54 protein-coding genes and 1 pseudogene (2 of these 55 cut by a window edge) are annotated in these 56,743 nt (G+C 57.1%); 40 read left to right on the top strand and 15 right to left on the bottom strand.

Going from position 1 to position 56,743, the window contains the following annotated elements; all coding sequences use genetic code 11:
* The 5 genes in view from L1249_RS00800 to L1249_RS00780 are tightly spaced (at most 36 nt apart) and all read left to right on the top strand, a layout consistent with a single transcriptional unit that may run on beyond the window.
* Positions 1-559, top strand: the 3' portion of a protein-coding gene (locus tag L1249_RS00800; protein ID WP_044629222.1) for a DNA polymerase III subunit delta'. Its footprint begins 425 nt before the window's first position; only the last 559 of its 984 coding nucleotides appear in the window; the start codon falls outside the window, past its left edge; the stop codon is at positions 557-559.
* Between the two features lie 23 nt (positions 560-582).
* Complete coding sequence (locus L1249_RS00795; protein ID WP_058577895.1) at positions 583-918, top strand: PilZ domain-containing protein; 336 nt, start codon at positions 583-585, stop codon at positions 916-918.
* 36 nt (positions 919-954) lie between these two features.
* Positions 955-1,788 carry a TatD family hydrolase gene (locus L1249_RS00790; protein ID WP_172416265.1) on the top strand — a complete coding sequence of 278 codons (834 nt, stop codon included), beginning with the start codon at positions 955-957 and terminating at the stop codon, positions 1,786-1,788.
* A gap of 29 nt (positions 1,789-1,817) precedes the next feature.
* Positions 1,818-2,378, top strand: coding sequence for a DUF1285 domain-containing protein (locus L1249_RS00785; RefSeq protein ID WP_062373464.1), 561 nt, complete (start codon positions 1,818-1,820; stop codon positions 2,376-2,378).
* Positions 2,375-4,582 carry an ATP-dependent helicase gene (locus L1249_RS00780; protein ID WP_058577898.1) on the top strand — a complete coding sequence of 736 codons (2,208 nt, stop codon included), beginning with the start codon at positions 2,375-2,377 and terminating at the stop codon, positions 4,580-4,582. Before L1249_RS00785 ends, L1249_RS00780 begins: the two co-directional genes overlap by 4 nt.
* A gap of 40 nt (positions 4,583-4,622) precedes the next feature.
* On the opposite strand, the gene L1249_RS00775 is transcribed toward L1249_RS00780, so the two are convergent.
* Positions 4,623-6,287, bottom strand: coding sequence for an electron transfer flavoprotein-ubiquinone oxidoreductase (locus L1249_RS00775; RefSeq protein WP_058577899.1), 1,665 nt, complete (start codon positions 6,285-6,287; stop codon positions 4,623-4,625).
* A 374-nt stretch (positions 6,288-6,661) separates the two neighbouring features.
* Here L1249_RS00775 and L1249_RS00770 point away from each other — a divergent pair, with 374 nt between their 5' ends.
* The 13 genes from L1249_RS00770 (at position 6,662) to L1249_RS00710 (ending at position 18,535) form a co-directional block, all read left to right on the top strand.
* Complete coding sequence (locus L1249_RS00770; RefSeq protein WP_062373473.1) at positions 6,662-7,411, top strand: electron transfer flavoprotein subunit beta/FixA family protein; 750 nt, start codon at positions 6,662-6,664, stop codon at positions 7,409-7,411.
* Positions 7,412-7,456: 45 nt separating this feature from the next.
* On the top strand, positions 7,457-8,383 hold the full coding sequence (locus L1249_RS00765) for an electron transfer flavoprotein subunit alpha/FixB family protein (protein ID WP_228168411.1): 927 nt from the start codon (positions 7,457-7,459) through the stop codon (positions 8,381-8,383).
* Between the two features lie 216 nt (positions 8,384-8,599).
* Positions 8,600-9,211 carry a superoxide dismutase gene (locus L1249_RS00760; RefSeq protein ID WP_044630796.1) on the top strand — a complete coding sequence of 204 codons (612 nt, stop codon included), beginning with the start codon at positions 8,600-8,602 and terminating at the stop codon, positions 9,209-9,211.
* A gap of 252 nt (positions 9,212-9,463) precedes the next feature.
* Positions 9,464-9,685: a glutaredoxin-like protein NrdH gene (gene nrdH, locus L1249_RS00755; RefSeq protein WP_044630795.1), complete on the top strand. Its 222-nt coding sequence runs from the start codon at positions 9,464-9,466 to the stop codon at positions 9,683-9,685.
* A gap of 9 nt (positions 9,686-9,694) precedes the next feature.
* On the top strand, positions 9,695-10,144 hold the full coding sequence (gene nrdI, locus L1249_RS00750) for a class Ib ribonucleoside-diphosphate reductase assembly flavoprotein NrdI (RefSeq protein ID WP_044630794.1): 450 nt from the start codon (positions 9,695-9,697) through the stop codon (positions 10,142-10,144).
* A complete protein-coding gene (gene nrdE, locus L1249_RS00745) occupies positions 10,111-12,306 on the top strand; it encodes a class 1b ribonucleoside-diphosphate reductase subunit alpha (RefSeq protein WP_084812783.1) in 2,196 nt (731 codons plus the stop codon). Before nrdI ends, nrdE begins: the two co-directional genes overlap by 34 nt.
* 42 nt (positions 12,307-12,348) lie before the next feature.
* Positions 12,349-13,320, top strand: a complete 972-nt coding sequence (gene nrdF / locus L1249_RS00740; RefSeq protein WP_044630793.1) for a class 1b ribonucleoside-diphosphate reductase subunit beta — start codon at positions 12,349-12,351, stop codon at positions 13,318-13,320.
* 219 nt (positions 13,321-13,539) lie between these two features.
* On the top strand, positions 13,540-14,319 hold the full coding sequence (locus tag L1249_RS00735) for a DUF3450 domain-containing protein (protein ID WP_228168410.1): 780 nt from the start codon (positions 13,540-13,542) through the stop codon (positions 14,317-14,319).
* Positions 14,316-15,677 (top strand): MotA/TolQ/ExbB proton channel family protein, encoded by a 1,362-nt coding sequence (locus L1249_RS00730; RefSeq protein ID WP_228168409.1) that lies wholly within the window; start codon positions 14,316-14,318, stop codon positions 15,675-15,677. The genes L1249_RS00735 and L1249_RS00730 overlap by 4 nt, the downstream gene beginning before the upstream one ends.
* 1 nt (position 15,678) lies before the next feature.
* Positions 15,679-16,221 carry a MotA/TolQ/ExbB proton channel family protein gene (locus tag L1249_RS00725; protein WP_044628391.1) on the top strand — a complete coding sequence of 181 codons (543 nt, stop codon included), beginning with the start codon at positions 15,679-15,681 and terminating at the stop codon, positions 16,219-16,221.
* The gene (locus tag L1249_RS00720) at positions 16,214-16,621 is read left to right on the top strand and encodes an ExbD/TolR family protein (RefSeq protein ID WP_044628390.1); all 408 of its coding nucleotides are present in this window, start codon (positions 16,214-16,216) and stop codon (positions 16,619-16,621) included. Before L1249_RS00725 ends, L1249_RS00720 begins: the two co-directional genes overlap by 8 nt.
* Positions 16,618-17,370 carry an energy transducer TonB gene (locus L1249_RS00715; protein ID WP_058577663.1) on the top strand — a complete coding sequence of 251 codons (753 nt, stop codon included), beginning with the start codon at positions 16,618-16,620 and terminating at the stop codon, positions 17,368-17,370. The genes L1249_RS00720 and L1249_RS00715 overlap by 4 nt, the downstream gene beginning before the upstream one ends.
* A 67-nt stretch (positions 17,371-17,437) precedes the next feature.
* Entirely contained in the window at positions 17,438-18,535 is a 1,098-nt protein-coding gene (locus L1249_RS00710) for a hypothetical protein (protein WP_228168430.1), read from the top strand.
* Between the two features lie 76 nt (positions 18,536-18,611).
* On the opposite strand, the gene xthA is transcribed toward L1249_RS00710, so the two are convergent.
* Complete coding sequence (gene xthA, locus L1249_RS00705) at positions 18,612-19,445, bottom strand: exodeoxyribonuclease III (RefSeq protein ID WP_044628387.1); 834 nt, start codon at positions 19,443-19,445, stop codon at positions 18,612-18,614.
* Positions 19,445-19,693, bottom strand: coding sequence for a hypothetical protein (locus L1249_RS00700; RefSeq protein WP_074210491.1), 249 nt, complete (start codon positions 19,691-19,693; stop codon positions 19,445-19,447). Before L1249_RS00700 ends, xthA begins: the two co-directional genes overlap by 1 nt.
* A gap of 145 nt (positions 19,694-19,838) precedes the next feature.
* Here L1249_RS00700 and rhlB point away from each other — a divergent pair, with 145 nt between their 5' ends.
* Both rhlB and dinG read left to right on the top strand, forming a co-directional pair.
* Positions 19,839-21,113 (top strand): ATP-dependent RNA helicase RhlB, encoded by a 1,275-nt coding sequence (gene rhlB / locus L1249_RS00695; protein WP_228168408.1) that lies wholly within the window; start codon positions 19,839-19,841, stop codon positions 21,111-21,113.
* A 5-nt stretch (positions 21,114-21,118) separates the two neighbouring features.
* On the top strand, positions 21,119-23,248 hold the full coding sequence (gene dinG, locus L1249_RS00690; protein WP_235252984.1) for an ATP-dependent DNA helicase DinG: 2,130 nt from the start codon (positions 21,119-21,121) through the stop codon (positions 23,246-23,248).
* Positions 23,249-23,331: 83 nt separating this feature from the next.
* Here dinG and L1249_RS00685 read toward each other — a convergent pair whose 3' ends face one another.
* Positions 23,332-24,405, bottom strand: a complete 1,074-nt coding sequence (locus L1249_RS00685) for a 3-deoxy-7-phosphoheptulonate synthase (RefSeq protein ID WP_044628383.1) — start codon at positions 24,403-24,405, stop codon at positions 23,332-23,334.
* 361 nt (positions 24,406-24,766) lie between these two features.
* Here L1249_RS00685 and rpoE point away from each other — a divergent pair, with 361 nt between their 5' ends.
* From rpoE to L1249_RS00660, 5 genes are all read left to right on the top strand, one after another.
* Positions 24,767-25,366: an RNA polymerase sigma factor RpoE gene (gene rpoE, locus L1249_RS00680; protein ID WP_235252983.1), complete on the top strand. Its 600-nt coding sequence runs from the start codon at positions 24,767-24,769 to the stop codon at positions 25,364-25,366.
* Between the two features lie 272 nt (positions 25,367-25,638).
* Positions 25,639-26,373: a sigma-E factor negative regulatory protein gene (locus L1249_RS00675; RefSeq protein ID WP_235252982.1), complete on the top strand. Its 735-nt coding sequence runs from the start codon at positions 25,639-25,641 to the stop codon at positions 26,371-26,373.
* Between the two features lie 54 nt (positions 26,374-26,427).
* The gene (locus L1249_RS00670) at positions 26,428-27,387 is read left to right on the top strand and encodes a MucB/RseB C-terminal domain-containing protein (RefSeq protein WP_235252981.1); all 960 of its coding nucleotides are present in this window, start codon (positions 26,428-26,430) and stop codon (positions 27,385-27,387) included.
* 2 nt (positions 27,388-27,389) lie between these two features.
* Positions 27,390-27,845, top strand: a complete 456-nt coding sequence (locus L1249_RS00665; protein ID WP_137094119.1) for a SoxR reducing system RseC family protein — start codon at positions 27,390-27,392, stop codon at positions 27,843-27,845.
* 66 nt (positions 27,846-27,911) lie between these two features.
* A complete protein-coding gene (locus L1249_RS00660) occupies positions 27,912-29,321 on the top strand; it encodes a DegQ family serine endoprotease (RefSeq protein WP_235252980.1) in 1,410 nt (469 codons plus the stop codon).
* 120 nt (positions 29,322-29,441) lie between these two features.
* Here the strand turns inward: L1249_RS00660 and L1249_RS00655 are convergent, their stop codons facing one another.
* The 4 genes from L1249_RS00655 to L1249_RS00640 are packed head-to-tail and all read right to left on the bottom strand — an operon-like array spanning position 29,442 to position 33,238.
* The gene (locus tag L1249_RS00655; protein WP_235252979.1) at positions 29,442-30,356 is read right to left on the bottom strand and encodes a metal ABC transporter permease; all 915 of its coding nucleotides are present in this window, start codon (positions 30,354-30,356) and stop codon (positions 29,442-29,444) included.
* Positions 30,356-31,459, bottom strand: a complete 1,104-nt coding sequence (locus tag L1249_RS00650) for a metal ABC transporter permease (protein ID WP_235252978.1) — start codon at positions 31,457-31,459, stop codon at positions 30,356-30,358. Before L1249_RS00650 ends, L1249_RS00655 begins: the two co-directional genes overlap by 1 nt.
* A gap of 3 nt (positions 31,460-31,462) precedes the next feature.
* Positions 31,463-32,245, bottom strand: coding sequence for a metal ABC transporter ATP-binding protein (locus L1249_RS00645; RefSeq protein ID WP_235252977.1), 783 nt, complete (start codon positions 32,243-32,245; stop codon positions 31,463-31,465).
* 24 nt (positions 32,246-32,269) lie between these two features.
* Entirely contained in the window at positions 32,270-33,238 is a 969-nt protein-coding gene (locus L1249_RS00640) for a metal ABC transporter solute-binding protein, Zn/Mn family (RefSeq protein WP_235252976.1), read from the bottom strand.
* Positions 33,239-33,608: 370 nt separating this feature from the next.
* Here L1249_RS00640 and lepA point away from each other — a divergent pair, with 370 nt between their 5' ends.
* The 7 genes from lepA (at position 33,609) to acpS (ending at position 39,860) form a co-directional block, all read left to right on the top strand.
* The gene (lepA, locus tag L1249_RS00635; RefSeq protein WP_235252975.1) at positions 33,609-35,423 is read left to right on the top strand and encodes a translation elongation factor 4; all 1,815 of its coding nucleotides are present in this window, start codon (positions 33,609-33,611) and stop codon (positions 35,421-35,423) included.
* A 15-nt stretch (positions 35,424-35,438) separates the two neighbouring features.
* Positions 35,439-36,242, top strand: a complete 804-nt coding sequence (gene lepB, locus L1249_RS00630; protein ID WP_058578049.1) for a signal peptidase I — start codon at positions 35,439-35,441, stop codon at positions 36,240-36,242.
* 64 nt (positions 36,243-36,306) lie between these two features.
* Positions 36,307-36,999, top strand: a complete 693-nt coding sequence (gene rnc / locus L1249_RS00625) for a ribonuclease III (protein ID WP_172416256.1) — start codon at positions 36,307-36,309, stop codon at positions 36,997-36,999.
* Complete coding sequence (gene era / locus L1249_RS00620) at positions 36,996-37,895, top strand: GTPase Era (RefSeq protein WP_137094125.1); 900 nt, start codon at positions 36,996-36,998, stop codon at positions 37,893-37,895. The genes rnc and era overlap by 4 nt, the downstream gene beginning before the upstream one ends.
* 8 nt (positions 37,896-37,903) lie before the next feature.
* Positions 37,904-38,596, top strand: a complete 693-nt coding sequence (recO, locus tag L1249_RS00615) for a DNA repair protein RecO (protein WP_074210493.1) — start codon at positions 37,904-37,906, stop codon at positions 38,594-38,596.
* A 63-nt stretch (positions 38,597-38,659) separates the two neighbouring features.
* Complete coding sequence (gene pdxJ / locus L1249_RS00610) at positions 38,660-39,481, top strand: pyridoxine 5'-phosphate synthase (RefSeq protein WP_044628372.1); 822 nt, start codon at positions 38,660-38,662, stop codon at positions 39,479-39,481.
* A gap of 1 nt (position 39,482) precedes the next feature.
* Entirely contained in the window at positions 39,483-39,860 is a 378-nt protein-coding gene (gene acpS, locus L1249_RS00605; protein WP_062375143.1) for a holo-ACP synthase, read from the top strand.
* 22 nt (positions 39,861-39,882) lie between these two features.
* Here acpS and L1249_RS00600 read toward each other — a convergent pair whose 3' ends face one another.
* The gene (locus tag L1249_RS00600; RefSeq protein ID WP_074210494.1) at positions 39,883-42,570 is read right to left on the bottom strand and encodes an ATP-binding protein; all 2,688 of its coding nucleotides are present in this window, start codon (positions 42,568-42,570) and stop codon (positions 39,883-39,885) included.
* Positions 42,571-42,661: 91 nt separating this feature from the next.
* Here L1249_RS00600 and cysM point away from each other — a divergent pair, with 91 nt between their 5' ends.
* From cysM to L1249_RS00560, 8 genes and pseudogenes are all read left to right on the top strand, one after another.
* A complete protein-coding gene (gene cysM, locus L1249_RS00595) occupies positions 42,662-43,558 on the top strand; it encodes a cysteine synthase CysM (RefSeq protein ID WP_172514570.1) in 897 nt (298 codons plus the stop codon).
* The gene (rlmD, locus tag L1249_RS00590) at positions 43,559-44,998 is read left to right on the top strand and encodes a 23S rRNA (uracil(1939)-C(5))-methyltransferase RlmD (protein ID WP_235252974.1); all 1,440 of its coding nucleotides are present in this window, start codon (positions 43,559-43,561) and stop codon (positions 44,996-44,998) included.
* 70 nt (positions 44,999-45,068) lie between these two features.
* Positions 45,069-47,345 (top strand): GTP diphosphokinase, encoded by a 2,277-nt coding sequence (relA, locus tag L1249_RS00585; protein ID WP_235252973.1) that lies wholly within the window; start codon positions 45,069-45,071, stop codon positions 47,343-47,345.
* Entirely contained in the window at positions 47,345-48,172 is an 828-nt protein-coding gene (gene mazG, locus L1249_RS00580; protein ID WP_172514567.1) for a nucleoside triphosphate pyrophosphohydrolase, read from the top strand. The genes relA and mazG overlap by 1 nt, the downstream gene beginning before the upstream one ends.
* A 41-nt stretch (positions 48,173-48,213) precedes the next feature.
* On the top strand, positions 48,214-50,862 hold the full coding sequence (ppc, locus tag L1249_RS00575) for a phosphoenolpyruvate carboxylase (RefSeq protein ID WP_235252972.1): 2,649 nt from the start codon (positions 48,214-48,216) through the stop codon (positions 50,860-50,862).
* Positions 50,863-51,031: 169 nt separating this feature from the next.
* A pseudogene (locus tag L1249_RS17640) lies at positions 51,032-51,136 on the top strand (DUF924 family protein); the annotation flags it as partial.
* 26 nt (positions 51,137-51,162) lie between these two features.
* On the top strand, positions 51,163-52,239 hold the full coding sequence (gene rluF, locus L1249_RS00565) for a 23S rRNA pseudouridine(2604) synthase RluF (RefSeq protein ID WP_062361114.1): 1,077 nt from the start codon (positions 51,163-51,165) through the stop codon (positions 52,237-52,239).
* Positions 52,240-52,245: 6 nt separating this feature from the next.
* Positions 52,246-52,542, top strand: coding sequence for a DUF1294 domain-containing protein (locus L1249_RS00560; protein ID WP_228219151.1), 297 nt, complete (start codon positions 52,246-52,248; stop codon positions 52,540-52,542).
* On the opposite strand, the gene L1249_RS00555 is transcribed toward L1249_RS00560, so the two are convergent.
* From L1249_RS00555 to L1249_RS00530, 6 genes are all read right to left on the bottom strand, one after another.
* Complete coding sequence (locus tag L1249_RS00555; RefSeq protein ID WP_054640824.1) at positions 52,526-53,200, bottom strand: anthranilate synthase component II; 675 nt, start codon at positions 53,198-53,200, stop codon at positions 52,526-52,528. The two genes, L1249_RS00560 and L1249_RS00555, sit on opposite strands and share 17 nt — an antisense overlap.
* Positions 53,197-54,618, bottom strand: coding sequence for an anthranilate synthase component I family protein (locus L1249_RS00550; protein ID WP_062361118.1), 1,422 nt, complete (start codon positions 54,616-54,618; stop codon positions 53,197-53,199). Before L1249_RS00550 ends, L1249_RS00555 begins: the two co-directional genes overlap by 4 nt.
* Complete coding sequence (locus L1249_RS00545; RefSeq protein ID WP_062361120.1) at positions 54,615-54,884, bottom strand: Trp family transcriptional regulator; 270 nt, start codon at positions 54,882-54,884, stop codon at positions 54,615-54,617. The genes L1249_RS00550 and L1249_RS00545 overlap by 4 nt, the downstream gene beginning before the upstream one ends.
* 115 nt (positions 54,885-54,999) lie before the next feature.
* Positions 55,000-55,566, bottom strand: a complete 567-nt coding sequence (locus tag L1249_RS00540; RefSeq protein ID WP_235252971.1) for a hypothetical protein — start codon at positions 55,564-55,566, stop codon at positions 55,000-55,002.
* A 77-nt stretch (positions 55,567-55,643) separates the two neighbouring features.
* Positions 55,644-56,456 (bottom strand): class I SAM-dependent methyltransferase, encoded by an 813-nt coding sequence (locus tag L1249_RS00535; protein ID WP_235252970.1) that lies wholly within the window; start codon positions 56,454-56,456, stop codon positions 55,644-55,646.
* Positions 56,457-56,461: 5 nt separating this feature from the next.
* Positions 56,462-56,743, bottom strand: partial view of an AMP-binding protein gene (locus L1249_RS00530; protein ID WP_235252969.1) — the 3' portion only. The gene runs 1,431 nt beyond the window's last position; only the last 282 of its 1,713 coding nucleotides appear in the window; the start codon falls outside the window, past its right edge; it ends in the stop codon at positions 56,462-56,464.

The raw sequence follows: 56,743 nt of genomic DNA, 5'->3' as shown, positions 1-56,743 counted from the left end.
ATTTATCCTACTTTCAGATGTGCCCTCCCGCACGCTGCCAACGATTCGTTCGCGCTGCCAGCAGTGGCCCCTAGCAAGCGTGCCCTTTGATGACTGTAAAGGGTGGCTGACCCAGCAGCTGGGTGGTGATGAAGCTCACTTCTGGTGGCAAGTATCAGGCGGCCTTCCCCTGTTAGCGGTTGAGCTGGCCGCTCCCGATGAACGGGCGCTGCGCCACCAGATTCACGACTGTTTCGAACAGTTAGTGCGCGGGGCAGAGCCTGTTTCAGAGGCGGCGAGGCTGGATCGCCAAGCGATTGATGCGATCTTATGGTACGGTATTGCTTGGCTTGAAGACTTGATTCGTCTGGGACTATCGGGCGAGCAGAGCGTGCTACACAATCCTGATTTAACGCCGCTTTATCGCCAGGCGGTGAAAAATGGCCGCGTACAGGACTGGTTCCGGCTATTAGATTACGCCAGAGAGCAGCGCCGCTTGCTGGCCGTTGGAGCAAACCCGAATCCACAGCTGGTGCTTGAAGCTTGGCTGGTGCGCTGGTCTGCGCTGCTGCGCTCCTGACAATCTAATGCAATGAGGTAGTGATGGCTGCTCAAAAAGCACTCTCTTTAACGATACCCGACGTGCCCACGCTGCTATCTGCCTATATGCCGTTTTTGGATCGAGGCGGTATTTTTGTGCCTACCAAAACATTGTATAGCCTCGGGCAACCCGTTGTACTGCTGCTAACGCTGCCAGGGGAGAGCGAGCGACTCTCCGTCACCGGTCAGGTGATTTGGATCTCGCCAGAAGGTGTTAGTGGCCGAAGACTGCCAGGCATTGGCGTGCACTTTAGTCAGCAAGATTACTCTGTGCGTGACCGTATCGAGACCCTGTTAGCCGGGCAGCTTGATAAAGCGCCTCCCTCGTTTACGCTCTAAGCTAGCTACCTCCTATTTACTTCCAAAGAGCACTGCATGTTTGTTGATTCTCACTGTCATCTAGACCGTTTATCAGAGCATACACATGGCGGCGATGTGGCCGCCACGTTGGATGCTGCCCGTGCTGCCAACGTTAGCCAGTTTTTAGCCATCTCTACGACGTTAGAAGAGCTGCCGGGCTTGGCCGCCATTGCTAGAGCACATCACGATGTGGCTATTTCCGCGGGCCTTCACCCGCTCCACCAAGAGCCAAATGAGCCGACGGTGGACGATATCGTAGAGGCTGCTGAACAGTATGGAGCGGTAGCGATTGGTGAGACAGGGCTGGATTATCACTACCAGGAGAGCGTGCCTGTCAGCGTTCAGCATGAGCGATTCAAGCGGCATCTCATCGCTGCGAATGAGCTAGAGTTGCCGGTCATCATTCATACCCGCGAGGCCAAAGAGGATACGCTGGCGCTGCTGCGTGAATACAGCAATCCTCAGGTGGGCGGCGTCATCCACTGCTTTACTGAAGACCTGGACATGGCGCGGGAGGCGGTTCGGCTTGGATTCTATATTTCTCTTTCCGGCATTATTACGTTTCGTAATGCGGCATCGCTCAGAACACTGGCGCGTCAGCTTCCGCTGGATCGGCTGTTAATTGAAACCGACAGCCCTTATTTGGCCCCTGTCCCTTATCGCGGTAAGCCCAATGAGCCTGCCTGGGTCGTTGAAGTCGCGGAGTGTATTGCGCGTGAACGAGGCATCAGCGTGGATGAAGTTGCCATGCAAACGACCGTTAATTTTTACCATCTGTTCCGCGCTGCGGCACCAGACGCGCCTGCCCATGTCAAAGAGGCCTTGGCACAGTCTGGGCTTGTGGTGTAACACGCGGTGACAACCACTGGAGGTCGGTGATGAGTATTGATCGACTATTGCAGCAGTCAGAAGGCTCAGCATCTATTCCCCCTGTTGATACCTGGCAGCCCGCGCTATCAGGAGAAATGGATATCCTGATTCAGGAGGATGGCTCCTGGCTGCATGAAGGGCAGCCGTTTGCTCGTCCTGCGATTGCCAAGCTGCTCTCCAGCCTGCTGCGTCTGGATGCCGATGGATACTGCCTGGTCACTCCCGTGGAGCGCTGGCGCATTGCCGTAGTGGACCGCCCCTTTGTCGTGGTCGAAGCGGATTTCCACGATGATGCCTGGTGGCTAAAGACTCAATTTGACGATGTAGTACGTCTGGATGCCGAGCACCCCATGAGGTTGACTGCTTCTCCCAGCGGCGAGATGGCGCCCGAATGTGCTATCCGGTTCGGTTTAGCGGCTCGACTGCACCGCAACGTGTTCTATCGCTTGGTAGAGCAGGCGCGCGTGCAAGAAAATTCGTCAGGCCAGAGCGAGTGTCAGCTCTATAGTGCGGGAAGCTGGCACCTGCTTGGCCAGTGGAGCGATAGCGTGCCAAGTGAGGCGCCGTGAAGTTAACCGCCGAGCAGCAAGCTGTTGTTCACCATAGGGAAGGGCATGCGCGTGTAGCCGCCGTGGCGGGCGCAGGTAAAACCACGACCATGGCTGCCCGAGTGCTTCACCTGTTAGGCAGTGGCGTTTCTCCCAAGCGAATGCTGGTGCTGATGTTTAACCGCTCAGCGAAAGATGACTTCCAGCGTCGCCTAGCCAGCATGGCCCCAGCAGGCCAGCCGTTGCCCGACGTTCGTACTTTTCACTCCCTAGGCCACCGGCTGACCCAAAGCCTGTGCCGCTGGGGGGCGCTCGCCCCCAGGCGGCTACTCTCTGCTGAATGGCAAATGGAGCGCTTGCTTCGTCAAGCTAGCCTGAATGTGCTTGCCGGCCAGGTAGATCGTCGCGACGCTGCGCTGGAAGGTGATCGGCTAGAGGCGTTGGCACATTTTTGTGGCCTAGTGAAGGCTGAAATGCTGCCTGCGGCGACGCTTTATGAGCGCCTTAATTACGATCCGGATACCGACTATTTTCCTACGGCCTTCGAAGAAGCCGAGCGTCTGCTGCACGCTGAAGGCGTCATGACCTATGCGGACCTACTCTACCGCCCGCTGCAGGCCCTGGAAGCGGACGCAACGCTCCGCAAGCGGGTCGAAGGTTTCTTGGATCATGTGATTGTTGATGAGTACCAGGATATCAATACGGTTCAGCAGCGGCTGCTGGCCGTGCTTGCTGGGCCGAGTGCGAATGTGATGGCTGTGGGCGATGCTAACCAATGTATTTATGAGTGGCGCGGTGCTCGTCCAGACACGATGCTGGAGAACTTTACCGCCACCTTCGGCAAAGCCACCGACTATCCGCTCTCCATGACCTTTCGCCACGGGCATGCCTTGGCGCTGACGGCTAACCACGCCATCATGGCCAATCAGCGTCGGCCCGATCAGCTCTGCTTGGCCGAAGCAGGTAATCCCGATACTCGCGTAACCGTAGGTCAAGGAAGCCGACTGTTACTGGATGCCTTGATGCACTGGCAGGCCCAGGGGAGGGCGCTCAGTGATGCTAGCCTGCTAGTGCGAAGCTGGGCGCTCTCGGTGCCTTTCCAGCTTGCCTTGCTGCAGGCGGGTATCCCCTTTCGTCTGCTGCGAGAAGATCGCTTCGTGTTCCGCTTGCCCCTGGTGCAGGCGTTGGCAGGTTATCTGAAACTCTCCAGGCGTCCAGAACTGCTTCACGACCCAGAGCAGTTGCTGCTGCTGTTATCTCAGCCAACCCCCTTTGTCGCCCGTGAACGCCTGCAGCGTCTGGCTTACCAGTTAGCGACAACCCAGCAGTGGCCGGAGCGGCACGAGCCCGTTCTGGCAGCGCTAAAACCGCTACAGCGGCGCACGCTAAAAAAACGCTGGGAGCTACTGTGTGAGCTGCCTAAACTTAACGCATGGCCCCCGGCCAAATTGCTCGGCCATGTGGTAGAGGCGATTGACGCTGAAAAAACGCTGAAACGTGCCGCCGCTAGACGCGATAAAGGAGAGGAGGATGTGCGTTTGCTCGACGTGCTGATTGAGCAGGCTGAGAGCGTACAAGATCCAGACGCCTTCATTGAGCTACTTGAACGTCCGGTGGAGAATCAGGCTGGCGGCGTGCTGGTCAGTACCGTGCACGGTGCCAAGGGCCTCGAGTGGTCGCTAGTGGCCGTTGCAGGCGTTAATGAAGAAGACTTTCCCCACTATAGCCGCGATAACCCGCTGAATGATGAGCGCTTAGAGGAGGAGCGGCGGCTGTTTTATGTGGCCATCACGCGTGCCAAGGAGCAGTTGCTGGTTCTTCACGACGGAGGTGCACATCGGCCAAGCCGTTTTATTGCCGAAAGTGCCTGGCAGGATGGTATGCGTGTCGCCGCTTGTTTAGCCAATCAGCAGGCGCCAGATACGCCGTTAGAAGTGCAATCCCCTAGCTTAGTGGCCCGTTACTTGGAAAGAGTAGGGCGCGCCGACATTGCCTTAGCCGCACCACAGGTGAAGGAGTCTTCAGCTGGTTACCAAGCGGGTAGCCACTACTACCCCGGTCAGCGCTTGCTGCACGCAGTGTTTGGAGAAGGCGAAGTGGCGGCAGTAGAGGGTAATCCGTCCGACCCGGTGATTGATGTGCGGTTTGTGCAAGCCGGGCGACGTCGTCTCATCGCCCGCCGTGCACCTATTGAGGTGATGGAGCCTCCGGTGCAGCCAGCGTAGCCAGCTGCACCATTGCTATCCCTGTTATATATTTGGCCTGTTACATATTTGGATAGTTCGGGCCGCCACCGCCTTCAGGGGCTACCCAGGTAATATTCTGGGCGGGGTCTTTGATATCGCAGGTTTTGCAGTGCACGCAGTTCTGGAAGTTAATCTGGAAGCGTGGCTTGCCCTGATCATCCTCAACCACCTCATACACCCCTGCCGGGCAGTAGCGCTGAGCGGGTTCAGCATACTTGGGCAGGTTGTCACGAATCGGCAGCTCTGGGTCTGCGAGGCGCAGGTGGCAGGGCTGATCCTCTTCATGGTTCGTATTGGACAAGAACACCGAGGTGGATTTATCAAACGACAGTTTGCCATCTGGTTTCGGGTAGTTGATTTTCTCGAACTCAGCGGCTGGCTTTAACGCGCCGTGGTCGGTAGTGGTGTCATGAATGTTGGGTAGTTTATTGCCCAACAGCTGGTTCACGAAGTTATAGGCGCCGCCGCCAACCGTGCCATATTTGTGAATGGCAGGGCCGAAGCTCGCACTCTCTTTCAGCTCCTGGTAGGCCCAGCTGGCTTCCCACTTGCTGGTAAAGCTGGCAAGCTCTTGCCCACCCTCATCGCCATCTTTGATGGCTTCAAAAACGCTCTCTGCAGCGACCATACCAGACTTCATCGCCGTATGCAGGCCTTTAATCTTGGCAAAGTTCAGGGTGCCCGCATCACAACCAATCAACAGGCCGCCGGGGAAGGTCATTTTCGGCAGGCAGTTGAACCCTCCTTTGGCAATGGCCCGTGCGCCGTAAGCTACCCGTTTGCCGCCTTCCAGGTACTGGCTGAGCACCGGGTGGTGTTTCATGCGCTGAAATTCATCGAACGGGGAAAGCCACGGGTTCTGGTAACCGAGGTCCATAATCAGGCCCACTACCACCTGCTGGTTTTCCGCGTGGTAGAGGAACCAACCGCCGTGGGTGTTGCTGTCTAGTGGCCAGCCGGAGCCGTGAACTACCAAGCCGGGTTCGTGCTTCTCGGCGGGCACATCCCACAGTTCTTTCAAGCCGATGCCGTAATGCTGCGGGTCGCGTCCAGCATTCAGTGAGAAGTCATTGATCAGTCGCTTGCCTAGGTGGCCCCGTGCGCCCTCTGCAAACAGCGTGTACTTAGCGCGCAGCTCCATGCCGGGCATATAGCCATCCTTGGGGGTGCCATCGGCACCTACGCCCATATCGCCAATCAGGATGCCGCGCACCACATTATCTTCAATGATGACTTCCTGAGCAGCAAAACCAGGAAATATTTCAACGCCCAGCGATTCCGCCTGCTCGGCCAGCCAGCGGCACAGGTTGCCTGCGCTAATCACGTAGCGAGTTAAATCGCCGCCGGTGTTATGCATGCTTTTCGGCACCAGCGCATTAGGAATTTTTTGCGCTTTTTCGGCGTCTTTTAATAGATACACATCATCGCGAACGGCTGGTGTATTAAGGGGAGCATCGCGCTCCTCCCAGTCGGGGAAAAGCTCAGCCAATGCGCGCGGCTCGAATACTGCGCCGGAAAGAATGTGGGCGCCTACCTCAGAGCCTTTTTCGACGACACAGACGGTGAGTTCTTGCTCGGCCTCGTTGGCTTGCTGCATTAAGCGGCAGGCGGCGGCAAGCCCTGATGGGCCTGCGCCGACGATGACAACGTCAAAGTCCATTACATCGCGTTCAACGTTTTCCACCCGGTTTCTCCTTATTCTCATAAGCGCCATCTGTATCTGGCTAGCGAATGGGCACTAGCTTATGAAAAGATGGCCTTAATTTAAAACGGTCGTTTGCTTCTGGTTATCTCCCATGATAGGCATAATACCCGTGTCAGGTCACCCCTACGATGGCAAAAGCACACTTTATAAGTGTCGGTACGAATAGCGATACCGGCGGGCTACGACCAAGGCCGCACGAAGAGAAAGTTGTTGCTGGTGGGTAGGCTGTGGCAAATTGATAGGGTTTTTCATTTGCTAGCCTATCAAACGCTTGCATGAATTTTGAGCGCAGCCACTAGGTGGCGGCGCCTAGTCAGGTTAACGGCTTCTATCACGAGCCAAGCGAGGAACCTATGAAAGTACTCGTCGCGGTGAAACGCGTCATCGACTACAACGTCAAAATCCGCGTCAAAGCGGACCACTCTGATGTAGACCTTACCAACGTTAAAATGGCCATGAACCCCTTCTGCGAAATTGCCGTGGAAGAGGCGGTGCGCCTGAAAGAGAAGGGTGTGGCCACCGAGGTCGTGGCCGTGACCGTGGGCCCCAAGGCCGCCCAAGAGCAGCTGCGCACCGCGCTGGCGCTGGGGGCTGACCGCGCCATCCACATTGAAACCGACGAACGCGCCGAATCGCTGGCGGTGGCCAAACTGCTGGCCAAAGTGGTAGACGAAGAGCAGCCCGGCCTCGTCATCCTCGGCAAGCAGGCCATCGACACCGACAACAACCAGACCGGCCAGATGCTCGCTGCGCTGACCAATCTGCCGCAAGGCACTTTCGCCTCAGAAGTCGCGGTAGATGGTGATAAGGTCAACGTGACCCGTGAAATCGACGGCGGCCTGCAAACCGTCGCGCTGACACTCCCGGCCATCGTCACCACTGACCTGCGCCTCAACGAGCCGCGCTACGCCAAGCTGCCGGACATCATGAAGGCCAAGAAAAAGCCGCTGGATGTCAAAACCCCCGCTGACTACGGCGTGGAAGTGGCTTCCAAGGTCACGCTGCTCAAAGTGGAATCCCCCGCCGAGCGCAAAGGCGGTATCAAAGTCGCCTCGGTTGACGAGCTGATCGACAAACTGAAAAACGAAGCCAAAGTGATCTAAGGTCGGCGTGACGTTGATCGACATGCTTTGAAAGGAGTGAATTCTATGAGCATTCTGGTACTTGCCGACCTGCATGAAGGTCAGTTGGCCAGCGCCACCGCCCACGTCGTGGCAGCGGCCCAAGCCATTGGTGGCGATATCGATGTGCTGGTCGCTGGTGAAGGCGTCCAGGCCGCCGCTGACGCGGCAGCCAAACTCGATGGCGTGCGTAAAGTACGCGTGGCAGATAACGCCGTCTACGCCCATCAGCTGGCCGAGCCCATGGGTGCGCTGCTGGTAGAGCTGGCAGGTGATTACACCCACGTACTGGCCAGCGCCTCCACCACCGGTAAAAACGTCCTGCCACGCTTGGCGGCCCTGAAAGATGTCAGCCAGCTGTCGGATGTGATTGGCATCGAAAGCGCCGATACTTTCCTGCGCCCGATTTATGCCGGTAACGCCATCGCCACGGTCAAAAGTGACGACGCGCTGAAAGTCATTACCGTGCGCACCACCGCGTTCGATGCGGTGGGCCAGGGCGGCAGCGCAGCCGTGGAAGCGGTAGCGTTCGCCGCTGACAACAGCCAATCCAGCTTTGTCAAAGAAGAGCTGGCCCAGAGCGACCGCCCGGAACTCGGCGGTGCCAAGGTCGTCATCTCCGGTGGCCGTGGCATGGGTAACGGCGAGAACTTCAAGCTGCTGGACGGCATTGCCGATAAGCTGGGCGCGGCCATTGGCGCTTCGCGTGCGGCGGTCGATGCGGGCTTTGTTCCTAACGACATGCAGGTGGGCCAGACCGGTAAGATCGTCGCGCCTGAGCTTTATATTGCGGTGGGTATTTCAGGTGCGATTCAGCACTTGGCGGGCATGAAAGACTCCAAGGTGATCGTCGCCATCAACAAAGACGACGAAGCTCCGATCTTTCAGGTCGCCGACTATGGCCTAGTGGGGGATCTGTTCGAGATTCTGCCAGAGCTGGAAAGCAAGCTGTAAGTCATTGAACTTGCTACCTGTCAAAAGCCGACTTCGCCAGAAGTCGGCTTTTTTATTGCGGGCGGGTTCGATAAACTGACAATAGTTGACTAAGGTGCTGGGACAAAGATTTGCCGCCGATGGTAAAAAAATTGCCGGGGCGGTGGTTGAAAAGGGTGGAGTAAGACCACACCTAATGTAGTGAACGCAACAGAAGCCACTCAAGGAGAAGATAGCATGGCACATACCCTTCCTGAACTGCCGTACGCTTACGATGCTCTCGAGCCGAACATCGACGCGATGACGATGGAAATTCACCACTCTCGCCACCACAACACCTACGTCACCAACCTGAACGGTGCGCTGGAAGGTACTGGTCTAGAAGATGTTCCGGTGGAAGAGCTGGTGGCGAACTTGGATCGCGTACCCGAAGAGAAGCGTCAAGCCGTTATCAACAACGGTGGCGGCCACGCTAATCACTCCATGTTTTGGCAAATGATGTCACCCAACGGTGGCGGACAGCCGCATGGCGACGTGGCTAAAGCCATCGACGCAGAGCTGGGCGGTTTTGATGCATTCAAAGACGCCTTCAAAAAAGCCGCGCTGGGCCGTTTCGGCAGCGGCTGGGCGTGGTTGTCCGTCACGCCTGAGAAAAAGCTGGTCGTCGAAAATACCCTCAACCAAGATAGCCCGTTGATGCACGGCAACACGCCCGTACTCGGTCTGGATGTTTGGGAGCACGCTTACTACCTGAAGTTCCAGAACAAGCGTCCAGACTACGTGGATGCTTTCTTCAACGTGGTGAACTGGGAAGATGTCGAGCGCCGTTACCAAGCCGCCATCGCCTAATACTCACGCCCTGTGAGGGCGGTGTCAGCTACTGACACCGTTGGAAAACCGCTCCCTATCAGGGAGCGGTTTTTTTGTCTCTGGGTATAGCGCTGGGCATGAGCTGTCCATAACCTGTGGATGAAAAAATACCATATATGCTGAAATTGATTTTCTCTTAGTCTATATATAGTATGCGTGGTGACTTTTAGAGGGGTAGAGCAAGCGCTGCGCACTACCTGAAAATTGCCGCTATGAAAAGGGGAAATAGCCATGGAAATCCAAATTTATAGCAAGCCTGCCTGTGTACAGTGTACTGCCACCTATCGCGCGCTGGATAAGCAAGGCCTTGAGTACACCGTCATCGACATTACCGCCGAAACGGGTGCTCAAGCAGAAGTCGAAGCGCTGGGTTACCGCCAGCTGCCTGTCGTGGTCGTCGGTGAAGAGCACTGGTCGGGCTTCCGTCCGGACCGCATCCAAGCGTTGGCGTAATCGTCACCTATGCACGCTGCTGACGTGGAAGCCGAGCAGGCAGGTACGCTGGTCTATTTTTCCACCAAGTCAGGCAACACCCATCGTTTTATTGAAAAGCTTGGTTTAAGTGCACAGCGGCTGCCGTTACATCGTGAAGCCCCGACGCTACGCATTGAGCAGCCCTACATATTGGTTACCCCCACCTACGGAGGTGGCTCGGCCAATGGGGCTGTGCCAAAGCAGGTTATTCGGTTTTTAAATGACGAGCACAACCGACACCTCTTACGAGGTGTCATTGCTGCTGGTAATACTAATTTTGGTGACGCATACGCTTTGGCGGGGCGAATCATTGCCCAAAAGTGCCAAGTGCCGCTGCTTTATCGTTTTGAATTGTTTGGTACCGATGACGATGTCGCCAAGGTCCGCAAAGGAGTAGAAGAGTTTTGGAAACGTCAAGCTCAGTCTCTAAGAACGTAGCTGCAAAAAACTCGGCAGATCAACGCCCTGCTGCGGGAGCCACCGAGGCGCGCACGCTGGATTACCATGCGCTGAATGCGATGTTGAACCTGTACGGTGCCAACGGCGAACTGCAGTTGGATAAAGACCGTGAAGCGGCGCGCCAGTACTTCTTGCAGCACGTCAATCAGAACACCGTGTTCTTCCACTCCTTGGAAGAGAAGTTGGACTACCTGGTGGAAGAGCAGTACTACGAAGCCGACGTGCTGGCGCAGTATAGCTTTACGTTTGTCAAAGCGCTGTTCGAGCAGGCGTATGCGTACAAATTCCGCTTCCCGAGCTTCTTGGGTGCGTTCAAGTACTACACCAGCTACACGCTCAAAACCTTCGACGGTAAACGTTATCTCGAGCGGTATGAAGACCGGGTTTGCATGGTGGCGCTCACGCTAGCGCGTGGCGATGAAGCGCTGGCCAAGTCGCTAGTCGACGAGATCATCAGCGGCCGCTTCCAGCCTGCGACGCCCACCTTCCTAAACTGTGGTAAGCGCCAGCGGGGCGAGCTGGTCTCTTGCTTCTTGCTGCGTATCGAAGACAACATGGAGTCCATCGGGCGTTCCATCAACTCCGCGCTGCAGCTCTCCAAGCGTGGCGGCGGCGTGGCCTTCCTGCTCAGCAACATTCGCGAATCCGGCGCGCCGATCAAGCGTATCGAGAACCAGTCGTCGGGCATCATTCCGATCATGAAACTGCTGGAAGACGCGTTCTCCTACGCCAACCAGCTAGGTGCGCGTCAAGGTGCCGGAGCGGTCTATCTCAACGCCCACCACCCGGACATTCTGCGCTTTTTGGACACCAAGCGTGAAAACGCGGACGAGAAAATCCGCATCAAAACGCTGTCGCTGGGCGTGACCATTCCCGATATCACGTTCGAGCTGGCCAAGCGCAACGACGACATGTACCTCTTCTCGCCCTACGATGTCGAGCGCGTCTACGGCGTGCCGTTTGGCGATATCAGTGTGACCGAGAAGTACCATGAAATGGTGGCCGACGCGCGTATTCGCAAGCACAAGATCAATGCTCGCGCCTTCTTCCAAACCCTGGCCGAGCTGCAGTTCGAGTCTGGCTACCCGTATATCATGTTCGAAGATACGGTCAACCGCGCCAACCCGATTGCAGGCCGTATCAACATGAGCAACCTCTGCTCCGAGATTCTGCAGGTCAACACGCCGACCGAGTACGACGACGACTTGGGCTACCGTCAGGTAGGGCAAGATATCTCTTGTAACCTCGGCTCGATGAACATCGCCAAGGTGATGGATTCCGGTGATATCGGCACCAGCGTCGAGATCGCCATTCGCGGTCTGACCGCCGTGTCTGAAATGAGTAATCTGCGCAGCGTTCCCTCCATCGCCGAGGGTAATGCCAAATCGCGCGCCATCGGTCTTGGCCAGATGAACCTGCATGGCTTCCTGGCTCGCGAGCATATTTATTACGGCTCAGAAGAGGGGTTGGACTTCACGAACCTGTACTTCTACTGCGTTGCGTTCCATGCCATTCGTGCGTCGAACCAGTTGGCCATCGAACACGGTGAGACCTTTGCCGGGTTCGCAGACTCTACCTATGCATCGGGTACGTTCTTCGATAAGTACACCGACCAGGCGTGGCTGCCGCGTACCGAGAAAGTCCGTCAGCTTTTCGAGCGCAGCGGTATTGCACTGCCCACGCAAGACGATTGGCAAGCGCTGAAAGCCTCGGTGATGGCGCACGGCCTATACAACCGTAACCTTCAAGCGGTACCGCCGACTGGTTCTATCTCGTACATCAACCACTCCACCTCCAGCATTCACCCGGTGGCGGCGAAGATCGAGATCCGTAAAGAGGGCAAGCTGGGTCGCGTTTACTACCCAGCGCCATTCTTGAACGAAGCGAATTTCGGTTACTTCCAGGATGCTTACGAAATCGGCCCTGAAAAAATTATCGATACCTACGCGGAGGCGTCCAAGCACGTTGACCAAGGCCTCTCGTTGACGCTGTTCTTCCCGGACACGGCCACCACGCGGGATATCAACAAGGCGCAAATTTACGCATGGCGTAAAGGTATTAAGACGCTTTACTACATTCGCTTACGCCAAAGTGCGCTTGAGGGCACCGAGGTAGAGGGTTGCGTCTCCTGTACGCTGTAACCTCGGATACGCTTTTAAGAAGATGTTTGTGAGAGAACTCTGATGACGATGATGCAACGTTTGTCGCGAGTGAATGCGATTAACTGGAACCGCCTTCAAGACGATAAAGACCTTGAGGTATGGAACCGTCTGACCAGTAACTTCTGGTTGCCGGAAAAAGTGCCGCTCTCTAATGATATTCAGTCGTGGAACACGCTGACGCAGCAAGAGAAGCAGCTTACTATCCGCGTATTTACGGGCCTGACGCTGCTGGACACCATTCAAAGCAGCGTGGGTGCGCCTGTGCTGATGGAAGATGCCCGCACTCCTCATGAAGAAGCGGTATACACCAATATCGCCTTTATGGAGTCCGTGCATGCGCGCTCCTACAGCTCGATTTTCTCGACGCTGTGTGCAACGCGTGATGTAGACGACGCGTTCCGCTGGAGTGAGGAAAATCCGACGCTACAGATGAAGTCGGAGCTCATCCTGAAGCGCTACCGCTCGGACGACCCGCTGATGCGCAAGGTGGCGAGCGTTTTCCTGGAGTCGTTCCTGTTCTACTCGGGCTTCTACTTGCCCATGTACTGGTCCAGCCATGCCAAGCTGACCAACACGGCCGACTTGATTCGTTTGATCATTCGTGATGAAGCGGTGCACGGTTACTACGTGGGCTACAAATTCCAGCAGGCGCTGGCAGAAGAGACGCCCGAGCGACAGCAGGAAGTCAAAGATTACGCTTACGAGCTGCTGCTGGAGCTTTACGACAACGAAGTTCGCTACACCGAGTCGCTGTATGATGAGGTTGGTTTGTCGGAAGATGTGAAGAAATTCCTTCACTACAACGCCAACAAAGCCCTGATGAACCTGGGCTTTGAGCCGCTATTCCCCAGCAGCGTGACGGACGTTGACCCGACGATCATGGCCGCACTGTCACCCAGCGCGGATGAGAACCACGACTTCTTCTCAGGGTCTGGCTCTTCCTATGTCATTGGTAAAGCGGTCGCCACAGAAGACGACGACTGGGCGTTTTAAGCACTGCTGTCGTTACGTTCTCTACGGGAGCTTATGGCTCCCGTTTTTTATGCGCGCAACTCCCGCCAGACTGTTGGTGGATGTTAATGATAAATATTGTCATTTATTCTATTAGTGTTACGCTATACACTGCACGCGTTAAACGCAAATCGTTCTTATACCTAATGAGTTTTAGCGCGCCGTTCGTGAGGGCGCGTTAAGCAGTGACGGAGACATAACGTGCTGAAAAGGCCTTTCTTTGCCTTGCGTGGGTGCTGGCTTGCCGGAGTGCTGGCCAGCGGTACGCTGATGGCAAGTGATGAGACAATGGATCAAGCGGCCCAAAGTGTCGAGGCCCAGCAAACCCAGTCTGAACTGCAGCAGCAAATTGACAGCGCGGATGAAGCTACGCGTTCCGCCATTGAAGAGTTGCGCCGCCTAGAGCGGGAAACCCGCCAGATAGAAACTACTAACGCAACGCTCAGTAGCCGCCTGGCTAGCGAAGCCGAGCGCCTGCAGCGATTAAGCCAAGCGCTTGATACGTTAAGCGATACCCGTGATGCGCTGCCCATGATTGAGCAGGACATGGCCGAGCAGCTAGCCCGTTGGATCGAGTCAGATCTACCTTTCTTAACCGATGAACGCCTCGCCCGGGTGGAATCCGCCGGTAATCCCGAGGCAGGCAGCGCTGAACGCATTGCCAGCTTGCTCGAAGCCTGGCGCGCTGAGCTGGCCTATGGCCGTGAAGTGGATAGTTGGCGAGGCCGGTTGGTGATGGAGGGGGCGTCGCCAAGAGAGGTGGAGTACCTGCGCATTGGCCGTATTGGCTTTTACTACCTGACGCCCGATGGTCGCGAAGGTGGCGTATGGGATAAAGAGAGCGGTGAATGGCTGGCGTTAGACGAACCCGCTCGCCGTCAGGTACGCAACGGCCTGCGCATCGTTAATGATCAGCGCACGCCGGAGCTTCTGCAACTACCACTTTCTATTACTGCCAATGACCAAGGGGGCCAGCCATGAGTCTATTCTCTCGCCCAAAAGCATGGCTTTGCCTAACGTTACTGGTTGGCACATTAACGAGCAGCGCTGCCATGGCCCAAAGCGATGAACTTGGGTCGCTAAGGGAGGCCCGAGAGGCTGCCCAAGCGCGTGATCAGGCGCGGCTGCAGTCATTCTTAGAAGATCAAGATGGCCTGGAAGCCGCCTTGGAGGAAGCACGCGCTGCCCATGAGGCGGCTGAAGAAGAGCAGGCAGCCCTTGAAGCGCAGCAGGATGAGCAAAGCGAGCAGGCCCAAGCGCTTGCCCAGCGGCAAGAGGAGCAGGGAGAAGCGTTAACCTCATTGCTAGCAGATCTTGCCCGTCATAGTGAAGAAATTCGCAATGAGCTAGGCGGCGATAGCTGGCTAACGCTAGAGGCAGATGCGCTGCCGCCGCGCCTTAATGATGTCGACGTTCTGGAGCGCTCACAAATTGAGGCCGTGGTAGATAGCCTGGCAACGCTCACTGTGAATACCGGTCGTGCCGAGCGTCTCGAGCTGCCGGTGGCGGATGCAAGCGGCGACATAGCGTCACATAGCGTCGTGCGGCTGGGTGATTTTGCTGCCTTTACCGAGTCTGCGCTGCTTAGAAAGGGGCAAGACGAAGAGAGCAGCCTCGCCGAAGTGCCGCGCACGCCAACAGCAATCAGCGACCTGTTAGCGGCTTACCATCAGGGCGAGAGCCGTGAATTTGCCATTGACCCCACGCAAGGCAGTGTTCTGGAAGCGTTGGCGCAACAGCCCACGCTCTGGGAGCGCTTTCAGCAAGGAGGCTACGTCGGTTACGTCGTTGTCGTGCTCGGTGGTATCGGGCTGCTGGTTGCGTTAGCTCAGTATATTTACCTACTGACGGTGAGTGCGCGTGTGCGCCGCCAGCGCCAAAACTTGGATCAGCCAAGCAAAGATAATCCGCTTGGTCGCGTGTTAGAACGCTTTAAAGAGATGGATAAGCACCAAACGCCAGAAGCGCTCGAAGCGAGGCTAGATGAGGCGGTGCTGGCCGAGTTGCCGAAGATCGAGCGTGGTCAGCCTATCGTTAAATTACTGGCCGCCATTGCACCTCTGCTGGGGCTACTGGGTACCGTGACAGGCATGATCGTGACCTTCCAAGCCATTACGGTATTTGGTACCGGCGACCCGCAGCTAATGGCTGGCGGTATCAGCCAGGCGTTGGTGACCACTGTACTGGGCTTGGTAACCGCTGTGCCGCTGCTGTTTGCCCAAACGGCACTCTCTAGTCGCAGCCGTTTTATTACTCAGGTGATTGAAGGCGAAGCCAGCGCCACGTTGGCCGACCATCTGGAAGCGCAGTTCACTCTTTCTGGGCAAACGGTGAACTAGCATGCCGACCTTGCCCCTTTGGCTAGAGCCAGTAGAGCGGCTGTTAGAGGCGGGCGGCGCTGTGCTAGTCGTGCTTGCGCTGGTGGCGGTGGTGGTGTTCGCCATGGCGATTGAGCGCTGGTGGTACTACCGTATCAGTTGGCGGCGCGCGCGCCATGAACTGGTTCGTCGCTGGGCAGCCCGAAGCGACCACCGCAGTTGGAGTGCGCGTACGCTACGTCATGTATGGAGTGCGGCCTTGGTAGCCAAGCTTCGCCGCCCACTGCCCTGGATCAAACTGCTGGTGGTGCTCTGTCCGCTATTGGGGCTGTTGGGCACCGTCACCGGTATGATCGCCGTTTTTGATAGCCTTTCGATGAGTGATACCCACCAAGCCAGGGCCATGGCCGATGGCGTTGCCCGGGCAACGCTGCCTACCTTAACGGGAATGGCCATTGCGGTAGTGGGTATGCTGTTTATTAGCCGTTTAGAGCACGTTATCCGTCGCGAAGACCAGCGTTTGCATGACCGCTTAGCGCGTGCCTTGGAGGAGAGTGATGCGTAGACGCCGTTCTATAGAGGCTGCCGACGACAGCAATGAGGTGAATTTAACGCCGATGCTGGATGTGGTGTTCATTATGCTGATCTTCTTTATCGTCACGACCAGCTTTATCAAGGAGAGCGGGGTGGAGATTGACCGCCCCGAAGCGTCGGCGGCCACACCCCGCCCCGATGCTCAGGTGCTGATTGCTGTCACGCCGGAAGGAGCGGTATGGGTAGATGGCCAGCCGGTAGATCTACATCGTGTTGGCCAGCAGGTGGCCGGAATGCTCAGCGGTGAAGGGTCGGTGGTTATTCAAGCCGATCGAGAGTCCACCACGGGTGTGCTGATTGAGGTGATGGATCGTCTCCAGCAGGCAGGGGTCGAGCAGGTCGCCGTGGCAGCGAGCCGGAGCGCGCCATGATGCGTCATGCGTTGTCGATGCTAGGCGGTATTGCCCTGGCCGTCGGACTCTTCTGGATGCTGGCGCTGCTGGTGGCACCACCTGAACAGCAAGTCGATGAGCCCATTATGACGATGTCCATGACCATGGTGGAAGCGCCGGAGGTGGCGCCCGAACAGGAGGCACCGCCTCCCGCGCCTGCGCAAGCAGCACCCGCGCCTCCGCCCATGCCGACTCCCGCGCCTGCACCAGTGGCCACCAGTACGATTGCGTTACCCGAGGTAGAGCTGCCTGACGCGCCGGTAGAGCCCGTCGAGTTGGAAAGCGAGCTGCCCGAGCTGACCGAGGCTCAGCCCAAACCCACACCGCGGCCACAGCCAGCTCCTGAACCTGCGCCGGAACCCTCGCCCGAGCCAGCAGAAACGGTAGCGCCACCCGCTGAGCCCGCCGCTGCCCAGCGCGACGCGGCACCGGCCGCAGAGCCTGCCCCCTCCAATGAACCGGTGAGCGTTGGGCAGGTGGCGCCGACGAATCGCGTTAACCCGTCGTATCCACCCCGTGCTCAGCGTCGTGGCATGGAAGGGTTTGTGGAGGTGGAGTTCGTCATTCGGCGTAACGGTAGTGTTGACGGTGGCTCTATTCGGGTGACCAATGCCCAGCCTCGTCGGGTCTTCGAAGACGCTGCCCGCGAAGCGATTGCGCGTTGGCAGTTCGAACCCAGCCAGCAGCTACGTCGCGCCACCCAGCGTATTGAGTTCCAGTTAAGGTAGCGGTGACATGTCTCGTAGAGAAAAATCGCCAAGCAGGCCAGTGAACGATATTAGCCGGGGGAAGGGGATGCAGCGTTGGGTCGCCATCATGTTACTGAGCGCTATGAGCGCTACTGCCGTGGCCAATGAGCCGCTGCCCGGTGACATTATTCAAGACCTGAACGGGTTGCAAAGCCAGTTAGCAAGCCAAGCAAGCGGTTCGGCAGATCCAGAGGTGTTAAGCCGTATTATTAGCCATGCGCGCTCTCAGTCTGAGCGGTTGGCTGGCGGTAACCGGGCCGACCAGTGGGCCAGTGCGCTTTATCACCAGTTAGCGGCAAGCGCCCTTGTGCGCCAGGGGGAAAACCTTGCGGCCGCCGATGAACTGGCCAGCGCTCGCCAACGCCCGAGCGTTCCCGATAGCCAGGTACGCCGCTGGCTGCGCGATGAGGCGTTGCTGCGCCGTGCAGCCGGAGAGCGTGATGAGGCCATTGCTCTGTTCGAACAGTGGTTGTCAGAGTCCTCGGGCAATGAGCGTTACGCAGAAACGGCGTGGCTGTTGGTGCGAATGCTGGCCGAAGAGGAGCGCTGGGAGGCTGCGTTAGAGTGGCTGGTGCCGCTGCTAGAGCAAGGGGATCTCAGCGCTGAACAACAAACGCTCACGAATGTTGTGCTACGTCACACAGGAGAGAATGAGCAGGCGCTAAGTTGGCTGTTGAAGGGCTTAAGCGCCGAGAGCGAAGCCGATGCATGGCGTCAGGCAGCCGGGCTTGCCCAGCAGGCAGGCCAGTTGGGCGTAGCAGCCGCCGTCTGGGAGGCGGCGTGGCAGTTAGGCAAGCTCTCGACCCCAGATGAGCGCCTTACTCTTATCCAGCTTCATCTAGCAGGCGGGACCCCCGCTCGTGCCGCGGAGCATTTAGAGGCAGCGCTTGAGACAGGCGAGCTTCCTAGCAACGAAGAGACGCTGCGCTTGCGAGCGACGGCCTGGCAGCAGGCGAAACATATTGATAATGCCTTGGGCGCTTGGCAAGCGCTCGCTGAAGTAACGCAATCAGCCGATGACTGGCGCCTGCTGGGTCAACTTGCTTATGGGTGGGGGAGAAATGAGCAAGCAGAGGCGGCGCTTACAACCGCTGCTAATCTTGGGGATACCCAAGCGGAAGAGTGGCTGGCCAATTTTCGTTGATAAGAAAAGCCCCTTCGCTAAACAAGGGGCAGGCTGTTTTCTTGTTACTGAATTTTCTTGCTAATTGCTTCACATACTACTGAGTAACAGGGAGCGTTAATGTAAAGTCGCTCCAGGTTGGGGCGTGGTCGGAGGGGCGCTCCATACCGCGTAGCGGGTAATCGATGCCTGCGCCTGTCACGCACTCGGCCAAAGGCTTTGAGACGAGAATGTAGTCGATACGCAGGCCGCGCTTTGGCTCTCGATCAAACCCTTTAGAACGGTAGTCAAACCAACTGAACCACTCGCTGTTATTAGGGTGGCACAGCCGGTAGCTGTCGCTAAGCCCCCACGCTTTAATGCCTTCAAGCCACTCACGCTCAATGGGCTGGAAGCTGGTTTTACCTTCGCGTAGCCAGCGTTTACGGTTGGCTTCGCCAATGCCTATATCCTGGTCTTCCGGTGAGATATTAAAATCACCCATGACCGCCAGCCGTTCTTCAGGAGCATGCCGGGTATTAAGCAGGTGTGCGAGCTGTTGATAAAAGCGTGCTTTGTGCGGAAACTTGGTGGGGTGATCAATACTCTCGCCTTGCGGAAAGTAGCCGTTCCACACAGTGACCGCTTCGCCATCGTCGGCGAGAAGCTTGACGCCAATCATGCGGCGCTGCGCATCCTCTTCATCATCAGGAAAGCCGTAAAACACCGCCTGCGGCTGTTGGCGGCACAGTAACGCAACGCCGTAATGCCCTTTCTGGCCATAATAGAAGACGTGATAGCCCATGGCTTCTACGTCAGCCACGGGGAATTCACTATCCTGCACTTTGGTTTCTTGTAGGCCAATGACATCAGGTTGTTGAGTGTCGATCAGCGCTTGAAGCTGATGTAGCCGTGCTCGAATGCCATTGATATTAAACGATACCAAACGCATTACGAAGGGTCTCCTGATGAGTTGTCGCCCCCTTTGTCAGGGTGAATCGCAATCGGCTGACCGCTTTGTTGGCGCGCTAGTTTACGCACGGCTTGTAGTTTGCGCTGCTGCTGCTTTTTAGCCACAAAGCGGCGTGATGAGGTCACCTGATCAGGGTTCTCATGGCGCCACTTTTTATAATCTTTGCGGCGACCAGTGCGGATAGTCACTTTATCCGCTAATGAACGAGTCTTTTTCTTACGCGTCATGTCGCGCTCCTTGGGTTAATGTATGCCTCATTCTAACAGGCAAGCGTGCTCCTTCGACAGCAGGGCGCGCTCTTATCGCCAACCCCTGGTACAATGCGCACTTCGTGATGCCTAACCTCCACAGCAATGGACAGATACACAGCCTATGAGCGAGTCGGAACAGACCACAGCATCGGCCCAGAACCGCAAGCCTAAACGTCGTCGTCGGAAACCGCGTCGTCGTCAGTCGAACTGGGATCTTCGTCAGTTTCAGGTGCCCGCCGTTGCCGGCAAGTGGCGCTTCCATGACTTTGATCTGCCGCTGCCTCTAATGCGCGCTATTCATGCCCAAGGGTTTGAGTACTGCACGCCCATTCAGGCGGAAGCACTGCGCCACACGCTGTTAGGTGGCGATATTGTCGGTAAAGCGCAAACGGGCACTGGGAAAACCGCCGCGTTTTTAATCTCTGTGATGGCTTACTTCCTTGAAGAGCCCACGCCGGATGGCCAAAAGCCGGGCGCACCCCGTGCGCTGATTATCGCGCCGACCCGTGAGCTGGCGCTGCAAATCGAGAAAGACGCCAAGGCGCTTGCGCGCTTTACTCAGCTTAATGTCACCAGTGTCGTCGGCGGCATGGATTATCAAAAACAGCGCGATAGCCTGAGCAAGAAGATCGATATCCTGGTCGCCACGCCTGGACGCCTGCTGGACTTCCATCAGAAGCGTGATATCGACCTCTCTGAAACCGAAGTGCTGGTGCTCGACGAAGCGGACCGTATGCTCTCCATGGGGTTCATCCCCGACGTGAAGCGCATTGTTCGCTACACGCCGAAAAAAGAGGAGCGCCAAACGTTCCTGTTCTCGGCCACTTTCACCGACGATATTCTCAATCTGGCGAGCCAATGGACGCTTGATCCGGCGCATGTCGAGATCGAAGTGACCGTCGAGAATCAGGCGGATATCGACCAGCGCGTCTATCTTGTCTCCGATGACGATAAGCAGCGGCTGCTGGTGAAGCTACTGGAGCAGGAGAGCTTTGAGCGCGTCATGGTCTTCGGTAACCGCCGTGATTTGGTGCGCAAGCTTGACGATCTGCTGAAAAAAGCGGGTGTCAGCGCGGCTATGCTGTCCGGCGATGTGCCTCAAAACCAGCGTATTAAAACGCTGGAAAGCTTCCGCGAGGGAGAGATTCAGGTGCTGGTCGCCACCGATGTCGCGGGTCGCGGTATCCATATTGAAGACGTCAGCCACGTTATCAACTACACGCTGCCAGAAGACCCTGAAGATTACGTCCACCGTATTGGCCGTACTGGCCGCGCGGGCGCCAAAGGGGTCTCCATCAGCTTTGTTGGTGAAGAAGACGCCTTCTCACTGCCAGAGATTGAGCGCTATATTAACGGTAAGCTGCCCTGCGAACATCCGCCGGAAGGCATGCTGTAACGGGCATGCTGGATAACGCGCTTAAAAACGATATTCAGCAGGCCTACCGTAACGTGGTGGAAAAGCTAGGGCTGACACCACGTTACGGGCAGCGCTTGATGATTGCTGAAATCGCCCGCACCCTAGGTGATATCGAGTGCGACAGCGAGGGAAAGCGCGTTAGCGATAGCCACGTTTGCGTGCTGGAAGCCGGTACCGGCACGGGCAAGACGCTGGCTTATCTCATTGCGGGGCTGCCTATAGCCAAGGCACAAGGCAAACGGCTCATTGTCTCCACGGCCACCGTTGCCCTTCAAGAGCAAGTGTTGAATCAAGACCTGCCGTCGCTGGCTAGCCATAGCGGTGTTGCCTTTCGCTATGCGCTAGCGAAAGGTCGCGGCCGTTACGTCTGCGTGGCGCGGCTGGATCAAGCGCTGGAGGGTAGTGAGCCCAACCCAACGCTTTCGCTGTTCGAGCAATCCCTTCAAGCTGATAGCAGCGACTTCAACGTCCTGGCCACCGATATGGCCGAAGCCTATGGCAAGGGCGACTGGGAGGGCGACCGCGATACCTGGCCGGTATCGATTGAAGATACACACTGGCGGCAGCTGACGGTGGATCATCGCCAGTGCACCGGCCGCCGTTGTGGCCATTTCGGTGCCTGCGCCTTTTTCCGCTCTCGTCGAGAGTTGGAAAATGCGGATGTTATCGTTGCTAACCACGACCTTGTGCTGGCGGATCTTGCCCTTGGGGGTGGTGCGATTCTGCCAGACCCTGCCGACTGCATCTTTATTTTTGATGAAGGTCACCACCTGCCGGATAAGGCGCTGTCCCATTTCGCCCACCGCTTTGCGGTGCACGGCTGTCTGCGCTGGCTAAAAACCCTGAAAAGTAGTTTGACGGATTTGAACCAGGGCCTGGCGGTACAGCCCACCATTGCTCGCTTACTGGCAGGGCTGCCTGAGCTGCTGCATAGCTTGGAGCCTGCGCTGGGTGACGTGTTTAGCATGGGGCATCAGCTGGCAGGGCGTGAAAATGGTCTGGCAGATGAAGAGGCGACCCATCAGCAGCGCTTTGAAAAAGGCCAAGTGCCCGAGGCGCTGCGCGAACAGGCGCAGCAGCTGCTAGTCATGTTTGCCACCCTGTCGAGAAGTCTAGAAAGCATTAGCGATATTCTGCGCGAAAGCCTGGACCCGGATAAACAGACCGGCCTGGACCGTGACCAGGCGGAAACGTGGCTGCCTCTAATAGCGTTGCTCCATGGTCGCGCCCTGGAGGCTCATGCGCTGTGGCAAGCGTTTAGTGAACAGGATGCCGCCAATGCGCCACCCAGCGCACGGTGGATAACGCTCAGTCGTGTGGCGGGCGAACCAGAGATTGAGTTCTCAGCAAGCCCGGTTTCTGCAGCGCACACGCTTGCCAAGCACCTATGGGGGCGCTGCCACGGGGCGGTTGTCACTTCGGCAACGCTCACGGCGCTTGGCCGTTTTGAGCGCCTGCAGGAGCGGGCTGGTTTAGCTAACCGCTACCGTTATCAGGCGCTTCCTAGCCCGTTTGATTACGCCAATGCGGTTCTGCGGGTGCCCGCAGAGGCAACGGACCCTAGTGACCGGGATGCCCATGAGAACGCCATTGTACGCTTTGTGTCGCAGCTAGGTGAGGAGGAGGCGGTACTGGTGCTGTTTTCTTCCCGTGCTCAGCTGCGTGCGGTGGAAAAGGCGCTGCCCGCTGCGACAAAAGAGCGCATTTTGGCGCAAGACGCGTTGCCTAAACGTGAACTCATTGAGCGCCACCGGGCCGCGGTGGATGGCGGTAAGGGTAGCGTGATTTTTGGCTTGGCGAGCTTTGCCGAGGGTATCGATTTGCCGGGGGATTATCTCACCCACGTGGTGATTACTCGGCTGCCGTTTGCGGTGCCGGATGACCCTGTTGGGGCAACGCTTGCCGAATGGATCGAGAGCCAGGGCGGTAACCCGTTTATGCGTATTAGCGTACCGGATGCTTCGATTAAACTGGTGCAGGCGTGTGGTCGTTTAATCCGTAAAGAGAGCGATCGGGGAGTCATTACGCTGCTGGATCGGCGAGTGATTACGCGCCGCTATGGCCAGGCGCTATTAGATGCGTTGCCGCCTTTCAGGCGCGATATACAGGCATAGGTGGTAGGGGGCGTTAGGTTCTGGCAATAAAAAACGCCCGCTAAGCAGCGCTCAGCGGGACGTTTTCGAGAGCGGTGGCTTGTTTACGCGATGCGTTTCGCCAGTACCGATGCTAGTTTCTCGTTCATACGGGTGAACGTTTCCACTGTGGTGTCCCAGTCGATGCAGGCATCGGTGATCGATACGCCGTACTGCAGCTGGCTTAAGTCTGCAGGCACTTTTTGATTGCCCCAGCCAATGTTGGATTCCACCATCAGGCCGATAATCGAGGTATTGCCTTCGAGAATCTGGTTGGTCACGTTTTCCAGTACCAGTGGCTGCAGCGCGGCATCTTTGTTCGAGTTTGCGTGTGAGCAGTCGATCATAATGTTGGCAGAGAGATTAGATTTTTTAAGCTCTTTCTCCGCCAGGGCAACACTCACGCTATCATAGTTGGGCTTACCATTGCCGCCGCGCAGGACCACGTGGCCATAGGCGTTGCCGCGGGTGCGGATAATCGCCACTTGGCCTGCCTGGTTGATACCCAGGAAGTTGTGCGGGTTAGCGACAGATTGCAGTGCGTTAATCGCCACATCCAGACTACCATCGGTGCCGTTTTTAAAGCCAACCGGGCAGGAGAGGCCGGAGGCCATTTCACGGTGAGTCTGTGACTCGGTGGTGCGGGCGCCAATGGCCGACCAGCTAATGCAGTCCTGCAGGTACTGCGGAGAGATGGGATCAAGCGCTTCAGTAGCTAGCGGCAGACCCATTTCGGCTAAATCGACCAGCAGTTTGCGGGCAATGTGCAGGCCTTCGTCAATTTCGAAAGAGTCGTTCAGGTGAGGGTCGTTAATTAACCCTTTCCAGCCCACGGTCGTCCGCGGCTTTTCGAAATAGACACGCATCACGATATAGAGGCTGTCGCTCACTTGATCAGCCAGAGTGCGCAGGCGGCGGGCATAATCAAGCGCTGCTTCAACGTCGTGAATAGAGCAGGGGCCAACGACCACCAGCAAACGCGGATCTTTGCCATCTAGAATGTTTTGGATGGTCTGACGGCCTTCGATAACCGAACGCTCGGCGCTTTCCGTTAAAGGGATAGCGTTTTTCAGTGCTTCTGGGGTGGTAAGAACATCCTGTGCAAGGACGTTAAGGTTACTAACCTGTTGATCTGACATCTTGCTACCTGTGCGTGCGCGATGGGCTAAAAGTGACCACTACTATGGCGCGTCACGGTGGTAAAAATCAATTGTTACGGAACTTTGCATTAAGGAAAAATGTCAGCCTCAGGGTTTTAATAGAGGGGGCAAGCGCTTGATGCGCTGCTAAGAACGCGTAACACTAGACGATATTGGTGTTTAGCAATTCAACGCGTGCAACATAACCAAGTGGGGCAGGTGGAGCTTTGCCTGTTGATTTCCTCCATGATGATTAACTTAAGCCCAAGGGACGCTATGCTGCTTGCTGTGAAGGCCCGGCTTACAGGGCGAAAAAGACACAAAGCTCGGCGTAAAACGTTCGAGCAGAAGGAGCGTGTGAATGGGCACTCGTGAAACAGACCAACAGCTGGTTGAACGTGCTCAGAAAGGCGATACACGCGCTTTTGATCTACTGGTGAAAAAATATCAGCATAAAATCATTGGCTTGATTGGACGCTACGTCCACGACCATGCAGAAGTGCAGGACGTGGCGCAGGAGGCTTTTATCAAGGCTTATCGTGCGCTGGGTAAATTTCGCGCAGAGAGCGCGTTTTACACCTGGATGTATCGCATTGCGATTAACACGGCGAAAAACCACTTGGTATCTCGTGGACGTCGGCCGCCAGGTAGCGATTTAGATATTGTCGACGCTGAAATTCTTGATCAGAGTGGCCGCTTGGCGGACTCAGAGTCGCCAGAAGCATCTATTGCTCGGGATCAACTTGAGACGGCGGTATATGAAGCGATTGAGAAACTGCCAGATGATTTACGCACCGCTATTACGCTGCGTGAGCTGGACGGCTTAGCCTACGAAGATATTGCCCAAGTGATGCAGTGTCCGGTGGGCACCGTTCGCTCACGAATTTTTCGCGCTCGGGAAGCGGTTGATGAGCATATTCGTCCGCTAGTCACTACGGCGCGTAACAGCCGCGATGACTAAGGCGCTGACTAATCAAAGTAGTGCTTTGGTCACAGTCATTTACGTTTTTGCTTTTTTTGTGAACTGTCTGGCAAGTGAGGCGTCATACAAGTTATCTAGCTTTAACGAGTTGAGCCGCCGACAGCTACCGTAATGCTATCTGTCTGCCAGTGATTAGCATTATGCAAACGGTAATTTGTAATAGGGTCTTGGCCTGCGAGGTTTTGCGGTTAAAGCACGCGCTAGCCGTGTTGCCGCTGAGCTTCTTCTAACACAGTGTGAGGGTGTGAAGTATGAGTCAAAGCACACGGGAATCACTTTCAGCATTAATGGACAGTGAGAGTGACGAGCTTGAATTGCGCCGGGTGTTGAAATCACTGCCCGATGATGCCGACGCGGCAGAAACGTGGCGCCGCTATCACTTAGCGCGCAGTATGATGCAGCGTGAGCGTGGGGTGGACGTTAGCGTAGACCTTTCTGCTGGCATTATGGCTCGCCTGAGTGAAGAACCAGCGCCTGTTATGGGTGGCGATAGCGCAGCCTCACCTATACGGGCAGGTGGAATATCGTTTGCTCGTGGTGCCGGTGTCGCTGCTGCGGTGTCGTTGATGGTCATTACGGGCGTTCAATTCTTTAATGGTAACGGCTCTACCGGTGGTGCTCAGCCCGCGAGTAATACAGTGGCTTCGCAGAATAGCGCTGGAGCTCAGGTGCAGCCGGTAAATTTGGCAGCATCACAACCTGCCGCTATGACGGCTTCCGACATGCCTATGTTTGAACCTACACCATTTCGCATTAATGGTCAGTCGGGCAACAGCGGTTTAATGAATATTAGCGAAGCTGGGTTTTCTGCCCCCGTTGCTCCGCAAGGCACGATGGCACAGCAAGCTACGACGATTGATGTTGATCAATTGCGCATGCTTCAGTCCTACCTAGAGCAACATGCGCAGGGTGCTGCAACGGGCGGTGGTGACAGCTGGATGCCGCTGATGCGCTCAGCAGTGACAGAACCACTGGGTCAGCGTTAAGCAAGGCGGATCGCCGGACAACGTGATCGCTGAGTAAGGGGCTGATAGATTGGTATGGTGACTGCCAGATGTGCTTTATGGGGAGGCAGGCTTGCATTAACGTTAAGCCTGTTGAGTGCCAGCCTGCATTCCTCGTTTGTTACTGCTGATACCCCTACAGCGCTCTCCTGTGCCGAGGTTGCTGAACAGCAAACACCAGCAACCACGCAAGCATGGCTTGAGTTAGCACTGGTTGCGGGCCACTGTTATGACTTTCAGGCCCGGGCAGTCGCTATCGATGCCTTGGGTGTACGTACGCTTGCACTTTCCCACCTCATTCGTGATGGTGTTCGCCAGCAGGCCGTACAACATCTTGATGGGCCATCGGTAAGTATTGAGCGACGCTCTATTGCTGGCTATATGGCGCGCTTTACGCCTGAAGTGAACAGTGGCTTAAAAGCCCCTGAAGCTTGGGCGCAACATGTGGCTTCCTATTACGATATTTCCCTTCAAGAAGATGCCCGGGTGGCAGGGCGCGATGCAGTGCAACTGCATTTTTCACCCCGGGATCAGCAGCGCTACTATCATGCATGGTGGGTTGATAAAGAGACCGGGCTGTTACTTAAGCATGTTATAAGTGACCGGCAAGAACGTGTGCTGGAAACCTTTCAAATTACCCAGCTTCACTCTCCTAAACTTTATGATGGCGGCGTCGCCGATGACGTGGGCGCCGAACAAGTCGATCACTCTTGGCACGCAGAGTGGTTGCCAGAGGGGTTTGTTGCTCAGCCGCAAGATCCAGGGCAGCCGGTCAGCAACCAGCGGGTATATAGCGATGGGTTGGCCGCAGTCAGCCTTTTCGTTAACCCTATTGAGCAGAGCGTGTTGAAAGAAGGCGTTCACCAGCTAGGTGTTTCAACAGCAGCAGTGGCGCTGGTGTCCGGGGGTGATCAACGCTGGCAACTGATAGCCATTGGGGAACTTCCTTCGGATATGCTGCAGCGTATTGTGCAATCTGTTCGTATTGAGCCATAGCCATGTCTACCCCTTATGCCGCCTGCGCATCGCTTTTAAGAACGGGTATCGTCGTTGGCTATACGGGTGATGGATTGACCGTTGATGTGTCGCTTAACGCTGCCTGCCAGCAGTGTGCTGAAGGGCGTGGTTGTGGTATGGGGCTGTTAGCGCGGCGCCAACAGCAGCATATCACTGTGTATCCTAAGGCGCGCGTCGCTAGCGGTGCGTCTGCTTACCCTCTTGGTAGCCAAGTTACCATTGCACTACCTAAACACGATATCAGCTATTTGGCGCTTCTGGTTTACGCGTTGCCACTATTGGCGGCGTTGTTAGTCTCTGGAGGCGCCTCGCTGCTAGGCACTAATGAATGGTTAAGCGCAGCGCTTTTCTTTAGCGCCTTGATATGCGGTGTTATTGTCCTTAAATATCTAATGCATGGGCGGATGGAACGCTTCCGGCCGCGCTTGGTCAGTTAGTTGTTCCGTAGCTCACTAAGAGTTGCACTCCCTTCGTTTCGTATCTGCTTTACTAGGAGCTGTTGCATGAAGCGCTTGGTTCTTCCCTCGACACTATGGCTATGCTTAGTCGCGATGTTTTTTATAGGCCAGAACGCCTATGCGCAAACGCTGCCCGATTTCACTGAGTTGGTAGAAGACGCTGCACCAGGCGTCGTCAATATTTCCACCAGTCGAACGGTGCAGCGCAGCCCAGCCCTCCAAGGGTTTGGCAATCAGGAAATTCCCGAAATTTTCCGCCACTTCTTTGGCGATAGCTTTCCAACACCTCCCGGTGGTGGAGGCGGTAGCCGTAGCCAAGAGCGACAGTCGCTTGGTTCTGGGTTCATCATCAGTGCCGATGGTTATGTGATGACCAACGCACACGTAGTGCAGGACGCCGATGAAATTCTGGTGCGTCTCAACGACCGCCGTGAACTACCCGCTGAATTGATTGGTAGTGATGCACAAACCGACGTGGCACTGCTGAAAATCGATGCCAACAACCTGCCAGTGCTCAATTTGGGCGATTCCGACGAGCTGAAAGTGGGGGCTTGGGTCGCGGCCATTGGTTCTCCCTTTGGCTTCGATCACTCGGTGACGGCAGGTATCGTCAGTGCAATCAACCGCACGCTACCTCGTGATGCTTATGTACCGTTCATCCAAACCGACGTGGCCATCAACCCGGGTAACTCCGGCGGCCCGCTGTTTAATCTGGAAGGCGAAGTCATCGGTATCAATTCGCAAATCTTTACCCGCAGCGGTGGCTTTATGGGCCTCTCGTTTGCCATCCCAATCAACGTGGCGATGGACGTGGCAGATCAGCTCCGTGAAGATGGCCGTGTAAATCGTGGGTGGTTGGGCGTGATGATCCAGCCGGTGTCGCAGGATCTAGCCGAGTCTTTCGGTATGAGCGAAGCGGTTGGTGCTCTGGTTGCCGATTTAGATCCCGAAGGCCCTGCGGCTCAGGGTGGCTTGCAAGCCGGTGACGTCATCATCGAAGTCAACGGTGAAGAAGTGGATCGCTCCAGCACCTTGCCGCGGCTGATCGGTCGCGTTGCACCCGGTAACGATGTCGAATTGACGCTGATGCGAGATGGCGAGCAGGTGTCGGAAACCGTTGAGCTGGGTAGCTGGCCAGATATGGCGTCATCTGCCTCAGCATCGGGCAGCGATAACCAAGTGCGGTTAGGCGTCGCCGTTGCCGAAGTCGATCAAGCAACGCGTGAGCGTTTGGGGATCAGTGGCGGCGTCGAAGTACGCCAGGTCGAACCGGATAGCGTTGCGGCGCAGGCAGGGCTGCGTGCTGGCGACATTTTGGTGAGTATTGACCACCGCAGTGTCTCTTCGGCGGACGAGCTGATGCAAATCGTCGAAGCGCTACCGAACGACCGAGCGATTCCCGTGCGTCTCTATCGCGACGGCCGCTCGCTGTTCGTTGCACTTCGCCTCGAATGACCTTTTCACGTTTGACCAAAAGTCCGGCGCATTGCCGGACTTTTTTGCCTGTGGCTTTTGTTGACCTATTATCACATGAACTTTGGCAAGTCGGCCGGGGGCATTTTGCTCGGGTACGGCTCAGTGAGGAGACTCATAGGGAGCGTGGCGTCCGCGATGGCGCTTGATCATTTGGGTGGCAAGGCCATATCGCGGGCCAGCCAGAAAGGCCAATAGCAGACAGGCGCCAGTCATGACGGCCATCATGCCACCGATGGACACGTTGAGGTGAACCGCTAAGTAAAAGCCCGAGATGCTAGAGAAAATGGAGACCAGAGCTCCGATCATGAACATCATCCATAGCCGATCCGTCAGCAGATAAGCTACCGATGCCGGAACGATGGCAAAGGCAATAAATAGGACGGCGCCTACTGCATCAAATGCTGCCACGGCAGTTGCACTGGTCAGCATCAGCAGGGCGTAAAAGAGTACCGACGGCATGAAGCCAAACGCCTTGGCTAGGGCTGGGTCGAAAGTGGAAAGCTTTAGTTCTTTGTAAAATACAAAAATAAAGCCATAGTTCAGTGTGGTCATAATGCTCATCGTCACCAATGCCTGCGGGACATTCCATCCGCCAATGCTGACGGTGTCCAGCCACACAAAGCCGATTTCACCCAATAAAATGGTGTGTGTGTCGATATGGACGTCGTGGGCATAGATATTGAGCAGCAGCACTCCAATCGAGAAGAGCGCCGGGAATACCAGTCCGATGGCCGCGTCCTGTTTCACCCGCTTGGTACTGGCCAGCGCTTCGGTCAGTACCACGGTCAGTAAACCCGTTATAGCGGCGCCAAAGAGCTGCAGCGAGCCGCTCTGCTGTTGAGTGAGCATCCATACGATGACGATACCGAAGACGATGGAGTGGCTGATGGCATCTGATAGCATGCTGTTTCCGCGTAGGACCAAGAAGGTGCCCACTGCGGAGGATGCGATGCCCACCATGGCTCCCACCAGCATGATCTGAATATCCGAATTGTTGAGCAAATTCTCTATCATTATTGGGTTGCCTCGAACATGGCGGCTATCTGTTGGGCTTCTGCGTAACCTTGCGCCGTCAGTTGCCAGTGTGAGTCGTATCCGGCGGGTGGGTTGCGTTGCTTGAGCAGATAACCATCGCGTTGCATTCGTAATAAGGCGAAGCGCGTGCTGAGCGCGCCCCCATAGCGCGGTAACGTGGCGGGATACTTGTACAATGCGTAAAGAAGCTGCTGTTTGCGAAGCGTATGCTTCTCTCGGTAATGTCGCGTAATGCTCCACAGCAAGCCGCGTCCTGGCGCCAAGGCCAGTGAGATCAACACAATGACGGTAGCCGTCAGCACGATGAGCGGACCGGTTGCCAGCCCCCGTGAAAACGTGCTGATGGTGGCACCCGATACACCGCTAATCACGCCGACACCCGCCGCCAGCATTAGCATGCTCCCTAGGTCGCGGCTCCACTGTCGAGCGGCAGCGGCAGGGGCGACAATCATGGCCGCCATTAACACTACGCCCACCATTTGCAGGCCCACGACGACTGCCAGCGTCACCATGATGGTTAGCACAGCCTCGACCATGGCTGCAGGCATTCCCAGGGTGCGCGCATACTCGGCATCGAAGGTCACTAGTTTTGCCTGTTTCCAGAAGGCCGCAAGCAGTAGCAGAGTCATCAGGGTAATACTGGCCATTACCCATAAATCGGAGCGCAGCGTAGCAGCAGCTTGACCAAACAGGAAGGCTTCCAAACCGCCTTGTGAGGCGTTGCCGCTGCCTTGAATGAAGGTAAGCAGCACAATCCCAATGGCGAAGAAGATGCTGAGGCAAATGCCGAGGGCGGCATCGGTTTTTAGGCGGCTCATGCGCGTCAGTGCCAGCATGAAGAGCGCTGCCAATGTGCCGGTGATCAAGGCCCCTGTCATGATGCCGCCGATGTTGCGGCTTCCCGTAATGATGAAACTTAGGCAGACCCCCGGAAGCGCGGCATGGGAGATTGCATCTCCTAATAGGCTTTGACGGCGTAGAACGGCAAAGCAGCCTAAAGGTCCGCTAATCAGCCCAATTAGAGAAGCCCCGATGACGACATTTTGGAAAGTGTAGTCAAAGAGAATATCGAACCATGTCATCGGCTAGGTTACCTTCGACGCTTGAAACATAAGGGCATCACTATCGCTGAGCATGGCAATTTGGCCACCGTAGGCTTCACGTAGATGTTCTATGTTGAAAACCTTGTCGACCTCTCCGCTGGCAATCACTCGAGCATTGAGCATCAAGAGCCAATCGAAGTAGTGGCGCACCGTCTGCAGATCGTGATGGACGACGATGACGGTTTTACCGTTATCGCGTAGGCGTCTGAGGATGTCAACGATAGCGCGCTCAGTGGTGGCATCGACACCGGCCATTGGCTCATCTAGAAAGTAAACGTCGGCCTGTTGGACCAAAGCGCGTGCAAGAAACACGCGCTGCTGTTGGCCGCCTGAGAGCTGGCTGATTTGGCGATCGGTAAAGGCCTCCATGCCCACCATTTCCAGCGCTTCCAACGCCTCTCGGCGCTCTTTGCTCCCCGGCCGCTTGAACCATCCCAAGCGGCCATAAAGCCCCATGATGACCACGTCCAGGGCTGTGGTGGGAAAATCCCAGTCAACGCTGGAGCGCTGTGGCACGTAGCCAACACGCTTGCGCTGAGCGGCGTAGGGGTGACCATGGATCTGAACGTCGCCCGAAAGACTGGGCACTAACCCAAGAAGGCTCTTGATCAGAGTGCTCTTGCCAGCGCCGTTGGGTCCCACGATGCCTGCCATGACCCCTGTGGGGATGTCCAGGTGGATATCCCAGAGAACGGGCTGGTTATGGTAGCTGACCGTTAAATTTCGAATACTGAGCGCTGCATCTGAACGGCTGTGTATATACATCAGAAGAATACCTCGTCGGTGAGCTTACGGCGAAACGTCCCAAGTGGCCGCCCAGTCTGCAAGCTCTTCGGGTAGTGGTGCCATGGAGCCGCCCAGTGCTCCCACGATATGCTGAGTGTTGCTATAAATCATGCCGATATAAGTACCGTTGACGGTACCCGCATTGCCCATGGCGTCAGAGAACAGTTCGCCGCCAATCGCGACGCGATGCCCCTGCTGTTCCGCGGCATCGATCACCGCCTGTACCGTGCGAGGGTTGATAGTACTTTCGATGAAAACGGCCGGTACCCCACGCTCAACGACGACGCTGGTCATGGCGCGTATATCGGCAATGCCCGTTTCGCTCTCGGTGCTGATTCCCTGTACGCCTTCTACTTCTATATCATAGGCGCGCCCGAAATAGCTGAATGCGTCGTGGGCGGTCACCAGAATACGTTGCTCTTCGGGAATGCTAGCAATACTCTCTTTCACCCAATCATGAAGTGCCAGTAGCTGCGCCTGATAGCGTTCGGTGTTGCGCTCGAAGGTGTCCGCACACGTTGGACGTGCCTCGCTGAAGGTGTCGCGCAGGGTGGGCAAAGTGTGCGCCCAGAGGGAGACATCCATCCATAGGTGCGGGTCGATGCCGTACACGTCTTGGGTGGTAATGAGGTCGTCAGGAGTGATTGATGCAGGTGCCACCGCAAGTGTTGGAATCCGTTCGGATAGATTCTCTAGCACGTTGCCCAGCTGGCCCTCGAGTGAGTATCCAGAGTAGAGAATATATTGAGCATTGCGCAACATGGCAACATCGCTGGCGCTGGCTTGATAAAGGTGGGGATCAACGCCGGGGCCCATCATAGTGTTCACTGCCACGCATTCGCCGCCGACCTCTTCAGCAACATCGGCGATCATACCGATGGTGGCCACGACGTTCAAAGGCGCGTCTTGGGGCGAGGCAAATACCGAAAACGGAAACGTGGTTAATAGGGCAAGCGCGTACTTAGTGTGCATGATCTAACTCCTCGTGAGGAAACTGTCCATGGGTGCGACGTATCGATGATTTTGCGGTTTTGCCGAGTGCAAAAAGTATAGCATTGGCTAAGTTTCTTGCTCGTATAGTTAAATGTCAAGAAACATGAGGTGCAGTGGATTACTTTTGTTATTGCTTTGCTTGCGGTTAAGTAACGAGCCATGGAGCTGCGTTTAACACAGAAGGTGTCACTGGATGATATCCGTCGTGCCTATTGGCATGTCTAAGGTTTTCCTGACATAGCACCGAGACTCGGCTAGCGGTACAATGTCCTCAAATTTCCCCTGCGCTTACCACGTCAATCACGCTTTTTATCCTTGGTAACGTACACATCCCGGATTACGTCGGCAAATGACTCAAGAAAAATCTCGCAATATCAAAAGCATAAGAAACTTCTCCATTATCGCGCATATTGATCACGGTAAATCCACGCTGTCAGATCGCCTCATACAGACATGCGGTGGGTTGACCGAGCGTGAGTTAAAGGAGCAAGTCCTTGATTCCATGGATATCGAGCGTGAACGGGGCATCACCATCAAAGCTCAGTCCGTCACGCTGGACTACACCGCTGCCGATGGCCAGGTGTACCAGCTCAACTTCATCGATACCCCTGGGCACGTCGACTTCTCCTACGAAGTGTCGCGTTCGCTCTATGCCTGCGAAGGGGCCCTGTTGGTCGTCGACGCGGCGCAGGGGGTGGAAGCGCAGTCGGTAGCTAACTGCTACACCGCCATCGAGCAGGGGCTGGAAGTACTACCCGTACTCAACAAGATCGATCTGCCGCAGGCCGACCCGGATCGCGTCGCCCAAGAGGTAGAGGAAATCATTGGCCTGGACGCCACTGACGCGTGCCAAGTGTCTGCAAAAAGCGGTATTGGCATCAACGAGCTGCTCGAACGGCTGGTGCGAGACATTCCGCCGCCTAAAGGTGATCCCGAAGCGCCCCTGCAAGCGCTGATCATCGACTCTTGGTTCGATAACTATCTGGGCGTCGTCTCGCTGGTGCGCTTATTCGACGGCACGCTGCGCAAAGGCGATAAGATCCGTATCAAGTCGACCGGACGCGACTGGAACGCCACCGAGGTAGGCATCTTCACACCGCTGCGCAAAGAGACCAACATTCTGCGCGCCGGTGAGGTCGGCTTCATCGTGGCCGGTATCAAAGAGATTCACGGCGCTCCGGTGGGGGATACCATTACCCATACCAAGACACCAGACGTACCACGTTTGCCGGGCTTTCAAAAAGTGAAGCCGCAGGTCTACGCCGGTATGTTCCCGGTCAGCGCGGACGATTACGAAGATTTCCGCGATGCCCTGGAAAAGCTGGCCCTCAATGATGCCTCCCTCGAGTACGAGCCGGAGAACTCCGATGCGCTGGGCTTTGGTTTCCGCGTCGGCTTCCTCGGCACGCTGCACATGGAGATCATCCAAGAGCGCCTGGAGCGTGAGTACGATCTGGATCTGCTGACCACCGCGCCAACGGTTGTCTATGAGCTCGCCATGAAGAACGGCGACATCCAGTACGTCTCCAACCCCTCCAAGCTGCCTGATATGGCCGATGTAGAGCAGATGCGCGAGCCCATCGTGCGTGCCAGCATTCTGGTGCCTCAGGAGTTTGTAGGTAACGTCATCGCCGAGTGCGAGCAGCGTCGTGGCACCCAGTTGGACATGCAGTTTTTAGGTAACCAGATTCAGCTGACCTATGAGCTGCCCATGTCGGAAGTGGTCATGGACTTCTTTGACCGTTTAAAATCCATCTCTCGCGGTTATGCCTCGCTAGAGTACAACTTCGAGCGCTTTGAAGCGGCGAAACTGGTGCGTCTAGATGTATTGATTAACGGCGATAAAGTCGACGCCCTGGCGGTCATTATCCACCGCGACCATGCTCACTCCCGCGGCCGTTTGCTGGTGGAAAAGATGAAAGAGCTGATTCCGCGTCAGATGTTTGACGTAGCGATTCAGGCAGCGATTGGTGGTCAGGTGGTTGCTCGTTCTACGGTGAAGGCTCTACGTAAAAACGTCACGGCTAAGTGTTACGGCGGCGACGTCAGCCGTAAGAAAAAGCTGCTAGAGAAACAGAAAGCCGGTAAGAAACGGATGAAACAGGTGGGGCGTGTTGAAATTCCCCAAGATGCCTTCCTTGCTGTGCTCAAGGTAAACGACTAGGGATACGAACCCCACATGGATTTTTCACTATTACTGGTACTCGCCGTTGCACTCTCTGGAGCCATTTATCTGCTGGATGTGCTGGTGCTTCGGCCAAAGCGCCGTGAGCGTGTGGCCAAAGCTGAAACGGCCACCATGGAAGGCCTGGATGCGCCAACTCGGGAAAAGCTCCTAAAAGAACCGTGGCCAGTCGATTACGCACGTTCGTTTTTTCCGGTGCTACTCGTCGTGTTGGTGGTGCGTAGCTTTATCGTAGAGCCGTTTCAGATTCCCTCTGGTTCCATGAAGCCTACCCTGGAAATCGGTGACTTTATTCTAGTGAATAAATTTGCCTATGGGCTTCGGCTGCCTGTTGTCCATAACCGCTTTTTGGAGGTAGACGACCCTGAGCGGGGCGATGTGATGGTGTTCCGCTTCCCCGAAGAACCATCGGTGAACTTTATTAAGCGCGTGGTGGGCCTGCCCGGCGACCGTATTCGCTATGAAGGCAAGCAGCTCTATATCAACGGCGAGCCGGTTACCAAAGTACTGATTGAAGAGGGCCCGGAGCTCTCTCCCCAACAGCTACTGCTGGAAGAGCAGTTAGGCGAAGTCAGCCACTTTATTTATAACAACCCCCGTGACCCAGGCCCGCAAATGAGCGAAGTCGTCGTGCCTGAAGGCCACTACTTCACCATGGGGGATAACCGCGACCATTCCAATGACAGCCGCTACTGGGGCTTTGTGCCCGAAGATAACATTGTGGGCCGCGCGTTTGCTGTTTGGATGCACTGGGATGGCGGCCTGCCCAGCTTCACCAGCGTACGGCGTATTGAATGAAGCAGCATAATTTACAAACCGTTAGTGTGGTTATCTTAGTTAACGTCAATGACGTAGGAGCACTGTGAGTAATTCCTTAACCGCTTTTTGCCGACGAATCGGCCATACCTTTGGCGACCCAACGCTTTTGGAACTGGCCATGACCCATCGCAGCTACGGTGGTCGTAACAATGAGCGCCTGGAATTTCTAGGTGACTCTATCGTCAATTTCGTGATTGCCGAAGCGTTGTTTCAGCGCTTTCCCCAGGCGCGGGAAGGGCAGCTTTCCCGCCTGCGTGCCCGCTTGGTAAAAGGCCAAACCCTCGCCGAACTGGCGCGGGAAATGGCGTTCGGTGAGTGTTTACGTTTAGGCTCCGGTGAGATGAAGAGTGGCGGCCACCGCCGTGAGTCAATTCTCGCAGACGCCGTGGAAGCCGTGATAGGCGCGATTTACCTGGATGCCGGTATGGATGCGGTACGCGAGCGCGTGCTGGCGTGGTATGCCGAGCGTCTAGAAAATATTTCGCTGCAAGATACCCAAAAAGACCCCAAAACACGCTTACAAGAGTTTTTGCAGTCGCGCCAAGCGGCGCTGCCGCGCTATGAAGTGGTCTCTGTAAAGGGAGAGGCGCATGCCCAGACCTTTACCGTGGAGTGCTACATCGAGCTACTAAGCGAGCATACCACTGGTAAAGGCCCCAGCCGCCGCCACGCTGAACAGCAGGCTGCGGAAGAAGCACTGTCCTATCTCGAACACCCCCCTGGAGACAAATCATGAGCCAAACCTGCGGATTCGTGGCCATCGTTGGCCGTCCCAACGTAGGCAAATCAACCCTCATGAACCGGATTCTGGGGCAGAAAATTTCGATTACCTCGCGGCGGCCACAAACCACCCGCCACCAAGTGATGGGCATTAAAACCGTTGAAGAGACGCAGTTTATCTACGTCGACACGCCGGGCATGCACATCATGTCCAAAGATCGCAACAAGGCCATCAACCGCTTCATGAACCAGGCGGCGACCCAGGCGCTTCGCGATGTGGACTGCGTGGTGTTCATCATCGACCGCACTCGCTGGACTGACGAAGACCAGGCCGTGTTAAAGCGTTTAGAGCATGTGAAAGCGCCGGTAATTCTAGCGGTCAATAAGGTCGATCGTCTCCAGGATAAAGCCGACCTGCTGCCTTGGCTGGCCGAGGTAGGCGCACGCCGTGAGTTTGCTGCCGTTGTGCCCATCTCCGCCAAGCACGGCACTCAGGTAGAGACCTTGGAAGAGGAAGTCGCCAAGCACTTGCCGGAGAGCATCCACTTCTTCCCAGAAGATCAAATCACCGACAAGAGCCTGCGCTTTATGGCGGCCGAACTGGTGCGTGAGAAAGTCATGCGCCAGCTAGGTGACGAACTGCCTTACCAGATGACGGTCGAGATCGAAGAGTTCCGCGAGACCGAGCGCGTCACGCACATCAGCGCGCTAATTTTGGTGGAGCGCCAAGGACAGAAAGTGATTTTGATCGGCGAGAACGGCGACCGGATCAAGAGTATTGGCCGTGAAGCGCGCCTGGATATGGAGCGTGCGCTGGGTACTAAGGTCATGCTGAATCTCTGGGTGAAGGTGAAGCGCGGCTGGTCGGATGACGAGCGGGCACTGAAGAGCCTGGGTTACGATCTCGATTGAGCACCGCCATGACCGCCGAGCCTGCGTTTCTGCTGCACCGCCGGGCATATCGTGAAACCAGCGCGCTGGTCGACTTATTAACGCTCAACCATGGCCGCATCCGGGCGGTTGCCCACGGCGGCCAGCGGCCCGGTTCTAAATCTCGCCAGCGGTTGCAGCCGTTCACCCCGCTATTTGTGTCATGGCGGGGAGAGCGAGAGTTAAAACGGTTAACGTTGATGGAATCGCGAGGTCACACCGCGCTGCTAGCAGGCGAAGGCCTGCTGTGTGGTCTCTACGCCAATGAAATTGCTACTCGCTTACTCCCGCTTGAACTGGCCGCCACCGATGTCTTTGCTTTTTATAGTGCTTTGCTAGATGCGCTGCCGGTACCTGCGGAGCGGGGCTTGGCGCTTAGACGCTATGAGTGGGCGCTATTGGAGGTGCTTGAGGCCACGCCGCGTTTTTGTACCCTTGAAGGCGGAGCGCTGGACCCGCACCAACGCTATCGCTTTGATGCTGACAGCCGTGCTTTTGTGGCAGCGGAACAGGGTATTGAAGGTCGCACCTTACGCTACATAGAGCAAGGCGACTGGCAGCCTACGGGCTTAGCGAGCGCTCTGAAAGCGGTCATGCGGGCAGCGTTGGCCCCCCATCTTGGCCCAACGGCATTACGTTCTCGCGAGCTGATGCTAGATTTAGCCCGCCGCCGTCATCGTTAGTGAACCACCGTTACTATTGATCGCGATAACGACCTATCGCTGCTTATTGATTGGAGACCCGCTATGCATCCCCCACGGATATTACTCGGCGTTAACATCGACCATATTGCCACGCTGCGTCAGGCCCGTGGCACTCGTTACCCTGATCCGGTTCAGGCAGCGCTGTTGGCGGAAGAAGCTGGAGCCGATGGGATTACCGTCCACCTACGCGAAGACCGCCGCCATATTCAGCCTCGTGACGTGCGCCTGCTGGCGGAGGTGCTCAATACGCGCATGAATCTTGAAATGGCGGTCACCGAAGAGATGCTGGCGCTGGCAGAAGAAGTGCGCCCGGCCCATGTGTGCTTGGTGCCCGAGAAGCGCGAAGAGCTGACCACCGAGGGCGGGTTGGATATCGTCGGCGGTTTTGATCATATCGCCAGTGCTTGCCAGCGTCTCGCTGCGATTGGCTGCGATGTATCGCTGTTTATCGACCCGGATGAAGCACAAATTGATGCGGCCAAGCGCGCAGGCGCACCTACCATCGAGTTACACACCGGAGCCTATGCAGAGGCAAAACCGGGGAGTGCCGAGGCCAACGCCGAGTATGACCGCCTCAGCGCGGCGGCGGTACACGCCGTATCTCTGGGCTTGGTGGTCAATGCTGGTCACGGGTTGCACTACCACAATGTGGAAGCCATTGCGGCGCTACCCGGTGTTAATGAACTGAACATTGGCCACGCGATCATTGCCCGTGCGCTGTTTGTCGGCTTGAAAGAAGCCGTGCAAGAGATGAAACGACTAATCATTGCCGGGCAAGAAGCGGGCTTAATGGCTGCGCTTGATGCCCACGAGCACGAACATGACCACGATCACGGCGACAGCCACCACTGCTGCGGCCATTAACATGATTGTGGGAATTGGCTCGGACATTGCCCGAGTTGAGCGTTTTCGCCAGGCCGTGACGCGTCACGGCCCGCGCTTTGCTCAGCGTATCTTAGGGCCCGACGAACAGGCGGTGTGGCAGGAGAAGGGACAAGCAGTCGCCTATCTTGCCAAGCGCTTTGCGGCGAAAGAGGCTTTTGTGAAAGCCCTGGGCCTTGGGCTTCGCCAGGGGATGCAGTGGGGCGATATTCAGGTAATCAATGATGCCCTGGGGAAGCCCAGCCTTAAACTGAGCGGTGAAGCGCAGCGGCGGTTCACCGCCAGCGGGGCGACCGCCGCGCATATTACGCTGAGTGATGAAGCCGACTACGCCGTCGCCTTTGTGGTGTTAGAGAACTAACCAGCTGCCCCCGATGGGGCAGTTAGTTCACCAGCGAAGCGCGCTCTTGGCTAAGGCGCGTCATGGCGACGTATAGCTCGTCAAGCAGTGCCTCTACATGGCGTAGGCCACTGGTGCGCAGGCGCGTTTCTAGGGTTTCCACCAACAGGGCTAGTTCTGGTGCGCCGCAGTAGCGGCTGGCTCCGTTTAGTCCATGCACCCAGTCCAGTAGCGCCGTTAGATCGCTTGCCTGAAAGGCGTCGCGTATCTGCTGCTCGCTCTCCGGCAGGCTGTCAATGAGCCGTACCAGTTGCTGCTTGGCTAAGGTCTCCCTGCCTCCTGCCAAGCGTGCACCTAGCATCAAATCGACCGCTGGCAGCGAGCTAGGGGGAGCGGTGGGAACCTGTGACTGACGAGTGGAAGCTGCTTCAGTAGGGGCTGCTTTTCGTGGTGCAATTCCTAAAAAGCGCTGCAACAGTTGTTGTAGCTGGGCATCGTCGATGGGTTTGATCAGCACATCATCCAGCCCTTCGGCCAGCCACTGCTGCCGTTCAGTGCTCAGTACATGGGCCGTCACGGCAATAATAGGGCAGCGCGCCCAGCTATTATTGATACGCCGCAGCGCTTGTGTGGCCTGTATGCCGTCCATCCCCGGCATGCGGATATCCATCAATACCATATCGGCAATTTGGTGGCGCGCAAACTCCAGTGCTTCTTGGCCGCTTTCTGCTAGCACAATGTGTAGCGTATCGCTCTCCAGCATCGCTTTTAACAGTTCACGGTTTGACGAGTTATCGTCGACAATCAAAATTGTTAGGCGAGGGGCAAGCGGCGGTTTGCTGACTGCTTCACTGGCAAGGGGGAGTGGTTGCAGTTGCAGCAACTGACGCAGGGTGGTCACAAGCTGCGTCCGAGTAAACGGTTTGCACAGCATTTCGCCGCCGTAGGGAAATTCCCACGTGGGTAGGTCAAAGCTAGTAGTATTCGCCAGAATAATGACCGGGCAGGGAGTTTGCGCAATCACGGACTGCCAGTACGCTTTGCGATCACCTTCAAAGTCACTCTGCGCCAGACATAGCATCAGCAGCGATTCATTGCCGGCATTAATAAACGAGACTGGGCGCGCGCCCCAGCGTACTAGTAAATGCTCTAGCACATGGCGAGTGGGTGGGTGCGTTTCGTGAAGGCGAATAGTGGGGTTATCTAGCGTCAGCTCCGGCGGGCGCTCAGCCGCCTGGTGTGCCAGAAGAGGCAGGGTAAATGAGAAAGTCGACCCCTTACCCAGTTCGCTTTCTACCGTAATCTCCCCACCCATCCGCTGAATAAGCTGGCGGCAAATGGTCAGCCCTAAACCGCTGCCGCCGAACTGGCGAGAGTGACTCGGTTCGGCTTGTGAGAACGCGCTAAAGAGCTGCTGCTGGTGCTCATCGCTTAAACCAATGCCGGTATCGCTCACGCTAATATGCAGTATGACATGCTGACCCTCTTGGCTATCCAGCATAACGCGAATGATGATCTCGCCTTCGTTGGTAAATTTTAGTGCGTTGCCTAGCAGATTGTTCAACACTTGATGAATGCGTAACGGGTCGCCGCATAAGGGAGTCGGCACATCGTCATATACCATGGCGACCAAGTGCAGCTGCTTGCGCTGTGCTTCAGGGGCGTGCAAGCCAATAATTTCGTCAACCAGGGCAACAATATCGACATCGACCTCTTCCAGAGTCAGCCGGTCGGCTTCCAGTTTGGAGAAGTCCAAGACATCATTCACCAGCATCAGTAGGTTATCGCAGGCGCGGCGAACGTGCTCCAGCCACTCTTCTTGCCGGGTGTCGAGGGATGAACGGCCCAGCAAGCGGCAAAAACCAATAATGCCGTTGAGCGGTGTGCGGATCTCGTGGCTCATATTGGCCAGAAATTCGGATTTAACAGCATTGGCGCGCAGCGCGCTGCGGTGAGCAAGGTCTAGCTTGATATTCTGCTCTTCGATGGTTTCCATCGACTCCTGCAGCTCACTGGTGGCCTGCTCAATCTGGCTCTGCATATCCCGCTGGGCCTGCTGGAAATGTTCGGCTAAACGGTTGATATGATCGGCCAGCTGCTTTAGCTCGGTGGGCTTGGCCGATGATATTAGCAAGCTGTAGTCGCCACGCGACAGGCGATAAAGTGCCTGGTTAGCCTCTTCGATTGGACGGGTAGCATAGCGGCTAATGGCAAATGCGATTAAAAATAGCAGTAACCCCAGCAACATACCGCCAAGGCTCAGGCTTGCAATAAGCTTATAGCGCTCAAGCGTTAGGGTGCGGGTATCCATCTCAGCCTCTAACCACCCGTTCGTCATGCGCAGGGTGTCGCTGCTGCCCAGCGGCACCCGCAGCCGCCAGGCGTCCTCTTCCATGGTGATGGCCGTTGCCATTGGCGCATCCAGTCTAGGCGGTGGCATAGAGCTACCTAGCACCAGCAGACGGTTGCCCTGTTCATCAAACAGCGTCACGGCTCGCAGCCCGCGATGCTCCAACAGCTGCCTAGCGAGCTTTTCAAGGCGCTGTAAATCCCCGTCGGCCATGGCATCGCCTAAGCTGGGAGCCATCAACTCACCAGCGCTGATTAAGCGCTCTTTAAGCTCGTCGCGTCCTCCCAGGTCGCTCTGGATAACAAGCAATATTGCCATAACGGCGTAGACCAACAGTGGGAAACCAAGCAGAGCAAACAGCAGGCGCGTGTTTAATGACATGAAAGAAGCTCGTTGAATCTAGTAGGTTGCCTGTCCAGTCACAGGCAGCACCGATATAATGCAGCATAACGGTTACGATAAGGAATGTTCGATGAATTATCCCACGCTTGAAGATGTGGTCGGCAATACGCCCTTGGTTCGCTTGAAGCGAATTACCGCTGGGAAGAACAATACGCTGCTTGCCAAACTCGAAGGCAATAACCCCGCGGGCTCGGTGAAAGATCGTCCCGCGCTCTCTATGCTGAGTGAAGCGGAAGCTCGTGGGGAAATTTCCCCAGGGGATACGTTAATTGAGGCGACTTCCGGCAATACCGGCATTGCGCTTGCTATGGCGGCGGCTCTAAAAGGGTACAACATGACCCTGATTATGCCGGAAAATGCTTCCGCCGAGCGCAAGCAGGCCATGGCGGCCTACGGCGCTAAGCTGATTACGGCCAGTAAAGAAGGCGGTATGGAAGAGGCTCGTGACATCGCAGATGCCATGATTGCCCGGGGTGAAGGCAAGCCGCTCAACCAGTTTGCCAATCCGGATAACCCGCTGGCCCACTACCGCACCACCGGCCCGGAAATATGGCGGCAAACGGGTGGCGAAGTCACCCACTTTGTCAGCTCCATGGGTACCACCGGTACCATTATGGGCGTATCGCGCTATCTTAAAGAGCAGAACGACGCCATTCAGATCGTAGGCCTGCAGCCCGCTGACGGGGCGAGTATCCCCGGTATTCGCCGTTGGCCCAAAGAGTATCTGCCGGCGATTTTCGAAGCGCCGCGTGTAGATGTCACCCTGGATATCGGCCAGCAAGAAGCGGAAACGCATATGCGCCGCCTGGCCCGAGAAGAGGGCATTCTGGCAGGCGTTTCATCTGGCGGAAGCCTGGCGGGTGCGCTGCGCATTGCTGAACAAACCGAAAATGCGGTCATCGTGTTTATTGTCTGTGACCGTGGTGACCGCTACCTCTCCACGGGCTTATTTGCCCCGGAGGTATAGATGGCTATGTTGGGTAAGCGGCGGCCGCCGCGTCCCGCCTCCGGCCACTCCGGGCTGGCGCGCCAGCCAAGCGGCAACGGCAAGGCGGCCAAGAGTGCGGCTACCACTAGCGACTTCTCGGCGCCGCTGGTGATTGAACGGTTAGCCCACGATGGCCGTGGCGTTAGCCATAACCCGGCGGGTAAAACCGTGTTTGTCGACCAAGCGCTACCGGGCGAACAGGTTGAGGTGGCGGTGCACATCACCCGCAAGCGCTTTGATGAAGCGCATGTGAAAGCGCTGATGACTACCTCGCCCCAGCGGGTGACGCCGCCTTGCAGCCACTTCGGACACTGCGGCGGGTGTGATTTGCAGCATCTGGCGGTGGATGCCCAGCGCGCCCACAAGCGTGAAGTCGTTAGCGAATTAATGGCGCGCCAAGGCATACCGCTTGGCGAGGTGGCGGCGATTTCTGGGCACCAGGAAGGTTACCGCCGTCGGGCGCGTCTAGGGGTGAAGGTCGATAGTCAGGGTACCGTTCGGTTGGGGTTTCGGGCTGCAAATAGTCACCGACTAGTGGATATTGACCACTGCCATGTATTGGTACCTGCCCTTCAAGCACTGATAGCCCCACTAAAGCAACTGCTTACTGAACTGGATGCACCCCGCGCGGTAGGGCATATTGAACTGCTGGCGACGCCCCAGGCTACGGTGGTGCTGGTCAGGCAGTTAAAAGAGCAGCCGCAGGATTGGCAGCGCTGGCAAGGGTTTGCTGACCAGCACCAAGTGAGATTAGGCGCATGGTTAGGGCGTGAGTCACCGTCCTTGCACTGGCATGGTGCAGAGCCTGCGCTGGAAGAGCGCTTTTCGCTGAGTGCGCTTGGTATGTCATCCGCCCAAGAAAGCGCTGAGTCTGAGTTGGTGCTGCAGTTTGCCCCCGGTGATTTTTTACAGGTAAATGCCGAGGTCAATCAAAAGATGGTGTCTCAGGTGGTAGCATGGTTAACGCCAGCACCTGGGATGCAGCTACTCGACCTGTTTGCCGGGATGGGGAACTTCAGCCTTCCTCTGGCCGCTGCAGGCGCCAGCGTGCACGCGGTAGAAGGTAACACCGCCATGGTAGAGCGCCTTGGCACTAACGCAGCGCTGAACCAGCTCAATGTGAGCGTTCAACAGGCAGATCTAAACGATGCAATAGCGGTAAAAACACTGCTTCGCGAGCGTTCGGTGGATGCGTTGGTATTAGATCCCCCACGCAGCGGGGCGGAAGCTATCTGCCAAGCGGTTGGCCGCCACCGGATACCCAAGGTGGCCTATGTTTCCTGCGACCCGGCCACGCTAGCCCGGGATGCGGCACACCTTGTGCATGCGGGATATCGTGTTAAGCAAGTCGCAGTAGCGGATATGTTTCTGCACACTGCCCACATGGAAACGTTAATGCTGTTTGAATACGCGGGCTAGTTTGCCCTTTGCAGCGAGCATTGGTGGCGGCGGTGTGGAGGCCGTCACCCAGAAAGGATGAGTGAACGTCATGGTGAAAGTGCGTGAAGACCAACCGCTGACAGAAAGCGGAAAGGTGGACATACAACAATGGTTAACGCGCCTTCAAGAAGATGTGCGCCTACGTGAACCCGAGCGTTTGCAGGAAGCCTGCGAGCTTGCCGAGCAGTTAGATCGGGAAGCGCCTCGAACCCATCGCGTGTGGCTGTCGCCCGGCTCCAGCTTCCGCATGGGGCTTGAGATGGCGGACATCCTCGCCGACCTGAAGCTCGACCAGCCAGCGCTAGAGGCGGCCGTGCTTTACCGCGCCGTGCGGGAAGGGCTGCTGAGCCTGGAGGCGGTGACCAAACGCTTTGGGGATGAAGTCGCCAAGCTCATCGATGGCGTTCTGCAAATGGCCGCCATTAGCTACCCGTTGGCACCCAACCATGGCATGAGCCAGCACAACCAGCAGGAAAATCTGCGCAAAATGCTGGTGAATATGGTGGGCGACGTGCGCGTCGCCCTGATCAAAATTGCCGAGCGCACCTGCGCGCTGCGCCAAGTCAAAGACGCTCCCCGTGAGAAATGCTTACAGGTCGCCAGGGAAGTAGCGGATATCTACGCACCGCTGGCCCACCGCCTGGGCATTGGCCAAATTAAATGGGAGCTAGAAGACCTCTCGTTTCGCTACCTGCACGAGGATGAGTACAAGGCCATCGCCAAGCTATTGGCGGAGAAGCGCCTTGATCGCGACCGCTATATTCACGACGTCGTCGAAACCCTCAAAAGCCTGATGGAAGCGCAACACATTCACCGCTACGACGTGAGCGGCAGGGCCAAGCATATCTACTCCATCTGGCGCAAAATGAAGCGCAAGCGGATCGATTTCTCCCAGGTACACGACGTGCGCGCCGTGCGTATTCTGGTGCCGGAAGTCACCGACTGCTACACCGTACTGGGGATTGTCCACTCCCGCTGGCACCACGTTCCCAACGAGTTTGACGACTACATTGCCAACCCCAAGAAAAACGGCTACCAGTCGCTGCATACGGCGGTACTCGGGCCGGAAAACAAGGTGCTGGAGATTCAGATCCGCACTTTTGCCATGCACGACGAGGCAGAGCTTGGGGTGTGTGCCCACTGGCGCTATAAAGGCCACGATACCAACGCCAAGAGCCGCAGCTACGAAGAGAAAATCGCCTGGCTGCGCCAAGTATTGGAGTGGCAGGACGAAGTGGGCGGCTTTGGCGACCTGCGCGAAGGCCTCTCCAGCGATGTCGCCCCAGACCGCATCTACGTTTTTACCCCCGATGGGCACGTCATCGACCTGCCGCGTATCGCCACGCCGATCGATTTTGCTTACCGGGTGCATACCGAAATTGGCCACCTTTGCAGGGGAGCCAAGGTTAACGGCCGTATCGTACCGCTGACCTACAAGCTCAAAACCGGCCAGCAGATCGAGATTCTCACTGCCACCAAAGGCGGCCCCAGCCGCGACTGGCTCAACCCCAGCTTAGGCTACGTGCGCACCTCCCGGGCGCGGGCAAAAATTCAGGCGTGGTTTAAGCATCAGGCCCGCGACCAGAACCTGGACGAAGGGCGCACGCTGTTTGAGCGTGAAATGCGCCGCCTGGATGTGGAAGGGCTGGACCTTGCTAAGCTCGCCAAAGCCGTCAACTACCAAAACGCCGACGATATGTACGCGGCGCTGGGGGCGGGCGACCTGCGAATTGGTCAAGTGCTGCACCAGGCCCAGCAACTGTTTGGTGAAACCGACGACCAAGAGCAGCTCGATCGCCTGCTAGCCAAACCCCGCCGCCAGCCCAGCAAGGCGACCCAAAGCGACATCACCGTGCTGGGCGTGGGCAACCTGAAAACCAGCATGGCCAACTGCTGCCGCCCGGTACCCGGCGAGCCGATTGTCGGCTTTATTACCCAAGGGCGCGGCGTGACCGTTCATCGCCAGGACTGTCCCAACATTCTCCAATTGCGCATGGAAGAGCCCCAGCGCATTATCGAGGTGGAGTGGGGCGAGCGGGCCCACACCCGTTACCCGGTGACCATCGAGATTCAAGCCTGGGACCGCTCCGGCCTGCTGCGCGATGTGACTGGTCTCTTGGGTAATGAAAGGGTCAATGTGCTAGCGGTCAACACGCTTACGGATACCGACGAGGGCATCGCCCGACTGAGGATTACCCTGGAAGTCGATGGCCTTGAATCCCTGGGCAGGCTGTTCTCGCGCATCCAGCAGCTACCCAACGTGACCGAAGTGCGCCGCCTGCGTAATGCCGACCCCGAAAAAAGTGCCCGCAAAGGAGGGGCCTGATGCGCCACACCCTGGATGATTTGCTCACCCTAATGGCCGTATTGCGCGACCGGGAGCAGGGCTGCCCGTGGGATATCCAGCAGGATTGGGACAGCATCGTGCCCCACACCCTGGAAGAGGCTTACGAAGTGGCCGACGCCATCGAGCGTCGCGCCTTCGATGAACTGCCCGGCGAGCTCGGCGACCTGCTTTTTCAAGTGGTCTATTACGCCCAATTTGGCGCAGAAGAGCAGCGCTTCGATTTTCACGATATCGTCGATACGCTGACCGCCAAGATGCTGCGCCGTCATCCCCATGTGTTCCCAGACGGAACGCTGGCGTCCCGTCGCCCGACCGGCGTGAGTGCCGATGAAGTAAAGACCCAGCAGGTGAATAGCCGCTGGGAAGCGCTCAAAGCCGACGAACGCGCCAAGCGTGCTACGCAACCTCCTTCGGTGCTGGACGATGTGCCCCGAACGCTGCCTGCGTTAAGCCGCGCCGCCAAGCTCTCGAAGCGGGCCGCCCGCGTAGGCTTTGATTGGTCGAATGCCGAGGGCGTACTGGCCAAAATTCGCGAGGAACTGGAGGAGGTCGAAGAGGCGCTGGCGGCGGGGGATCGTCAGCACGCCCAGGAGGAGGTCGGCGACCTGCTGTTTGCCGTCACCAATTTAGCCCGCACCCTCGGGGCCGACCCCGAACAGTGCCTGCGTAACACCAATACAAAATTTGAGCGCCGCTTTCGCTATGTGGAACGCGCGCTTGCCGAGGCAGAGCGCCCGCTAAGCGAGGCCTCGCTGGACGAAATGGAAGGCCACTGGCAAGCCGCTAAAGCCCAAGAACAACGCTAATTTCAAAATCATCAACGCGACCCCGCAAGGAGGCCACGCCCATGAGTCATGATTTACACGAATCCCTGCGCGACAACGTGCGTATCCTAGGCGATAGCCTGGGAAGAACCATTGCCGACGATTTAGGCCAGTCGTTTGTCGATAAAATCGAAACCATTCGTGCCCATGCCAAGCGGGGTCGCCAGGGCGACTCACTGCAGCAGCGCCAGTTGATAGAGTACCTGCGCCAGCTTCCCGAGCGCGACCTCTTACCCGTTACCCGCGCCTTTAACCAGTTTTTGAACCTGGCTAACATTGCCGAGCAGCACTATCGGGCGCGGTTTCGCCGGGTCGAGGACTACAAACCCGGCTCGCAGCCAGCGCTAGGAGAGTTGTTAGCACGTGCTCAGCAGGTCGGTAACTCGCCCCGTAAACTGGTGGAAACTCTAGCCAATATGCGCGTCGAGCTGGTATTGACCGCCCACCCCACCGAAGTTATCCGCCGCACGCTGATTCAGAAGTACGACGCCATTGATGAGTGCTTGACCGCGATTGAGAGTTCGGAAGATTACCCCGAACGCGGCGCCCGCGCCCAAGGCCGCTTGGAAGAGCTGATTAGTCAGGCGTGGCATACCGACGAGATTCGTCACGAACGCCCAACGCCGGTGGATGAGGCGAAGTGGGGCTTTGCGGTGATCGAGAACTCGCTGTGGCAGGCGGTGCCGGATTTCCACCGCGACCTGGATAACCTGCTGCTGGACACTGCGGGCGAGCGCCTGCCGCTGGATGCCGCGCCGATTCGCTACGCCTCCTGGATGGGTGGCGACCGCGACGGCAACCCGAATGTCACCGCCAAAGTCACCCAGGAAGTGCTGCTGCTAGGCCGCTGGATGGCAGCGGATCTCTATCTGCGCGATTTAGAACAGCTCAAAACCGAGCTCTCCATGTGGAAAGCCAACAGCGCCCTAAAAGCCGAAGTGGGCGATGTGGCGGAACCCTACCGGGAGCTGCTCAAACGGTTACTAACCAAAATGGAAGCCACCCGCGACTGGGCAAAAGCGCAGCTGGATGGCCGCAACTACGATGGCGGGCCGATTATTGAAACCCGCGACCAAATTTACGCGCCGCTGCTGGCCTGCTACCGCTCGCTGTGCGACGTGGGGCTGGATACCATTGCCAACGGTGCGCTGCTGGATACCCTGCGCCGCGTGGCCGTGTTCGGCGTCACGCTGACCAAGCTCGACCTTCGCCAGGAAGCCAGCCGCCACGCCCAAGTAATGGAAGAACTCACCAGCTCCCTGGGGCTAGGCCATTACCAGGAGTGGAGCGAAACCCAGCGTCAGGAGTTTTTGCTGGCGGAGCTTGAGTCTCGCCGCCCGCTGATTCCCCGCCGCTGGGAGTGTTCGGCAGAGTCCCGGGAAGTCATCGATACCTTCAAGGTGATCGCCCAGGAGCACGCGGAAGCGCTGGGTACTTACATTATCTCCATGGCCGCCGAGCCCTCTGATGTGCTCACCGTGGCACTGTTGATGAAGGAAGTGGGTGGGCAAGTAACGCTGCCCATCGCGCCGCTGTTCGAGACCCTCAACGACCTGGACCACGCGGGGGATGTGGTTGATCAGCTGCTGGCGCTGCCGGGCTACCGCGCCCTGACGAAAGACCGCCAAGAAGTGATGATCGGCTACTCCGACTCCGCCAAAGATGCCGGTCAGCTCGCCGCCGCTTGGGCACAGTACCGCGCCCAGGAAGCGCTGGTGAACGTGTGTGAGAAACATGGTGTGGACCTAACGCTGTTCCACGGCCGTGGCGGCACCGTTGGCCGTGGGGGCGGTCCGGCCCACGCGGCGATTCTCTCCCAGCCGCCTGGCTCGGTGAACGGCAGCCTGCGCGTGACCGAGCAGGGCGAGATGATTCGCTTCAAGTTCGGCCAGCCGGATATCGCCCTGCGCTCCATGGAAATTTATGCCTGTGCAGTGCTGGAAGCCACGCTATTGCCACCGCCCGCGCCGGAACCCCATTGGCGTGAGGAGATGGACCAGTTGGCTAAGGTGGCCCACGGCGCTTATGTAGGCGTGGTACGGGAAGACCCCGACTTCGTGCCGTACTTCCGTGCGGTGACGCCGGAGGGCGCGCTGGGTAGGCTGCCGCTTGGCTCGCGGCCCACCAAGCGCCGTCAGGATGGTGGCGTAGAAACCCTGCGGGCGATCCCCTGGATTTTCGCCTGGACACAAATCCGCCTGATGCTGCCCGCTTGGCTTGGCAGCGGCGAAGCCTTCTCCCTCCGCCTGGAACAGCCCGGCGGCCGTGAAGTGCTGCAAGAAATGCGCACCCAGTGGCCCTTCTTTGGCACCTACCTGGATATGTTAGAGATGCTGCTAGCCAAAGCAGACGTGGCGATTGCCGCCTACTACGAGCACCGCTTGGTGGACGAGCCGTCGCTAAAAGCGCTGGGCAAAAAACTCCGTGAGCGCTTCGAGCGTCTGGAAGACGTGGTGTTAGATATCCTGCAGCAGGAGAAACTGCTGGAGAACACGCCACTGATTCGTCAGGCGATTGACGTGCGCAACCCCTACATCGACCCGCTGCATGGCCTGCAAGCCGAGCTTTTGCAGCGTAACCGGGATGCTGATGGGGCGATTAGCCCGGATCTCTCCCGCGCGTTAATGGTCACCATGGCGGGTATTGCGGCTGGCCTGCGTAACACCGGCTAAGCTGAAGACAGCCCACCAGCGCCGCTACCGATGGGTGGCGGCGCTTTTCTTTATGTCCAGTGTTGGAGGCAGAAACATGACCACAGACGCTCAGGCCGTGCTGGCATTCTGGTTTCAGGAGTTGTCGCCAGCCCAGTGGTTTAAGAAAGATGCCCAAATCGACCAACAGATTATCGATCGCTTTGGGCGCTACCCGCATCGCAATGCGGTCTTGGGCAGAGCCTCGACTCCGGAAGAGGTCGAGTTCCTCAAGCAGCCCGGCTCCTCTTTTTAACGTTTATTTAGGCTATATGGCGATTTATGTCGTTACGAAAATCTACCCGTATCAATAAATACATCAGCGAAAGCGGCCTCTGCTCCCGCCGGGAGGCGGACCGCTTTGTCGAGCAGGGCAATGTGTGGATCAACGGCCGCCGGGCAACCACTGGTGACCAAGTGGTCGCGGGGGATCGGGTAAAGGTCAACGGCCAGGAGATTGAGCCACAGGAAGAGGAAGATTTAGTACTGATCGCGCTCAACAAACCGGTGGGGATTGTCAGCACCACGGAGTCGGCAGAAAAAGACAATATCGTTGAGTTTGTGAAGCACGGCACGCGTATTTTCCCCATTGGCCGCTTAGATAAAGACTCCCAGGGGCTGATCTTTCTCACCAACAACGGCGACTTGGTCAACAAAATCCTGCGCGCCAACAACAACCACGAAAAAGAGTACGTGGTGACGGTCGATAAACCGATCACCAACGAGTTTATTGCCGGTATGCAGGGCGGCGTGCCGATCCTTGGGCAGATGACCAAAAAGTGTCAGGTGGTTAAAGAGTCCACCTTTGTGTTCAATATCACGCTAGTGCAGGGGCTCAACCGCCAAATTCGCCGTATGTGCGAATACTTTGGCTATGAAGTCACCCAGCTAGTGCGTACGCGCATCATGAACGTGTCGCTGAAAGGGCTGGCGCTGGGGGATTGGCGTGACCTGACTCCCAAAGAGATCGAGACCATTGTTGCCCTCACCGAAACCTCAGATGTAGCGCCTGAGAAGAAAACATCTGAGAAGAAAACACCGGAGAAGAAAAAAATCGCCCGACCCAACTACAGCGGCGGTAGAAGTAGCGCGCAGGATAAAAAGACGGCAGCAAAACGGGCCTCTTCAGGTGCCGGCGCGGGTAACAAAGCCCGCAAGGATCCCAAGGCAAAAGGGGCCGCTGCTGGTAAGTCAGGCGGCAAAGGAGCAGTGTCAGCGGGAAGACCGGCCACTAAAGGAAAGGGGAGGCCCGGGAGCCACTCTAGCGGCAAACCGGGCGCGCGTAAGGGCGCGATAAAGGGCGGACGCCCCAGCGGGGGTAAAGCTGCCTCCGGTAAGCCGCCTTCCCGGCGCAAGTAGTTCTCCATGACAGAGATGCCAACTTATATGAGTTACCTACTGGCGTGGTATGCGACGGCCAGCGTGATTACCTACGTTCTCTATGCGTGGGATAAGCGGGCCGCGATTAAACAGCGCCAGCGGGTGAGTGAGAAAACGCTGCACTGGCTGGCGCTGCTAGGCGGTTGGCCGGGGGCATGGTGCGCGCAGCAGCAGCTGCGCCACAAGACCCAAAAAACCAGCTTTCGACGCGTTTATTGGGCCACGGTGCTGCTCAATATTGCAGTGTTAGGTGGTCTTGTCGCGGTTATGCCACTGCGTTAGGGGCAAATAGGAAGTTAGCGATGAGCTCTTTGCCGCCCTCGGTGGCAAACGACTCCGGGTGAAACTGAATGCCGTGAATTGGGTAGTCACGGTGCTTTACGCCCATCAGCTCAAATTCACCCGCTGCCTGCCAGCGGCCGCGCTCAGCAAAGTTGTCGGCGGTGAGTGCACCTACTGTGGCGGTCACTTCTAGGCACTCTGGAAGTGTCGCCGCATCGGCAATCAGTGAGTGGTAGCGCATCACTTCAAGCTGGTCGGGCACGCCGTTGAATACCGATTGGTTATTGTGATTAATGGGGCTGATTTTACCGTGCATTGGCAGCGGCGCTTTGACCACCTTGCCGCCAAACACATGCACAATCCCTTGCATGCCTAAGCAAACCCCCAGCAGTGGCGTGGTTTTGCCCAGCTTCTCAATCACCTCGGCACATACGCCAAAGTAGCGCGGGTCATCCGGCGAGCCTGGGCCAGGCGAGATAATAATGCGATCCGGCGCCATGGCTTCAATCGCTTTAAAATCAATCTGGTTATTGCGCTTCACCATGATCTCAAAATGAGGCAGCTCGCCGCGATTCTTCTCCGTGGTCAGAATCTCACCAATAAACTGGTAAAGGTTATAGGTGAAGGAGTCGTAGTTATCGATGATCAGCACCTTCATGCGGGGCTCTCCGTTTCCGTATCCATAAAGGGGGCTAAGGCCTTGCGGGTGCCGGCGAATTTGCGGCGAATCTCTTCGTACTCATCCTCGGCGTTGCTGTCGTACACGTTGCCGCCACAGGTTTGCACGTAAGCGCGCTCGCCGTTGACGAACACAGTGCGAATGGGGATCGCAAAGGTGCAGTCGCCGTTGAAGGAGAACTGACCCACCGCGCCGCCGTAGGGGCCGCGCCCATCGGTTTCCAGATCGTCGATGATTTTCATCGCCTCGATTTTGGGCGCTCCGGTGAGCGTGCCTGCCGGGAAGTTGCTGGCCAGCGCGGTGAACATGTCTTCGCTCTCGGCTATAATGCCGACGATCTCGCTCGAAATGTGCTGTACGTGGCTGAAGCGCTTGATATCCATCAGGCTGCGCACTTTGACCGTCCCAAACTGCGCCACTCGACCAATATCGTTGCGGTGCAGGTCCACAATCATGTTGTGCTCAGCGATCTCTTTGGGGTCGTTGAGCAGCGCGCGGGCAAGCTGGGTATCTTCTTGGGGCGTTTGGCCGCGCAGGGTGGTGCCCGCCAGCGGGAACGTCTCCATCTCGCCCTGGCGCAGGCGGAACAGCAGCTCGGGGCTCGCGCCAATCAACTTCTGTTCGCCAAACTTCACGTAGTACATCTGCGGCGAGGGGTTGATGGTACGCAGTTGGTCGTAAAGCGCCAGGGTGTCGCCCTGAATGCGAAAGCGCTTTTTAAAGCCCACTTCGCACTGGAAAACCTTACCGTCGATAATGTCCTGCTTCACCTTGGCGACCGCTTCGGCGTGCTCGGCTTTGCTCATGGTGTCGCCCAGCGCGGTAATGTGCAGCGGGCCTGCTGGCTCGTCGTCGGCGTCGATCAGCGTCTGCAGAAACGCGTAACGGCTATTATCGTAATAGAAGTAAGTGACTTCCCCGGTCATCTTGTCGAGGATCAAGCCGTCTTTATACAGCCCAAAGCGGAACGTATCGAAGTCGTCGCTAGCCTTCAGCGTGAGTGAGGGCTCGAAGTACTGCATGGCGTCGTAGCCCAGGTAACCGCTTAATCCGCCCGCGTATTTGCGTGAAATAATATTTTGCGGGATCAGGCTGCGCAGCAGCTCGTAGGGGTTGTCGCTGGGGTAGTGGTTGGCATCGCCATTGCGGTTTTCAATGGACAGTGTATTCCCGTTGGCGTACAGGGTGTATTCGGGGTCGAAACCAATGATCGAGTGGCGCGCCATGTGGCTATCTTCGCCTAGCGACTCCAGCATGTAGCAGGTATCGAAGCGCCGCTCGATTTTCTGAAACAGGGCGAAGAAGTCGCAATCTGCCGCCAGCGTGACGTAGTGGGGTTTACGGGGCAGTGTAAACGGCGTTGGGCCAGGGGTGTTGGCCTGAGTGTGAGTGCTCATAAAGGGGCGTTCCGTGATGAAGATGACTGGTTCAGTGCGCGAGAGCCCCTGGATACCGTGGCAATACCGACCCCGAGGGTGTCGGCAATCTTGCGGTGGGGCACCCCTTCGTTGAGCAGCTTGAAAATCTGCAGGCGCTTGCTGATTTCCTGGTACTCCGCTGGGGTCAGCAGGCTGGCCAGCGCAGCGTCCATAGCCTCGGGGGTCTCGATGGCCACCAGATGGCGTACCAGCTCAGTCTGATAGTGTGACGGAGAGAGGGGCATGAGTGAGTCACCAGCGGTCGATGTAATCCGTGTTGATGTACTAGTACGCTAGTACATTAACACGGATAAACGCCGAGTCAAGAGACATCTCGGCTGGCAGCATCGAAAACTGGGATTAAAACGGCAGGTGTAGCGAAGCGCTGAGCATATTGAGGTGGCTGAGCGTGGCTGCATCGATACGCTCGTACTCGAAACGGCTGATCAACCGGTTGATGGTCATGGTGGCGCCGAAGCCTTGCAGTAGCGCCGTGCCGCCATCATCGGCCTGGGGCTGGTACGCTTCACCACGCCACTCGGTGAAGCCGGACTTGGCATAAATGCTGACGGCGCCCATGCGCACGCCTGCCACCAAGGCGCCACCCAGGCTCAGGGTGTCCATGAGCAGCGGGTTCATCTGGGAAGTAATGGGGACTTCTTCACTTTCGCGATAGGCGATCTCGGCACCGATATCCAGCCGGGGCAGCCGTTCGGGGCTGAAGCCCGCGGTCAGCCGAAAGCCAGTGGTGTTGGTGTCCAGGCTGCTCAGGTCGCTGCCTTCCAGCACTACGCCGTTATCCAGCCGAATCCACTCACCATCGGGGGCCGCATAGGCAAGCAGTGCTGTATCGTCATTTGCCAGGGCGGTGGCGAAGGGCGTGGCGCTCACCAGCGTCAGGAACAGGGTGCTTGCCAGGCGGTTCATTGGCGTTCCTCTTGTCCTTGATCGTGACCTTGTCGTTATGCGTGATTGTTGCCATTTATCGAGCCAACCGTTACAGGTTAGCAACGGGCGCTGATTTCCACCACGTTAATTGCCTGTTGAGCGAGATTTTCCAGCAGGTGCTTGCCCATGGTCAGGAAGCGCTCGCCAAATACCCACTGGGGCGAGACGACCGCAGGCTGGGCGGTCTGCTCCTTTTGGCGTTGACGCTGGCGCCAGGCCAGGGCGGTCTGGCTCCAATCCTCGTGGTGTTGCAAGGTGAAGCCTAGCCGTTGCAGCAGGGTAGTCAGTGCTTCCAGACTGAGCAGGTGCGAATGTTCGGGCCCTTCCGCCCAGGGCACGGGATAGCGCAGCGCCACCTGGTTCGGGCCGCCCACCACCTCATGCATCACCAGCTGCCCGCCGGGGCGCAGCACTCGGCGGCACTGGGCCAGCACGCTTTCTGGGTCAGGCATGTTCATCAGGCTGTGCTGAAACACCACCGCATCGAAGCTCGCGTCGTTAAACGGCAGAGCGCTGGCATTTCCCGTCACCCAGCGCAATTTACCGCCCATGGGAGTGGGGGTGAGTTGGCTGATGGCCCGGTTGAGCGCGCTGAAGCGGTGGGTGATATCCAGCCCGGTCATGTGCAGCCCCATCGCCGCGCCCTGGCGCATCAGCCCGCCCAGCCCGGCACCGATGTCCAGCACCTCGCTTTGCGGCTCGATCAGGGCCAACAGCCTGGCCGAGGCGGCCAGGCCACCGATGTGCAGTTGGTCCAGTGGCGCGAGCTGGTGCAGCGTCGGACCCTCAGGATAATGGCTGCGCAACTGCTGGAGGATCTCCTGGTCGCGCAGCCCCTGATCGTAATGATGCGCCAGGGGCTTTGCCATGGCGGCTACTTCTGCTCGTCCAGGCCCAGCTCTTCTATCGAGATTTCGCGCATCTTGAATTTCTGGATCTTGCCGGTGACGGTCATGGGGAACGCATCCACGAACTTGAAGTAGCGTGGGATCTTGAAGTGGGTGATCTTGCCCTTGCAGTATTCGCGCAGGTCTTCACCGGTGATCTCGCCCGCGGTGGCGTTGAGCTTCACCCAGGCGATCAGCTCTTCGCCGTACTTTTTATCTGGCACGCCGGTGACCTGTACTTCGGAAATCGCCGGGTGAGCGTACAAGAA

Source organism: Halomonas sp. Cn5-12, assembly GCF_021532545.1.
Taxonomy (GTDB): Bacteria; Pseudomonadota; Gammaproteobacteria; order Pseudomonadales; family Halomonadaceae; genus Vreelandella; species Vreelandella aquamarina.
Note: the sequence above shows the minus strand (reverse complement) of the source record. Positions and strands in the feature narration are given on the sequence as shown.

What these genes read in the sequence shown, in the direction of transcription:
- recO (WP_074210493.1), top strand. Translation starts at nt 37,904, where the DNA reads ATGACCGCCGAGCCTGCGTTTCTGCTGCACCGCCGGGCATATCGTGAA.
- nrdF (WP_044630793.1), top strand. Translation starts at nt 12,349, where the DNA reads ATGACGATGATGCAACGTTTGTCGCGAGTGAATGCGATTAACTGGAAC.
- L1249_RS00550 (WP_062361118.1), bottom strand. Translation starts at nt 54,618, where the DNA reads ATGAGCACTCACACTCAGGCCAACACCCCTGGCCCAACGCCGTTTACA.
- era (WP_137094125.1), top strand. Translation starts at nt 36,996, where the DNA reads ATGAGCCAAACCTGCGGATTCGTGGCCATCGTTGGCCGTCCCAACGTA.
- L1249_RS00600 (WP_074210494.1), bottom strand. Translation starts at nt 42,570, where the DNA reads ATGTCATTAAACACGCGCCTGCTGTTTGCTCTGCTTGGTTTCCCACTG.
- L1249_RS00665 (WP_137094119.1), top strand. Translation starts at nt 27,390, where the DNA reads ATGTCTACCCCTTATGCCGCCTGCGCATCGCTTTTAAGAACGGGTATC.
- L1249_RS00795 (WP_058577895.1), top strand. Translation starts at nt 583, where the DNA reads ATGGCTGCTCAAAAAGCACTCTCTTTAACGATACCCGACGTGCCCACG.
- L1249_RS00675 (WP_235252982.1), top strand. Translation starts at nt 25,639, where the DNA reads ATGAGTCAAAGCACACGGGAATCACTTTCAGCATTAATGGACAGTGAG.
- lepB (WP_058578049.1), top strand. Translation starts at nt 35,439, where the DNA reads ATGGATTTTTCACTATTACTGGTACTCGCCGTTGCACTCTCTGGAGCC.
- L1249_RS00670 (WP_235252981.1), top strand. Translation starts at nt 26,428, where the DNA reads ATGGTGACTGCCAGATGTGCTTTATGGGGAGGCAGGCTTGCATTAACG.
- L1249_RS00765 (WP_228168411.1), top strand. Translation starts at nt 7,457, where the DNA reads ATGAGCATTCTGGTACTTGCCGACCTGCATGAAGGTCAGTTGGCCAGC.
- rhlB (WP_228168408.1), top strand. Translation starts at nt 19,839, where the DNA reads ATGAGCGAGTCGGAACAGACCACAGCATCGGCCCAGAACCGCAAGCCT.
- mazG (WP_172514567.1), top strand. Translation starts at nt 47,345, where the DNA reads ATGCGCCACACCCTGGATGATTTGCTCACCCTAATGGCCGTATTGCGC.
- L1249_RS00640 (WP_235252976.1), bottom strand. Translation starts at nt 33,238, where the DNA reads ATGCACACTAAGTACGCGCTTGCCCTATTAACCACGTTTCCGTTTTCG.
- L1249_RS00560 (WP_228219151.1), top strand. Translation starts at nt 52,246, where the DNA reads ATGACAGAGATGCCAACTTATATGAGTTACCTACTGGCGTGGTATGCG.
- acpS (WP_062375143.1), top strand. Translation starts at nt 39,483, where the DNA reads ATGATTGTGGGAATTGGCTCGGACATTGCCCGAGTTGAGCGTTTTCGC.
- cysM (WP_172514570.1), top strand. Translation starts at nt 42,662, where the DNA reads ATGAATTATCCCACGCTTGAAGATGTGGTCGGCAATACGCCCTTGGTT.
- L1249_RS00660 (WP_235252980.1), top strand. Translation starts at nt 27,912, where the DNA reads ATGAAGCGCTTGGTTCTTCCCTCGACACTATGGCTATGCTTAGTCGCG.
- dinG (WP_235252984.1), top strand. Translation starts at nt 21,119, where the DNA reads ATGCTGGATAACGCGCTTAAAAACGATATTCAGCAGGCCTACCGTAAC.
- L1249_RS00645 (WP_235252977.1), bottom strand. Translation starts at nt 32,245, where the DNA reads ATGTATATACACAGCCGTTCAGATGCAGCGCTCAGTATTCGAAATTTA.
- L1249_RS00700 (WP_074210491.1), bottom strand. Translation starts at nt 19,693, where the DNA reads ATGACGCGTAAGAAAAAGACTCGTTCATTAGCGGATAAAGTGACTATC.
- rpoE (WP_235252983.1), top strand. Translation starts at nt 24,767, where the DNA reads ATGGGCACTCGTGAAACAGACCAACAGCTGGTTGAACGTGCTCAGAAA.
- rluF (WP_062361114.1), top strand. Translation starts at nt 51,163, where the DNA reads ATGTCGTTACGAAAATCTACCCGTATCAATAAATACATCAGCGAAAGC.
- xthA (WP_044628387.1), bottom strand. Translation starts at nt 19,445, where the DNA reads ATGCGTTTGGTATCGTTTAATATCAATGGCATTCGAGCACGGCTACAT.
- L1249_RS00655 (WP_235252979.1), bottom strand. Translation starts at nt 30,356, where the DNA reads ATGATAGAGAATTTGCTCAACAATTCGGATATTCAGATCATGCTGGTG.
- nrdI (WP_044630794.1), top strand. Translation starts at nt 9,695, where the DNA reads ATGCACGCTGCTGACGTGGAAGCCGAGCAGGCAGGTACGCTGGTCTAT.
- L1249_RS00790 (WP_172416265.1), top strand. Translation starts at nt 955, where the DNA reads ATGTTTGTTGATTCTCACTGTCATCTAGACCGTTTATCAGAGCATACA.
- L1249_RS00535 (WP_235252970.1), bottom strand. Translation starts at nt 56,456, where the DNA reads ATGGCAAAGCCCCTGGCGCATCATTACGATCAGGGGCTGCGCGACCAG.
- L1249_RS00650 (WP_235252978.1), bottom strand. Translation starts at nt 31,459, where the DNA reads ATGACATGGTTCGATATTCTCTTTGACTACACTTTCCAAAATGTCGTC.
- L1249_RS00710 (WP_228168430.1), top strand. Translation starts at nt 17,438, where the DNA reads ATGCAGCGTTGGGTCGCCATCATGTTACTGAGCGCTATGAGCGCTACT.
- L1249_RS00730 (WP_228168409.1), top strand. Translation starts at nt 14,316, where the DNA reads ATGAGTCTATTCTCTCGCCCAAAAGCATGGCTTTGCCTAACGTTACTG.
- nrdH (WP_044630795.1), top strand. Translation starts at nt 9,464, where the DNA reads ATGGAAATCCAAATTTATAGCAAGCCTGCCTGTGTACAGTGTACTGCC.
- ppc (WP_235252972.1), top strand. Translation starts at nt 48,214, where the DNA reads ATGAGTCATGATTTACACGAATCCCTGCGCGACAACGTGCGTATCCTA.
- L1249_RS00715 (WP_058577663.1), top strand. Translation starts at nt 16,618, where the DNA reads ATGATGCGTCATGCGTTGTCGATGCTAGGCGGTATTGCCCTGGCCGTC.
- L1249_RS00540 (WP_235252971.1), bottom strand. Translation starts at nt 55,566, where the DNA reads ATGAACCGCCTGGCAAGCACCCTGTTCCTGACGCTGGTGAGCGCCACG.
- L1249_RS00545 (WP_062361120.1), bottom strand. Translation starts at nt 54,884, where the DNA reads ATGCCCCTCTCTCCGTCACACTATCAGACTGAGCTGGTACGCCATCTG.
- L1249_RS00720 (WP_044628390.1), top strand. Translation starts at nt 16,214, where the DNA reads ATGCGTAGACGCCGTTCTATAGAGGCTGCCGACGACAGCAATGAGGTG.
- L1249_RS00770 (WP_062373473.1), top strand. Translation starts at nt 6,662, where the DNA reads ATGAAAGTACTCGTCGCGGTGAAACGCGTCATCGACTACAACGTCAAA.
- L1249_RS00760 (WP_044630796.1), top strand. Translation starts at nt 8,600, where the DNA reads ATGGCACATACCCTTCCTGAACTGCCGTACGCTTACGATGCTCTCGAG.
- L1249_RS00725 (WP_044628391.1), top strand. Translation starts at nt 15,679, where the DNA reads ATGCCGACCTTGCCCCTTTGGCTAGAGCCAGTAGAGCGGCTGTTAGAG.
- relA (WP_235252973.1), top strand. Translation starts at nt 45,069, where the DNA reads ATGGTGAAAGTGCGTGAAGACCAACCGCTGACAGAAAGCGGAAAGGTG.
- pdxJ (WP_044628372.1), top strand. Translation starts at nt 38,660, where the DNA reads ATGCATCCCCCACGGATATTACTCGGCGTTAACATCGACCATATTGCC.
- L1249_RS00785 (WP_062373464.1), top strand. Translation starts at nt 1,818, where the DNA reads ATGAGTATTGATCGACTATTGCAGCAGTCAGAAGGCTCAGCATCTATT.
- lepA (WP_235252975.1), top strand. Translation starts at nt 33,609, where the DNA reads ATGACTCAAGAAAAATCTCGCAATATCAAAAGCATAAGAAACTTCTCC.
- L1249_RS00685 (WP_044628383.1), bottom strand. Translation starts at nt 24,405, where the DNA reads ATGTCAGATCAACAGGTTAGTAACCTTAACGTCCTTGCACAGGATGTT.
- rlmD (WP_235252974.1), top strand. Translation starts at nt 43,559, where the DNA reads ATGGCTATGTTGGGTAAGCGGCGGCCGCCGCGTCCCGCCTCCGGCCAC.
- L1249_RS00555 (WP_054640824.1), bottom strand. Translation starts at nt 53,200, where the DNA reads ATGAAGGTGCTGATCATCGATAACTACGACTCCTTCACCTATAACCTT.